This is a genomic window from Nocardia sp. NPDC047648 (assembly GCF_040642815.1).
Lineage (GTDB): Bacteria > Actinomycetota > Actinomycetes > Mycobacteriales > Mycobacteriaceae > Nocardia > Nocardia gamkensis.
In genome coordinates, this window is the sequence record NZ_JBEYSX010000016.1 from 1 (window position 1) to 56,837 (window position 56,837).

The following is a 56,837-nucleotide window of genomic DNA, read 5'->3' on the forward strand; positions in this document are numbered from 1 at the left end:
ATGGTACTGCACTCGACAGGGTGTGGGAGAGTAGGACACCGCCGGAACATCCTTCACGAAAGGCCCTCGACACCGTCGAGGGCCTTTCGTCGTTTTATCCGTGAATTACTTTTCCTACCGGTCGGCGGTGAGCGCGGTCGTCAATGCGGCTGCCGTGCTCCGCGTCGCGTCCATGAATTCCTCGCGCTCCGCCCGGGTCGTCGCGGCGCGCAACGGCCCCAGCTGCACTTCGTATGCGGCGGCGCCGCTCGCGTCGAAAACCGGCGCCGCGAGATAACTCAGCGGCAAGACTTCCTCCGAATCCAGCTCGGCCCTGGTGAAGGGCCGCGAGGTGAGCGCGGCGAGCTGGCGAAGCGCGCGAGTGCGCAGATGAGGTTGCAGCAGTTCGGATCCCACCGCGCCGAGCAGATCCACGAGCAGATCGACCATCCCCGCGTCGTCGGCGCGGGGCCGGAAGACGGCCACCCCACGCTCGCGGACCAGCGTCAGCAGCGCACCGGCCATCCGCTGATCCGTTTCCGCGGCGGTGCGCAGCCAAATGTTCTGCTCATTCGCGGGACGCCACGGCATCACGCTGGCACCGGCCGGGAACTGCAACGGAATGCGATGTCCCACCGGGATTCCGGGAACGACGCGGTCGACGCCGTGCCGCACGTCGAGCACCGTCAGCCGGTCGGGTTCGATGCGGCTGAACGTGGCGCCGTACCCGGTCCGGGCGGCGAGACCGGCGAGCAGGCCGCCGACGCCGTGCGGGAGGGCGGCGCCGTGCAGACCGGCCAGCGCAGGCCCGATGCCGTAGCCGCGAGCAGGGTCGCGAACCACCCAGCCGGCCGCGTCCAGTTCGCTGAGGATCGCGGTCGCGGTGGCACGGGCGATGCCGAGACGTTCGGCGATGCCCGCGACGCTGATCGGCTCCCCGGAGGTCGCCAGCAACGACACGATTTCGACGACGCGACGCGTCGGTGGCGACGCCGATCGATCCGGCATGTCCGCAACCCCTTGTCCCGCTCGGGTGAGCGACCTACGATGACGAATATTAGATCACATGCTGTCGAATATTCGTCACCAGCGTAGGGAGCGCGAATGATTCTGGATCGGTTCCGAATCGACGATCAGGTCGCCATAGTCACCGGTGCGGGCCGCGGTCTGGGCGCGGCCATCGCGGTCGCGTTCGCGGAGGCGGGGGCGGATGTCGTCATCGCCGCACGGACCGAGAGCCAGCTCGAGGAGGTGGCCGCGCGCGTGGCCGCCACGGGGCGACAGGCTCACGTGGTGCCCGCGGACCTGAGCGACGCCGATGCCACGGCGAGTCTCGCCGCGGCGGCGGTCGAACGCTTCGGACGACTGGACATCGTGGTGAACAATGTGGGCGGGGCGCTGCCGTGCCCGCTGCTGGACACGACGCCGCAGGCGCTGACGGACGCGTTCGAGTTCAACGTCACCAACGCGCACGCCCTGGTCCGGGCGGCGGTACCGCGCATGCTCGAAACCGCCGGTGGCGGTTCGATCCTGAACATCACCTCGACCATGGGTCGGCTGCCGGGGCGTGCGTTCGCGGCGTATGGCACCGCCAAAGCCGCCCTCGCCCACTACACCAAGCTCGCCGCCCTCGACCTGAACCCGCGTATCCGGGTGAACGCCATCGCGCCTGGGTCGATCCTGACCTCCGCACTGGAGATCGTCGCGGGAAACGACGCCATACGCACCGAATTGGAATCGAAGACACCGTTGCATCGCATCGGCGAACCCGAAGACATCGCCGCGGCCGCGCTCTATCTGGTGTCGCCCGCGGGCAAGTACCTCACCGGCAAGATCCTCGAGCCCGACGGCGGCTTGATCATCCCGAACCTCGACCTCCCGATCCCGGATCTGTGACATGACATATCGCGTAGTGCAATGGGGCACCGGCAATGTGGGCAGGCATGCCCTGGCCGGCGTGATCGCCCATCCCGACCTGGAACTGACCGGCGTGTGGGTGTCCGGTCCCGCCAAGAGCGGCGTCGACGCGGGGACGCTCGCCGGCCTGGAGCACCCCGTCGGGGTCACCGCCACGACCGACGCGGACGCGTTGCTCGCGTCGCGGCCGGACTGCGTCGTCTACTGCTCCATGACGGACAATCGGCTGTTCGAAGCCGTGCAGGACCTCCAGCGCATCCTGGCCGCCGGAATCAATGTCGTCGCCTGCGCACCGGTGTTCTTCCAATACCCCTACGGAGTGCTGCCCGACGAGCTGTTGAAACCGGTGCAGGAGGCGGCCGCGCAGGGCAATTCGTCGCTGTGGGTGAACGGTATCGACCCGGGTTTCGCCAACGACCTGCTGCCGCTCGCGCTCGCGGGGACCTGCCTGCGCGTCGACCAGGTGCGCTGCCTGGAGATCGTGGACTACGCCAGCTACGACAACCGGGCGGTCATGTTCGACATCATGGGCTTCGGCAAGCCCGTCGACGAGATCCCCATGCTGTTGCAGCCCGGGGTGCTGTCGCTCGCCTGGGGCGGCACGGTCCGTCAGCTCGCCGCCGGGATAGGCGTCACCCTCGATGCCGTCACCCAGTCCTACGAGCGCATCCCGGCGCCGGAGTCGTTCGACATCGCGACCGGGCACATCGCCGAGGGAACCGCGGCGGCATTGCGTTTCGAAGTCCGGGGCATGGTCGGCGACGTGCCGGTCACGGTGCTCGAGCACGTGACCCGGCTGCGCCCCGACCTGTGCCCGGACTGGCCACAGCCGGCGCACCCCGAGGGCTCGTATCGGGTCGAGATCACGGGCGAGCCCGACTACGCGCTGGACCTGGTGACCTCGAGCCGCAACGGGGATCACAACTACGCGACCGTCCTGGCGACGGGCTTGCGCATAGTCAACGCCGTTCCCGCCGTTGTCGCCGCTCCCGCAGGCATTCTCACCGCGCTCGACCTGCCATTGATCACGGCTCCCGCGCACCGCCCTGGCCGGTGACCGACCGCGCGGCCCCGAGGAACACGGGGTATCCGGCTTACCCTGATCACCGACCGGTGACGAGGTCCCCGCGTTGAGCAATCGGCAGCGGCCCTTCGAGTTTTCGGCTCCGGCACGGCTCCTTGTCCGGCCGTGTGGCCACGCGGCTGTGGCCCAAGCTCCGGTCCTGGTCGCCAGACCGGTGACGTGCGGGGCTCTGTCTCGCGGGGTGCGGCGCGGAGAGCGCCTGCTCGAGGTATTCGGCGGGCTCGACGCTCCCGCGTGGTCGAAGACCTGCGGGGCGGTCGCGCGGCTACACGGCATACCGCACTGAATTACGCCCGCTTGGTCTTCGACTCGGCGGTGCGCTGCCGCCGCACTCCGGCCCTGGTCTCGGACCGGTGGCGCGGTCGCGTCCCGCTAAAGCTTGCCGCGCTGGAAGCTCGCCGATCTTCGACCGGCCGGGCGGTACGCGGCTGCCGCGGGGACTAACCGGCGCGCAGTGCGGACAGCGCCCGCTCGACGTCGTCGGCGCTGTTGTAGAGGTGGAAGGCGAACCGCAACCCGCCGCCACGCGCGGAGGCGATCACCTCGGCTTCGGCGAGCCGGGGCGCCAGGTCTCCCGCGCCGGGCACGGAGACGATCGGCGAGCGCGCGTCGACGGGCTCGAAGCCCAGGTCGCGCAGGCCGTCGCGGAAGCGGTCGGCGAGTTCGAGGTCGTGCGCGCCGATCTTCTCGACGGTGAGTTCCTCGATCAGCGACAGTCCGGCCAGCGCCGCCACGACGCCGAGCCAGTCCGGTGTCGTGTCGAACCGCCGTGCCGTCGCGGGCAGTGCGACCGGGCGGTAGAGCTCGGCCCAGCGGTCCTCCGCGGCGTACCAGCTCGAGCCCACCGGACGCAGCTGCGGGACGAGGTCGGGCGGTGTGGCGAGGAACGCGACGCTGCGTGCGCCGATCAACCATTTGAAGGTGGCGCACACCCAGTAGTCCGCGTCGGTGAAGCGCAGTGGCAGCCATCCCGCGGCCTGGGTGGCGTCCACCAGCAGGCGCGCGCCGTTGGCCCGGGTCACCGCGCGCAGTTCGGCCAGATCGGTGACGCGGCCGTCCGCGGACTGGACCACACTCATGGCCACCAGTGCGGTCTCCGGCCGCACCTGCGCGGCCAGCTCCCGCAAGGGCACGAAGCGCACGACGAGGTCGTCCCGGTACACGAAAGGCATGGACACGGAGGAGAATTCGCCTTCCGGCAGCAGCACCTCCGCGCCGGGCGGCAGTGCCGTGGCCACGGGGGCGATGAGTCCCGCGACACCACTGCCGAGCGCGATGTCGTCGGCGGTCGCGCCGTCGAGCAGCCGGGCGAACCCGGCGCGCAGGCCGGGTGCCAGTCGATCAACCTCGGTTGTCGGCGCACCGCGGCCGGACGCCCAGCTCGCACTCGCGTCGCGCACCGCGGCCAGTGCCCTGGCGGACGGCAGACCGAAGGACGCGGTGTTCAGATAGGTGGTTTCGGGAGTGAACTCGTCAGGCGCAAGGGAGGGCATGCTCGCAGCATCCGCCGGACCGTGCCGTGCCGTCCAGCGCCACCGGGCCGATAGTGGACCGATTTGCGCGCCCGGCGGTCACTTCTCCGGTGCCCACATGTTGGACAGCAGTTGGAAGCTGGGCGTGTCGGCCAGCGACTGCATGGATTCATAGATGCGGCGGTAGCCGGTGGAGGCGATGCGCCATTTGCCATCGGCGTCGCGGCGGTAGGTGTCGGTGTAGTAACCGGCTCCGCGGATCAGGACCCCGTACTCGGTGGCGATGACGGTGTCCTCGAAGGCCCAGGATCCTGTGGCCGTCGCGCCGTCGACGCTGATCTCCGGGTGGTTGGCGATGTGCACGGAGACGATCGAGGGGCCGAGATTCTCCCGCATGAACGCCGTGATGGCGTCGCGGCCGTCCAGGTGCAGCGGCTCGCCCATGGCGTGCGTACCGTAGCGGCCTTCCGCGTCGACGGCGAGGGTATCGGCGAAATCGTCCCAGTCTTTGAGGTCGAGGCTGCGGAAGTAGCGGTACTTCAGCTGGCGGACGGCTTCGATGGCGTCGAGATCCATCTGTCGAGCCTGGCACGCGCGGCCGCCGCAGACAAGAACGTGTTCTATTTTGCTGGCGATCGGCGTAGAACAGCGGATGATCGCGTCCTCCGGAAGGCGATGCAGGGCGCGGCCGACGGTCACGTGCGGGGTGTCGAACCAGTTCGACCGGGTACCCGTAGGGAAGGAGTTGTCGTAGGGCTACGACAGCGCCTCAGATACCGATCTCGTCACGACCAGGGGAATCTTGCGATGACCGACCGTCCTGCCGCTCCCGACACGAGCCAGCAGACCCCGCTCGACCAGGAACTCGCCTTGAAAGCGGCCGCGCAGCGCTTGGAGGACGAATTCGACGGCGTCGCCGGCGAAGCCGCGATCGAGGATCATCTGCGCTCGTCCTACGATCATGTCGCCGACCACGCCACCGTCGTGAACTACCTGCCGCTGCTGGCCGAGCGGTACACCCGCGAGTGGCTGTTCGCCCTAGCGGATTCCGCGCACGGGGCGCCCTAGTGGCCTCTAAGCTCTACGCGAGTACGTGTGGAGGTTGGCAATGACGGTCGAGGTGATGACCGATCCCGAGCCGGGGGAGTTATGGACCGGATCTGGACAGGCAGCACGGCCGGCTCAGCCCCCGGTATCCATGATCGAGCGGATGACGCTGATACTGGAGGCCTTCGACGGCGTCACGCCGACGCTCACGCTCGTCGAACTGGCCGAGCGCACCGGGTTGCCGCGTTCCACCGTGCACCGCATTCTCGACCAGTTGATCCGGCTGCGCTGGCTGGCGCACGCCCCCGGCGGCTACCGGCTCGGTCTGCGCACGCTGGAGCTGGGCGGACTTGCCGCCGAGCACAACGAGATCCGTGACGCGGTGAGTCCGCTGCTGCACGATCTGTGTCAGCAGACCGGAATGATCGGGCACCTCGGTGTGCTGGACGGGCGCGACGTGTTGTATCTGGACAAGGTCGGCGGCCGGTTCGCCGCGAGCGTGCCCACCCGGCTCGGCGGCCGGATGCCCGCGCACAGTACGGCTTTGGGCAAGGCGCTGCTGGCCACGTTGGACCCGAGCATCGTGGAAGCATCCTTCCGGGACCACCTGCCGCAACTGACCTCACGCACGCTCACCGACAGGACCGAACTGCATCGGGAACTCGGCCGCATCCGCAATCGCCGGGGAGTCGCCGTCGACAACGAGGAGTGCGTACCCGGTCTGGCATGCGTGGCCGTGCCGATTCGCGGGCGCGGCGCCGCGGTGGCCGCGGTGTCGCTGTCGGGCCGCACCGGTTCCGAGACGGTGGTGCCGGACACCGCTCGGCTGGCCCGCGCGCTGGCCGAAGTGGCCCAGGAGGCGGGACGAAACCTCTTCCCTCGGCACGCGCGCAGGCGCTGACCTCAGCGTAAGCGCGGTTGTCCCGCCCGAGCCGCGCCGGATCATTTCCGGCCAGCCGGTGCCATCGCCGGGTGGAGAGGCCGAAATTAGCGGTGTGCTTGCTGAATTGCGTGTCTTTCACAATGAAGAATTTTCGTTCGCGCTGCGCCGGGTCGGTGGGACTGCTTTCCTGGTGAGGTCAGGATGGACAGTCCGCGAGCAGGCGAGCCGGAGTCGGGGAAGCGATGCACCGGGTACCGATCCAAGAGCGGCCATTCCGTTCCGAGTGGCTATGGTTCGCCGCGGGCGTGCTGGCCACCGTCGCGGTGGGCGTCTGGCTGGTGCGGCCGTCGGCGCCCACCTGTGTCGCGGCGAGTCCCCTGCACGAGGCGTCCTCGCCGTCCCGATATCCGGTGACCGCCATGACATTCGCGCCGATCGGGCCGGAGACGTCCGCCGAAGCGCGCTATTTCGTGCTCGGCAAGCAGGTGTCGTGCTCCTTTCACGAGCTGCCGCCGGACGGCTTCTATGCCGGGCTGTCCACCCCCGACTTCGCGCGCGCCGATCTGTGCGGGGCGTATCTGGACATCGCCGGTCCGCGCGGGTCGGTCCGGGCACTGGTGGTCGACCACTGCCCGGCATGCGGTCCGGGGCAGCTGGATCTGAGTGCGGCGGCGTTCGAGCGGATCGCCGATGCCGACGATGGAGTGGCGCGGGTCGGCTATCGCCTGGTCCGCGACCCGCAACCGGTGGAGGAGCTGACCTACGAGGTGAAACAGGATTCGTCCGCGTCCTGGTTCGGCCTCCTGTTCGGCGGCACCGGAAATCCATTGCGTGAGGTTGCTGTTCGACCCGCCGCGGGCGGTCCGTGGCGACCGCTCACCCGGCGGGCGGACAACTATTGGACCCTCTCCGGCGCCGGGCCGGGTCCGTTCACCGCGCGCCTGACCGATGTCTACGGCAACGAGGCCGAGATCACCGATGTCACGGTGGAGCCGGGGCGGTACGCGGCGCGGACCCGGCTCTACTCCGGCGCTCCGTCGTTCAGGTCCGCGCCGGTCCTGGCCACCTCGGCCGGGACCGGCGCGGTCGCCTCCCGCTGCGAGCGGTAGCGGTCAGGGGAGTTCCGCCGCCAGCGCACGTCCGGCTGCCCGGCCCGAGAAGATGCATCCGCCGAGGAAGGTGCCTTCCAGCGCGTTGTATCCGTGCACGCCGCCACCGCCGAACCCGGCGACCTCACCCGCGGCGTACAGACCAGGGAACGCCGTGCCGTCCGGCCGGATCACCTGGGAATTCAGGTCGGTCTGCAAGCCGCCCAGGGTTTTGCGGGTGAGGATGTTGAGCCGCACGGCGATCAGCGGGCCCGCGGCCGGGTCGAGGATCCGGTGCGGTTTGGCGACCCGGCCCGCCTTGTCGCCCAGGTACCGGCGCGCGTTGGCGATCGCCATCAGCTGGCTGTCCTTGCTGTACTTGTTCGTCAGTTCCCGGTCGCGCGCGACGATCTGGCGTTCCAGATCGTCATAGTCCAGCCGGGGGCCGCGAGCGATCTTGTTCATGCCCTCGACCAGTTCACGCAGCGTGTCCGCCACGACGAAATCGACACCGTGCTGTTTGAACGCCTCGACCGGCCCCGGCGCGCCCTTGGCGACGCGGCTTCTCAGCGTGAGCTTGAGGTCCTTGCCGGTGATGTCCGGGTTCTGCTCGGAGCCCGACAGCGCGAACTCCTTCTCGATGATCGACTGGGTGAGCACGAACCACGAATAGTCGTAACCGGTTTTCAGGATCTCCTTCATCGTCGAGTTGGTGTCGAATCCGGGGAAACATGGCGCGGGCAGGCGTTTTCCGTTCGCGTCGAACCACATCGAGGACGGGCCCGGAATGATCCGGATCGCGTGATCGGGCCAGATCGGGTCCCAGTTGACGATGCCTTCGGTGTAGTGCCACATGCGGTCCCGGTTGACGATGGCGCCGCCCGCGGTCTCGGTGATGGCGAGCATCCGGCCGTCGACGTGCGCGGGGACGCCGGAGATCATGGTCTCCGGGCACGGACCCAGTCGCTGGGTGGGCCAGTTGCGCCGGATCAGCTCGTGGTTGTGGCCGATTCCGCCGGAGGCCACGATCACGGCCTTGGCGCGCAACTCGAACTCGCCCACCTCGGTCCGCGACGAGGCACGTCCCCGGTCCAGATCGGTGTCCTCGAGTACCGCGCCGCGCACGCCGACCACCGCGTCGTTCTCCACGATCAATTCGTCCACCCGATGGCGGAAGGCGAATCGGACCAGTCCGCGCCGCTCGCCCTCGAGGACCGGCTCGGCGAAGACCCGGACCACCTCGGGGCCGGTGCCCCAGGTGAGATGGAAGCGCGGCACCGAGTTGCCGTGTCCGTCGGCGCGGTCGCCGCCGCGCTCGGCCCAGCCGACCAGCGGCGTCACCCGCAGGCCGAGTTCGCGCAGGTACTCCCGCTTCTCGGTGGCCGCGAACCGCACATAGGCCCGCGCCCACTGCCTGGCCCACTTGTCCTCGTCGTCGCGGTCGAACCCGGCCGAGCCGAGCCAGTCCTGCAAGGCCAGATCGTAGGAGTCCTTGATGCCGAGGCGCCGCTGCTCCGGGCTGTCGACGAAGAAGAGCCCGCCCAGCGACCAGAACGCCTGACCGCCGAGATTGTTGCGATTCTCCTGGTCGAGCACGTGCACCGTGCGACCGGCCTTCACCAGTTCGTGCGTGGCGACCAGGCCGGCCAGCCCGGCGCCGACGACGAGGACGTCCGCCTCCGGCGTCACCTCGGGACTGCTGTGGGACATGTTCATCCTTCGGTTGCGGTGCTGTAGGCCAGCACGACGTGGTGGAACAGTTCGGTGCGGCGCTCGCGCGCGGCACGGCTGTCCGGCTCCATCAGGACCTGCACGCTGGTCCCGTCGTGGACGGCGATGAGCGCTTGGCCGAACGCCTCCGGGTCCGGCACGGTGCGGCCGCCGCGGGCGAGCGCCGCGACGATGGTGGGCATGAGGGCCGCGACGATGGCTTCCTCGCGGGCGGCCATCACCCGGCGCAGCGCCGGCGTGCGCAGGGCGTGCGCGGTGAATTCGGCGGTGATCCGGTACCAGCCCTCGTCGACCGGCACCGCCCGTTCCAGTCGCCGGACCGCGGCGCGCACGTCATCGGCGCCGTCGGCGGCGATCTCGTCGAGGATGGCGCCCGCCTCGGTGAGCATCGCCGTCGAGCGCTGCTCCCACATGGCCAGGAACAGCTCGTCCAGCGAGCTGAAGTTCGAGTAGAACGCCCCGCGGGTGAATCCGGCGCGCTCGCACACCCGCTCCACGGTGGCGCGCCCGAAGCCTTCCTCGGCGAACGCGTCGTAGGCCGCGGTCAGCAGCCGGTTCCTGGTTTCGGCGCGGCGGCGGGTGACCCGGGCGGGTGCGGCCTGCGCGGCATCGGACGCCATCGGGCACCTCCTCGGTTCGGCCTCGACCAGGGCATCCTCGACCAAACAACGGATACAGAAATGTACTCGATACAGAAACGTATCAGACGTCGGTGGGCGGCGTGGCCGAATCCGCCGAGTAGGGTGATTCCGGCGCACCCGGCCCCGCCGGGATGCCCGGTCCGTGCCGATCCGATCGGAGCGAGGTGATCCGACGATGAGCCAGATCCGCGGCGGAAGGACTTCGATGCGATGCTGGCGGGTGCGCAGGCCGGGCCCGATCGATGGCGGCCCGTTGCACGCGGAGCGAACCCCCGTCCCGGAACCCGGTCCCGGCGAGTTGGTGGTGCGTGTACTGGCCTGCGGTGTGTGCCGGACCGACCTGCACGTGGCCGAAGGCGATCTTCCGGTGCACCGGGCCGGAGTGGTGCCGGGGCACGAGGTCGTCGGCGAGGTCGTCGCGGTCGGGCAGGGCGCCGAGGGGGAGGGTTTCGCGGTGGGGGACCGGGTGGGCATCGCCTGGCTGCGGCACACGTGCGGAGAGTGCAAGTTCTGCCTGCGCGGCGCGGAGAACCTCTGTCCGCATTCGGCATACACCGGCTGGGACGCCGACGGTGGTTACGCCGAATTCGCCTGTGTGCCCGCGGCATACGCATTGCGCTTGCCCGCGGGTTACTCGGATGCCGACACCGCCCCCTTGCTGTGCGCGGGCATTATCGGGTACCGGGCGCTGCTGCGGGCCGCCGTTCCACCGGGCGGGCGGCTGGGAGTCTACGGCTTCGGCGGCAGTGCCCACATCGCCGCCCAGGTGGCCGCCGCGCAAGGAGCGGAAGTGCACGTGATGACCCGGGATCCGGCGGCGCGCGAACTCGCGACCGCGCTCGGCGCCGCGTCGGTGCAGGGCGCCGCGGATCCGCCTCCGGTGCTGCTGGATTCGGCAATCCTGTTCGCGCCGGTCGGTGAGTTGGTGCCGCCCGCGCTCGCGGCGCTCGATCGCGGCGGGATCCTCGCCGTCGCCGGTATTCATCTCAGCGACATTCCCGCGCTGAACTATCAGCGGCATCTGTTCCAGGAGAGGGAGATTCGATCGGTCACCGCCAACACCCGTGCCGACGCTCGCGAATTCCTCGCTTTCGCCGGCGAGCACCGGATACATCTGACCACGCACGGGTACTCCCTGGACACGGCCGATCGGGCGCTGATCGACCTCGCGCACGGACGATTCACGGGCGCAGCGGTTCTCGTACCGTAAAACCTCCGGAGAACACGATTCGGCGCTGACTCGGTATCGGTCGGGTGGAGTTCCTTGACGGCCTCCGGGGCCGTTCTTACCTTCGCGGATATAGCCGAGTAATTGTCACTGACAAGTGTCGCTCGGCTGTCTCACAACGGCGTGAGTAGGTGAGTACGATGGCCAACCGGAAGGTAATTCACTTCGAAAAGTGGCGTGTAGTAGAGGCATTCGCTGTGCTACTGCTCGTCGCGGGGTTCGGGGCTGCGACGGGATTGCACGCATGGGCGACGTCCTGTGCGGCGGTCGACGTGGTCGTCGCCCGCGGCACCCACGAACCCGGATATCTCGGTGCGGTGGTGGGCGACCCGCTCTATGACGCACTGTGGCGAGCACTTCCGGTCGATTCGCAGGCATACCGGGTGGACTACCCCGCAGACCTGCTCGACCCGTCCTCGATCGGCCGCGGCACCCAGGACATGACCGCCCATGTGCTGTGGCAAGCGGCGCGGTGCCCGGATCAGCGGTTCGTCCTGGTCGGCTTCTCGCAGGGAGCCGTCGTGACGCACGGGGTGCTCGGCACCGGCATCGTGACGGCGCTCGGTGGCATCAGCACCCTGCCCGCGGATCTGGAATCCCGCGTGGCCGCGGTCCTGTTGTTCGGTGATCCGATCCGGCTGGTCGGCTGGTCGGTGCCGGAGCAATACGCCTGGCGGACCGGAAACTACTGCGCGGGTGGGGATCCGGTGTGCGAGGGCGGCATCCGTCCGGCCGCGCACACGGACTACCGCTGGGCCATGTGGCCCGCCGTGGAGTTCGCGGTGTACCGGATGTGACGGCGCGGGAACGGGAATCCGCAGGAGTGGGGCCGACCGAGGTCGGCCCCACTCGGCTGTGCGGAGCTACCAGTGCAAGCCCGGGACCACACGAGCGACGCGCGCCGCGGGGGCGGGCAGCGCCATGAGCGGCATGATCACCGGGGCAAGCGCGGACAGCGCGCCGCCGCCGGTCGCGGGCGCGGTGGCGGGCGACGGATCGGCCGGACGGCGCTCCGCGTCGCCCCGCGCGGCGCGGGACTCGCCGAACACGCGGTAGCCCTGGTGCATGATCTGACGCTTCACCGACGGCATCAGCAATTCCACCGCCTGGGCGAAGGTGCCGACCGGCGTGTCGATGCGATGCGGCCGGTCCTCGAGCGCACGCACCACGATCGCGGCGGCCTGCTCCGGATCGGGCACCGGAAGCGAGCGGTACAGGTCGGTCGGCGCGATCATCGGGGTCCGCACCAGCGGCATCCGCACCGAGGTGAATGTGATCCCGGCATCCCGGTTCTCCACCGCCGCGATCTCGCTGAAGTTGTCCAGCGCCGACTTGCTCGCCACATAGGCGGCGAATCGGGGCACCTTGGTCTGCACCGCGATCGAGGAGATGTTCACCACGTGCCCGAAGCGGCGCGCCCGCATCGACGGCAGCAGTCCGAGGATCAGCCGCACGGCGCCGAAGTAGTTCACCGCCATGGTGCGCTCGAAATCGTGCATCCGGTCGGTGGAGTTGAGCACCGAGCGACGGATCGAGCGGCCCGCGTTGTTCACCAGGTAGTCGACGTGGCCGTGGTCGTCGAGCACGCACTGCACGAGCTTCTCGACCGCTTCGGAGTCGGTGATGTCGCACGGATAGGTATGCGCGACACCGCCTTCGGCGCGCACGGCGTCGGCGGCGGCCGCCAGGTCGTCGTGCCCGCGGGCGACCATCAGGACCGTGGCGCCGCGCCGGGCGACGGCGTGCGCGGTGGCCAGCCCGATACCGGAGGACGCGCCGGTGATCAGCACGACCCGTCCGGCGAGCGGGTCGCCGGTGATGGACACGCGTCCGCGCTGCGGGTCGAGGTGGTCGCGCCAGTACTGCCACAGCCGCTCGGCGTAGCTGTCGAACGACGGCACCGTCAGGCCGCAACCGCGCAGCTGGGCGCGGGTGGAGTCACTGATGAACTCCGCGGAGAACGAGGTGTGTGGAGCGACTTCGACCGGGATGCCCACCTGCTCGAGCAGGAAATCGCGCACGGCGGTGAGGCCGGGGATCTGCGCGAGCCCGCTGAGCGCCAATGCGCTGCCCGGCACCGTGCCGGCACCGGTCGGGGCGCCCGCCGCGGCAGCGAGCGCGCGGTACACCTCGCCGAACGGCTGCGGCTCCGGGTTGACCAGGTGGAAGGTGCGTCCGTCCAAGCCGGGGCGGCGGATCAGCTCCGCCATGGCGGCCGAGACATAGTCCACCGGAACGATATTCGTGGCGCCGAGGTCGGGGAGCGGCAACGGCAGCTCGGACGGCAGCGCGGCCAGCCGCGCGATCGCGCCGAAGAAGTAGTAGGGGCCGTCGATCTTGTCCATCTCGCCGGTGCGGGAATCGCCCACGATGATCGCGGGGCGATAGACCCGCCAGCGCACGCCGCGCGACTCGCGGACGAGCTTCTCGGCGGCGAACTTGGTGCGGTGATACGGCGAGGTCAGCCGCTGCCCGAGGTCGAAGTCCTCCTCGAAGAACTTGCCTTTGTGGTCGCCTGCCACGGCCACCGAGGAGACGTGGTGCAGCACCGCGCCCAGCTCGCGGGCCAAGGCCAGCACCGAGCGTGTGCCGGTGACGTTCGCCGCGTGCGCGGTGTCCTCGTCGGCGGTCATGTCGTAGACGGCGCCAAGATGCACCACGTGGTCGGCCCGCGGCGCCTCGCACGCCAATCCCAGGCCCTCGGCGGTGAGATCGCCGATGAGCGCGAAGACCCGCTCGGCACCGCGCCAGCCCGCCGCGATGTCGGTGAATTTCGCCAGCGACGTCTCACGCACCAGCACGTGGACGATCGCGTCTGCGTCGCGATCCAGCAGGTCCTGCACGACCCGCCTGCCCAAGAACCCGGTTCCGCCCGTCACGATGTAAGTGGCCATCGCACTCTCCTGCTGCTTACTCGAACCATGTTGTCGCACAAGTCATCCGGCATGCGGCAATGGATGCGGACAGCGTTGATTCGGCCCCCAGCGACAGACGTCGGGCCGAAAGTAGGAACACCTTCGTCCTGACTTATTACTGAAGAGTAGTGGAGCGCGCGCCGCCCCGGCAAGCGATCATGGGCCGTGTGGCCTGTGGGGCTGATCACCGTACGCGCAGGTCAAACGGTATGTGTTACAGAGATTTCCAGTTACCCGCGTTCTGGTCGAGTGTCCAGCAACTTTATGGCGTCCCGCCGCGGCTACTTCTTCTCGACCCGTGCGGACGGCGCTTGCAACGGGGGCTTGTCACGCAGGAACGTCTCGAAGGCGTCCAGGTCGGTCGGGCCCACCGCGGTGTCGGTGCCCTCGGTGAAGACGGTGAATCCGTCGCCTCCCGAAGCGAGGAAGTTGTTGGTCGTTACGCGATAGGCGGCGACCGGGTCGATCGGCTGCCCCCCGATACGGACGCTGCCTGCGATCACCTTCGCGCCTGTGGGAGCGGTATCGGAGTAGGCGTAGCCGAGGCCCGCGAGGGACAGGATCGTCGGTTTGCCGGGGTTGTTCCATTGCTGTTCCAGCAGGCGCAGGATCTGGCTGCCGGTGAGCGTGAGCGTGACGACCTGGTTGCCGAACGGCTGGACGGTGAAGAGGTCGCCGTAGGTGATCGGTCCCTGTTTCAGATCGGCGCGTACGCCGCCGGGGTTCATGAAGGCGGCCACGGCGGCGGCCGGGCCCGCGGTGACCGACAGCATGGAATCGGCGATCACGTCGCCCAGCGGTGAGGTGCCCGCCGGGTTCGGGTCGTGCGGGAGGGTGGCCGCGGTCGCGCCGACCACGCGGCCCGCGCGTGGCCGGGACTGCTCGGTGTAGAAATCGATCAGCGCGGTCGTCGGGGCGTCGGGTGTCACCTCGCGGGTCACCACTCGGTTGACCGCCGACGCTTGCACGCCGTCGGGGCCGAAACGCAGCGTGACGTCGGTGATCAGCCGTCCGTAGGACGATGCCTGGGTGATGACCCTGCCCCCGGCGGTGCACACGTAGGGCTGGTGGCTGTGCGCGGTGAACACCGCCCGGACCGCGGGGTCGATCCGCTCGGCCAGCCCGGTCACGTTCGGGGTGACGTTCGCGCAGCCGTTGTAGTCCAGTGCTGCGTCCGGTTCGGGCCGCTGCGAGCCGCCGTCGTGCACCAGCGCCACGATCGCCTCCGCGCCCGCCGCTCTGATCTCCGGCACGTAGCGGTTGATCGCGGCGGCCTGGTCGCCGAACAGATAGCCCCGGATGCCCTCGGGCAGAACGATATTCGCGGTGTCGGGTGTGACGGTGCCGACGACGCCGATCCGGTGCCCGCCCACCTCCAGCAGGGTCCACGGGCGCAGTGCGGGCGGCGGGTTGCCCTGCGCGTCGGTGACGTTCGCGGCCAGGTAGGGGAATTTCGCGCCGGTGAACGGAGCGCCGGCAGAACATCCGTCCCACGCGCACCCGCCCTGCTGCAAACGCGTCAATTCCCGTACACCGTCGTCGAATTCGTGATTGCCGACCGCGGAGGCGGCCACTCCCACGTTGCCGAGGAAGTCGATCGTCGGCTCGTCGTGGAACAGGCTGGAGACCAGCGGGCTCGCCCCGATGTTGTCCCCGGCCGCCAGCACGGCGCTGGACGGATAGGCGGCCTTCAGTCGTGCCAGATGGGTTGCGAGATAGGCGGCTCCGCCTGCGTCGTATCTGCCGACCTTCCCGTTGGACCCGCTCGGCGGCTGGAGGTTTCCGTGCAGATCGTTGAAGCCGAACAGGTGCACCTCGTCCGGCTGGGCGGGACGCAGGTCGTTCGTCGAGATCAAGGGCACGATCTGTGCCGCCGTCGACGAACCGGGCCCCGCGCCGGGGTCGGACGTCGTGCCACAACCCCCCACCAGACCGACGCCGAGAAGACCGGCTAGAACCACGGCGATGCGACGGCGCGCTCTCATACCACGACTGTCCCACGTCCCCGGCATTCGCGCAGCACTGCCGAAATACCGCGCGCCGCAGCGCGATGCGTTCGGTGGGTCCGGCTACTGAGCGGCCGGGAATTCCTCGGCGAGTTCCTCGAAGACCGCGGTGTTCATCGCGAAGGCGCGCTTGCCCTCGTCGAGTACGCGGCGGCGCTCCAGATCATCGAGCGGCAGGCGATCGAGCAGGCCGCGGTATTCCCGCTTGAACGCCGCCGGATTGCGTACGCCGTCGAAGACGTAGAAACGCACGCCGTCGCCGCGATGCGGCAGGTTCCACAGCTTTTCGGCGGTGCCGCGGATGACTTGTCCGCCGGACAGGTCACCGAGGTAGCGGGTGTAGTGGTGGGCGATGTACCCGGCGGGCCAGTCGCGTGCGCACGCGTCGATGCGGTCGGCGTAGGCCGCGGTGGCGGGCAACGGTTCCAGGCCGGTACGCCAGCCGGAGCCGAGCAGATGCGCGAGATCGCGTTCGAGTTCCGCGGTGCGGGCCAGCTCCGGCCGGATGAAGGGTCCGGCGACCGGGTTGTCGGCCAGCGTCTCCCACCGCTGTTCGAGCGCGCGGTAGATGAACCAGAGCTGACCGGTGTAGCGGTGATACGAGTCGACGCCGAGGGATCCGCCCAGCATGTCGCTCATGAAGCGGGAGTTCTCCGCCTCCGCGTGCTGCTGCGCGGTGGCGGTACGGATCTGCTTCGAGAACGGATCTGTTTCCGGCATGTCCGAACCACCTCACCTCACACCGGGGCCGCCATCACATCGCGCCGCCCTGACCAGTTCGATAAGAGGTTACCGGGCGGGCGTTCGGCGCGCATGCGCCTCGCGGTTCAGTGCGCGGACGCCGAGCGGCGCCGTCGCCGCACGATCGGGCGGCGCAGCGAGCCGAACCGGCGCAGTATCCGGGGCCTGCGCACGGTGCGGTCGCACCACTCGCCGAGGGTGACACCGGCAGCCAGCGCGCAGCCTATGCCGAAGGCCGACAGCAGTTGGTTGCCTCCGATCACCAGTTCGTCGTTGAGCAGGGCGTAGAGCCCGCGGTAGACCTTGAGGCCGGGCAGCAACGGGGTGATGCCGGCGACCGCGACGACCAGCGGGGGAGTCAGCGCCCGGCGGGCCATCAGACCACCGGCCAGCCCAACCAGCGTCGCGGCCGCGCCGGAGGAGATCACGGGACCGAACCCGGCCTGCTGGACGAGCAGGAAGCAGATGATCCCCGCGGCGCCGCTGCCCGCCGCGGCGGCGAGGGCCCGGCGCTCGGCGTAGCAGGCGAGCGCGAACGCCAGGGCCGCCACCGCACCGGCCAGGATCTTCACCGGCAGGTCGGTGATGTCGCGGGCGGAGGTCAGATAGACCGGTGGCACCGTGGCGTCGAGGAGGTCGGCGATGCGCAGGGTGAACGCGATGCCCGCGATGATGCCGCCGGTCATCATCATCACCTCGAGCATGCGGGCCGTGGCGGTGATGGGGGCGCCGGTGATCGCGTCCTGCACCGAGCCGACCAGTTGCAATCCACTGAGCAGCACGGTGATCCCGGCGGCGATGATCAGGGTCGGGTCGGCGTCGATCCGCAAGCGCGCGGCCAGGCTCGCCAGCACGATGGCCGGGAGCGCGGCGATGGCGCCGCCCACCATGTGCTGGAAGAAGAAGGGCAGACCGTAGCGGTTGAGGACGCGATTGGTGCGGTCGATCGCCGCGGTGGTCGCGAAACTGACCGCGGCCACCAGGGCGCCGGCGCCGAGTAGCGCGGCGATCGCCGCCGCCATCAGCGACCACGCGGCGGTGGCGGTCCACCGGTGGTACGGGTGCGGCGCCGAGGTGATCGCGTCGAGCGCGGCGCGGGCCTGGTCCGGCGGGACCAGTTCGTTGCGGATCCGGCGGGTCAGCCGGTCCACCGCGGCGAGCCGGGTGAAGTCCAGGGCGCGATAGTGCACGATCCGCATGGTGCTGGCCGGCGGCAGCGCGGGCCCGCGGTCGGCCCAGATGCGGATGGCGTCGTAGGTGACGTCGATGCTGCAGCGGGACAGGCCGTAGGTGGCGGCGATGAACCGCACCGTCGTGGTGGTGTCCACCACGCCGGTGCCGGAGGCGAGCACCACCTCGCCGACCCGGACCGCGAGGTCGAGGACTTCGGCCACTCTGGCGTCGTCGGTGAGATCGATCGGCTGCAGCGGCGTCGGCGCGGTGACGATGGTGTCCGCGGTCGCCTGCCGGTCGGCCACCAGCAGGCCGACGGCCTGGGTGACGACGGGTATGGGCCGGGCGCGCCGCAGGCGAAGCCCGCGACGCCAGCCGAGGTGATCCACCCGTTCGGTGGTGACGTCGCCTACGGAAGATGCGTCGAGACTCATGGAGGCGAACCTAGTCATCCGACGTCTCGTTGGCATCCGTGCGGGTCGCGGCGGGCGCCTGCGCCGCTCGCCCCTTGGTGGGACCGGCGAATCGTGGTAGAACTTGTTCTAATTTCGGCGATGGGAGCGCGTACGGTGCGGTACGGAATCGTGTTGTTCACCAGCGATCGGGGTATCACCCCCGCGGATGCGGCGGTGGCCGCCGAGCGTGCCGGTTTCGACACGTTCTACGTCCCCGAGCACACGCACATCCCGGTGGTTCGCGCGGCGGCGCACCCGCGCACCGGCGACGCGAGCCTGCCCGACGACCGCTATCTGCGCACCCTGGATCCGTGGGTCGCGCTGGGCACCGCCGCGTCCGTGACCGAGCGCATCGGGTTGTCCACCGCGGTGGCGCTGCCCGCCGAGCATCACCCGATCACGCTGGCCAAGACCATCGCCTCGCTCGACCATCTGTCCGGCGGCCGGGTCAGTCTCGGCGTCGGATTCGGCTGGAACACCGACGAGCTGGCCCACCACGGTGTGCCCGCGGGCAAGCGCAGGACGGTGCTGCGCGAGCATCTCGAGGCCATGCGGGTGCTCTGGACCGAAGAGGAGGCGGGCTTCGACGGCGAGTTCGTCACCTTCGGCGCCAGCTGGTCCTGGCCGAAGCCGGTGCAGAAGCGCATTCCGGTCCTGCTCGGCGCGGCGGGCACCGAGAAGAATTTCACCTGGCTGGCGAACTACGCCGACGGATGGATCACCACGCCGACCGAGGACGGGTTGGATCAGAAAATCGCTCTGCTGAATCGGGTGTGGCGCGAGCACGGGCGCGCCGACCGCCCCGAGGTCGTCGCGCTCGCCGGGCGGCACGACGCCGAGCAGCTGGCGCGCTGGGCCGAAGCGGGTGTCACGGAAGCGGTTTTCGGGCTGCCCGATCGCGCGGCGGAGGACGTGCGCGCCTACCTCGCGCGACTGGCCGGGAAGCTGGGTATCCAGCCCAACGGGTGACGCGCTCGGGGCGCCACCGCGGTCAACCGTGGCGGCGGTCGATCGGCAAGTCCGCGAGCACCGGCCCGGAGGCGAACTGCCCCGGACGAGAAGTGGCCCGCGCGAAGCGGCTTCGCGCGGGCCACGAGGTTCGTCGTCAGCGCAGGTCGCGCCTGCGGAACGCGGTGACGCCGACGGTCAGCAGGATCGCCGCGACCGCGAGCAGCCACAGCAACGGCAGCGCCTGGAATTCGGCGCCGGGCACCTTCGGTGGGTGGACGAACGGCACCAGATCCACCATCCATTGCGGCAGCCCGTCCAGCGAGCCCACGAAGAAGATCACCACCATGGCGCTGAGCACGCCCCAGGCGACCGGGGCGAAGCGCGGTGCGACACCGTAGAGCGCGACCGCGATGCCCGTGACGACCCAGACCGCGGGCACCTGCACGGCGGCGGCGCCGATCGATTGCCCGAGTTTCGTGCCGAGGTCACCGCCGGTGGCGCCGTACACGATGCCGATCGCCATGCCGGAGACCAGCAGTGCCGCGGCGGGCCCGAGCAGCGCGAAGCCGATGTGGCTCAGCGCGTAGCGGACGCGGCCGACCGCACCGGACAGCGTCGCCTCGACCCGGGCGCTGGTCTCCTCGTCGTGCAGCCGCAGGGCGGCGGAGATCGAGTAGGCGGAGGCCGCCGCGGCCAGCATGGTGATCGCGTAGGTGATGAACGACTGCTGGAGCTGCTGGGAGCCGCCCATCCGGGTGACCATGTCGCGGATCGACGCGCTGCCGTCGAGCATGTCGCCGACGCTGTTGACCGCGCCGCCGATCAGCAGGCCGTAGAGGGCGAAGCCGACCGTCCACGCCAGCAGGGTGCCGCGCTGCAATCGCCAGGCCAATCCGAACGGGCCGGACAGCGCGGGCGCCGCGGCCGGCGGCCCGGGACGTTCGGCGATGAGCCCCGAACCGATGTCGCGATTGCCGAGCAACGCGTACGCCAGCGCGGTGCCCGCCACGGCGAGGACGGCGAAGGGCAGCAGCACCCACCATCGTTCGTCGGCGTACGGGCGGATCTGCAACGACCATCCGATCGGCGAGAACCAGGACAGCACACCGTTTCCGGCGTCGCCGACCGCCCGCAAGGCGAACGCGGCGCCGAGGGCGCCGAAGGCTACGCCGCGCGCCACTCGCGCACCGGCGCTCACCTGAGCGGCGACCGCGGCGATCGCCGCCCAGACGATGCCCGACGCCGCCAGCGCGGCGCCGAAGGCCACCGATCCCGCGCCGGGCAGGTCGGCGGCATACAGCGCCAGCGCGCACACGATCCCGGCGAGCACCGCCCCGGCGTAGGTCATGATCAGGGTGGCGGTGAGACCGGCGAAACGCCCGATACTGGTGGCGCCCACCAGTTCCGCGCGCCCGGTCTCCTCCTCGACGCGGGTGTGCCGGATCACCGTGAGTACCGTGGCGATGGCGATCATGGTGTACATGGCGCCGGCTTTCCAGGTGCCGATCGAGCCGAGCGCCGAGCTGAACACCGGCCCGTACATGGCGATCAGCGCGGGGCTGTCGGCCGTGGTGCGCGCGAAGCTGTCCAAGGACGCCTGGTTGTCGTACAAGCCCTTGATACTGGCCACCTGGAACGCGGGCATCAGACCGATGAGCAGCGTCCACAGCGGCAGCACGATCCGGTCGCGGCGCAGGTACAGCCGCAGCAACCGCCCGGTCCCCGCGAAGTCGCGGGAGACGCCGAGCGGCGGCGCCGCCGCGGCGCGCCCGGCGATGGCGGTGGTCATGCTCGCACCTTCTCCCCGGTGGCCGCGGCGGACTCGGCGTCGTGGCCGTCGACGTGGTAGTGCCGCAGGAACAGCTCCTCGAGCGTCGGCGGCGTGCTGGTCAGGCTGCGCACGCCCGCGTCGCCGAGCACCCGGATCAGCTCGCCCAAGTGCTCGTTGTCGACCTGGCAGCGCAGCGTGTGGTCGTCGAGTTCGATGTCCTCCACGCCGGGGATGCGGCTCAGATCTCCCGCGTCGCCGATCAATTCGGCGGTGATCGACGTGCGCGACAGGTGGCGCAGGTCCGACAGCGACCCGCTCTCCACCGTGCGCCCGGCGCGGATGATGGTCACCCGGTCGCACAGCGCCTCGACCTCGGACAAGATGTGGCTCGACAGCAGGACCGTCGCGCCGCGCTCGCGCGCCTCGTGCACACACTCCCGGAAGACCTGCTCCATCAGCGGGTCCAGACCCGAGGTCGGCTCGTCGAGCAGCAGCAGCCGCGCGCCGGAGGCCAGCGCCGCGACCAGCGCGACCTTCTGGCGGTTGCCCTTGGAGTAGGTGCGCGCCTTCTTGCGCGGGTCGAGGTCGAAGCGCTCGATCAGCTCGTCCCTGCGTTTCTCGTCGAGACCGCCGCGCATCCGGGAGAGCAGATCGATGGTCTCCCCGCCCGACAGCGACGGCCACAGCGTCACATCGCCCGGCACATAAGCCAATTCGCGATGCAGGGCGACCGCGTCGGCCCACGGGTCGCGCCCGAACAGCCTGGCTTGCCCGCCCGTGGCGCGCAGGATGCCGAGTAGCACCCGGATGGTGGTGGACTTGCCCGCGCCGTTGGGGCCGAGGAAGCCGTGGATCTCGCCCTCGGTGACCGTGAGGTCGAGGCCGTCCAGCGCGGTGACGTGACCGAAAGTCTTGCGGAGACCGCGGACTTCGATAATGTCGGACATCACTTCTCCTTGGTGAATGTGTCCAAGATCGTGGGATCGGTAATCAGCCCTTGGGTGTAGAACTCCAGGGCCGGTGGGGTGAGTTCTTCGGTGAGTTCGCGAATCGCCTTGCGATAGTCGATCTTCTCGTCGCGGTGCTGGCGCATCTGCATGTACAGCATGGTCGCGCCGACGTTCAGCATCATCAGGTAGCGGGCGCGCGCCGCGGGATCGCGGCTCGGCTTGATCCTGCCCGCTTCGACCGCCTTCTCGAGATAGCCCTCGGCATCTGCGGTCATGTGCTCGAACAACGATTCCGCCATCGGTCCGCCCGCCTGCAGGCTGCGCACCATATAGGCGACCAGCGGCGCGTACGACTCGACCTCCGCCAGGGCGTCGAGCATGCCCGCCTTCATGGACGATGCGGTGATCGCCTTGACCTTCTCGTCGCGGATCAGCTGCAGGACTCGGTCGTCGCAGGCGGCGCGCAGGCCGTCCTTGGAACCGAAGTGATGGTTGACCAACCCGGGCGAGACGCCGGCGGCGGCGGCGATCTTGCGGACCCCGACTTGGAATCCGTGCTCGCCGAACACCTCGATCGCGGTATCGCGAATGCGGGCCGCGGTGGTCAGATCCTCGGCGGATCCTTGCGGAACGGGCTGTTGGTTAAACACATGTTCAGTATATTAAACGCGTGTTCAACGGTCTAGCAAGACCCTCTCCCGGAGTTGTCGCGCATCACGGTTTGCCGCCGGTCTACCGGGCTATCGTCGAGACATGACTAGCGGCACGGCAACGACGGCGGACCACCTACGCGCGGCACTCGACGGACCCTGGGCGGCCGTCCGGGACGAAGCCCGGACCCTGCTGGCCGGGGAGGAGTTCTCCGGCGACCCCTACCTCGACTACAAGGCCGCGCGAGCGCGGGTGCTCGAGCAGATGAAGGCGATCTCCACCATGGGGTTCGCCGAGCGCGGGTTCCGCCGGGAGAACGGCGGTACCAGTGAGCCGGGCGCCGCGGTGGTCGGGCTGGAGATGCTGGCGTACGCCGATCTGTCGCTGTGGGTGAAATCGGGGGTGCAGTGGGGACTGTTCGGTGGCGCGGTGGAGAACCTCGGCACCGAACGGCACCGCGAGTACATCGAGCGCTTGATCTCGCTGGATTTGCTCGGCTGCTTCGCCATGACCGAGTCCGGGCACGGCAGCGACGTCGCGAACCTGGAGACCACGGCCACCTACGACCCGCAGACCCAGGAGTTCGTCGTGCACTCGCCGACGCCGTCGGCCCGTAAGGACTACATCGGCGGCGCGGCCGAACACGCGCGGATGGCCGCGGTGTTCGCGCAGCTGATCACGCTCGGCGAGAACAAGGGCGTGCACTGCCTGCTGGTGCCGATCCGCGACGAGAACGGCGCCGACCTGCCCGGCGTGACCACCTACGACGACGGCCTCAAAGGCGGCCTGCCCGGCGTGGACAACGGGCGCATCGTCTTCGACCAGGTGCGGGTGCCCCGGGAGAATCTGCTCAACCGCTATGCCGACGTCGCCCCGGACGGCACCTACAGCTCCGAGATCGAGAACCCGAGCCGCCGGTTCTTCACCACGCTCGGCACCCTGGTGCGCGGGCGGGTCAGCGTCGGCGGTGCGGCGGCAGCCGGCGCGCGGGTCGCGCTGAGCATCGCGGTGCGCTACGCCCTGCAACGCAGGCAGTTCTCCGACCCCGACACGGGAGTGGAGACCGTGCTGCTGGACTACCGCAGCCATCAGCGCAGGCTGCTGCCGTTGGTCGCCAAGTCCTACGCCCTCGCGTTCGCGCAGAACGACCTGGTGCGCCGGATGCATCTGGTGCAGACCGGCCAGAACCTCGAGGAGGGCGCGCAGCGCGCACTGGAGAAGCGCGCCGCGGGACTGAAGGTCGCGCAGACCAACCACGCCACCCGCGCCATCCAGGAGTGCCGCGAAGCGTGCGGCGGCGCGGGCTATCTCACGGAGAACCGGCTGGTCACGTTGAAGGCCGACACCGACGTCTTCACCACCTTCGAGGGCGACAATATCGTGCTCACCCAGCTGGTGGCCAAGGAACTGCTCACCTCCTACGCCGACGAGGTGCGCGACCTGGACGCGCTGGGCTGGGTTCGCTTCGCCGCTACCATGGCCGGTGACGTGGTGCGCAAGCGGTCCGGCGTGCGCCAGCTCATCCAGACCCTGCGCGACCGGGGAGACGACTCCATCGACGAGGGCGACCTGTCCCGCCGGGTGGTGCAGTTGCAGTTGTTCGCCGACCGCGAGGACTACCTGGTCCGGACGGCGGCGCACCGGCTGCGCGCCAGGGCCGAGGAGACCGGTCCGTTCGAGGCGTTCAACAACGCCCAGGACCACATCCTGGCCGCGGGCGCGGCGCACATCGACCGCCTGGTGCTCGAGGCGTTCATCGAGGGCATCTCCGATATCGAGGACCCCGAGGCGCGCGAAATCGCCGACTGGATGTGTGACCTGTTCGTCTACTCCACCATCGAGGAGAACCAGGCCTGGTACATCATGCACCGGTTCATGTCGGTGGACCGGGCCAAGGCCGTGCGCCGTGGCGTGAACGAGCTGGTCGACCGGCTGCGTCCGCACGCGCTGACCCTGGTCGAGGCCATGGGGGTGCCGGAGTCGATGCTGCGCGCGGCCATGCTCGACGACGCGAGCGTCTTCGAGCGGAACCAGCCGATCTCGGCGTCTTCGTAGCGGCTGCCACGATCGGCCGCCGCCCGCGCGCGGCCGATCAGCCCGGCCCGTACGTCGTCAAGGCGGTGACCAGGAACCACACCACCCAGACGAAGCCGACCACCATGCCGATGGCCAGGAGGGTGCGCATCACCGCGCGCCCGAAGTCGAGGTCACCGCTCTCGCGTGGATACAACTTCCACGGGCTGTACCAGGGAGCCCGGATGGTGTACCGGGACGCCTGCGCCTCTCGTTCGGCCTGCGCGAGTTCCTCCGCGTAGGCCTCGGCCTGCGCCTGGTTGGGGCCGCCGTGCCAGAGCGTGATGTCGATCGGGCCGAGGAAGCCCTCGTTGATCAGTTCCTGCGGTGCGGGGAGGTAGGGCAGGATGCCGAGCCCGCGGAACGCGACGGCGACGTCGTTGGCCGTCCAGAGGTGTTTCTCCTCGGCGGCGAGCGCGTCGAAGTAGTGCCGGAGCCGGCCGGGATCGTCGCCGATGATCACGTCGAAACTCGGATCGGCCCAGCGCTGTTCGAGCTGGAGCTGGGCGCCGGGCAACGTGACGAGCAGCGCGACGCCGTGCACCACGCGCTGTCCGAGACCGCGGGCGGCCAGCCATTCCTGCAGCGCGAAGGTGTGCTCGCGGGACTTGTCCAGCGGTGTGCGGCGGTCGCGGCTCTCCGTCGCGATCGGCTCGCCGCCGATGCTCCACGGCCCGTTCAGCGGGACCTCGAGCACACCGTCCTGGCGGGCGACGAGCGCGTCGGCCTCGATCACCACGCAGCTGGTCGGTGTCCAGATCACGGCATCGAACTGGTGCAGCCGATCCTTGTGGAACAGGCTGCAGGTGATCGTCGCGACACCGTGCGGACTCGCGGAGTCCTTCCAGGTGCGCAGCCAATCGATCAGCGCGCGCTCGGCATTGGTGCCTGCGGCGTTCTGGACTCGCACGAGCATTGGCGGCCACCCTTCACGTCGACACTCGACAGAGGACAGGATACGAGGTGCCGCAACGGGTTCGCCGCGCCCACGCCGCGCGAACGGCGTGTCGGGTGCACGCCCCGGCTGGAGGCGCTACTCCGGTTCCGCTGCGTCCACCCGGCCGGTCCGCACGGCCTCGACCAGTTCGGCATGGTCGGCCTCCGTGCGGTCGGCGTAGCGCACCGCGAACGCGGCCACCGCCTCGTCGAAGCGCTCGTCACCGTCCAGATAGCCCGATAACAAGCGCGGATCCAGCGAGCGGGAATGGGCCCTGGCCAGCAGTGCGCCCGCCAGCCGCCCGTAGTCGTCCAGATCGGTCGCAGGCAGCTCGGCGGGATCGATGCTGCCCTTCAGGTTGCGGAATTGCCGGACGATGAAAGGCAATTCGGCGCCGTCAGCGGCCGGGGCGAGCGAGGTCCAGCCGAGCAGGATGTCGGATTCGGATTGAACGAGCCGCGCCCCCTGCACGATTCGCTCTCCCTCGTGGCGCACGGCATGGGACGGCAGGAACGGGGCGAGTGCCGCCGTGGCGGCCTGCTTCACCTGGAGGACCAGCGCTTCGCCGTCGTTGCCGTGCAGCAGCGCGAGGTAGCTGTGCAAGCCGACGCTCCCTGTCCCGACGATCCGGAACGCGATGTCCGACACCGCGAATCGGGTCAGCAGGGTGCGCCGCGACTCGGGCAGGGTGTCGGCGTAGCGCTCCAGCCCGCCGATCACCGCCGCCGCGACGTGCTCGTCCACCGGGGTGAGGATCGGGGGATCGCTGAGGAAGCGGTGCTTGCGGATGCCGGTCTGATGATCCTCCAGGTGCTCGGTCCACTTCGCCACCACCTTGGCGCTGGTGTTCTTGCGTGCCTTCTTGGCCGCCTTCTTGAAGTCGTCGAGCAAGGCGTTGGCCTTGGCGCGGGTGATCACCGACTCGTCGGGAAGCGCGCACCAGGACGTCATGAACGGCATCGCGGCCAGCTCGTCCACGGCCAGGCGGTAGGAGCGGGCGGCGTCGCGCGCCGCGGTGCGGCACTCGTCTTCGTCGGCGCCCGCTTCGCGTCCGGCCAGCACCAAACTGGCCGCAAGCCGCTCCAGATCCCACTCCCACGGGCCGGGCACGGTCTCGTCGAAATCGTTGATGTCCATGATGATCTCGCCGCGCGCGGTGCCGTACAGGCCGAAGTTCGCCGCGTGCGCGTCACCGCACAACTGGGCGCTGAGACCACTGTCCGGGCCACCCGCCAGATCGGCCGCCATCAGACCAGCCGCGCCCCGGTAGAAGGTGAACGGCGAAGCGATCATCCGCCCGATCCGCAGCGGTATCAGGTGCGCCAGCCGGCCTGCGTTGCTCGCCTCGACGAAGTCGAGCACACCCGGCCGCCGCACGCTGGTCGCCTCCCGGTCCCGTGCGATGACCGGAACCCGCTGACGCAGCGCGCGTCCGCGGGCGCGGACCTCCTCCGCGGGCACGTAGGAGCGCAGATCGATACCACTGTCCGACACAACGGCTCACGCTAGCCGGAACCGGCCGTTCACGCTGCGTGGCCTCGCCCTCATCGCGCCGTGACGCCGGGTGGCGCAGGCTCGATCGGCAGCCGCAGCGCGCCCGGCGCCGCCGCGGGCACCGTGGGATGCGCCGGGGGCACCGCAGCGATGCGCCGGTAGGGCGAACCCAGTTCCGGCCTGGGGTCGGGCTCGTCGCGGTTGGGCCAGTACGCCATGGCGCGCTCGGCCTGCGCGGTGATCGTCAGCGACGGGTTCACGCCGAGATTGGCGGTCACCGCCGAACCGTCCGCCACATGCAGGCCGGGATGGCCGTAGACGCGCTGATACGGGTCCACCACGCCGGTCCCCGGGCTGTCGCCGATCACGCATCCGCCGATGTAGTGGGCCGTGGCGGGGATGTCGAACACATCCATGATCAGCCCGTGGGTGTCGCCGTCGACCTTGGCGCCGAACCGTCTGCCGATGTCGTGGGCCAGCGGGATCCAGGTCGGGTTCGGCTCGCCGGTGCCCTGCCTGGTCCGCAGCCGCCCGCGCTTGCGGAACGAGGTCAGCGAGTTGTCCAGCGACTGCATGATCAGCAGGATCACCGACTTCTCCGAGGCGTGCCGCGCGTCGAGACTGCGCAGGAACACCAGCGGATGCAGCACGATCGCCAGCAGGAACCGCAGGAAGCGGAACGCCCCGCCGTCCACGATGGGCACCGACATCGGGAACAGCGCGTTCTGGCCTTTGCCGTAGTGACACACCTCGACGTGGGTATCGGGCTCCGGGTGGATCGAGGAGGTGATCGCGATGCCCTCGGCGAAATCGCGGCGGGCGCGGCTGACCACGTTGAGGATGGCCTCGGAGTTGCTGCGGGTCAGTTCGCCCAGCCGGGGCGACAGGTGCGCCAGCACGCCGTCGTCGCGCATCTTGTGCAGCAGCTTCTGCGTGCCGAGCGCGGCGCCGGCGAACACGACCTGCTCGGCGGTGAAGGTTCTGCGCTGCTTGCGGATCCAGCGGTCGGAGCGCTGGGTCTCGACGGCGTACCCGCCGCCGGGCAGCGGTCGCACCGCGGTGGCCGTGGTGAGCGGATGAATTTGCGCCCCGGCCTGTTCGGCCAGGTGGAGATAGTTGGTCGTGGTGGTGTTCTTGGCGTTGTGCGGGCAGCCGGTGAAGCAGCGCGCGCAGTGCACACAGCCGGTGCGGCGCGGGCCCGCGCCGCCGAAATAGGGGTCGTCGACCTCGGTGCCGGGAGCGCTCTCGTTGAAGAACACCCCGACCTCGGTCGGGTGGTAGGTGTCGGCAACGCCGAGATCCTCGGCGATCTCCCGGATCACCTCGTCGGCCGGGGTGGTGCGCGGGTTGGACGCCACGCCGAGCATGCGCTTGGCCTGGTCGTAGTACGGGGCCAGCTCCGCGCGCCAGTCGGTGATGTGCGCCCACTGCCGGTCGGTATAGAAGTTCGGCAGCGGTTCGTAGAGCGTGTTCCCGTAGATCAGCGAGCCGCCGCCGACCCCGGCGCCGGAGAACACGGCGCACTTGCCGAGCAGGCTGATCCGCTGCGGTCCGGTCAGGCCGAGGCGCGGGGCCCAGATCGACTTGCGGACATTCCAATTGGTGCGCGGGATGTCCTCGGCGTTCCAGCGGCGGCCTGCCTCGAGCACGCCCACCCGGTAGCCCTTCTCGGTGAGCCGCAGCGCGCTGACGCTGCCGCCGAAACCGGAACCGATCACCACCACGTCGTAGTCGAATGCGGACATGACTTCCTCTCGCTCACCGGCCACACGATGAGAAATATTTCGAATCATTCTGTCACCGGCGCGCTGTGGCGGAAACCATCCTCGCATGCGCCTGCCGCGGCAATATCCGGAAATTCGGCGCAGGGAGATGGCGAGGATCGGGGCCGGTGGGGTATGCACGGGTCGTGACAACCGAATCGGGCACCGCCCAACCGGAGGAACGCGCCGCAGGCGGCGTGCGGGGCGTCTTCGCCGATCGCGTCCTGACCGTGCCGAACGTGCTGAGCGTGCTGCGCCTGCTCGGCGTTCCGCTGTTCCTGTGGTTGCTGCTGATCGCGCGGGCCGATGGCTGGGCGTTCGCGCTCCTGATCGCCAGCGGCGTCACCGACTTCCTGGACGGCAAGCTCGCCCGGCTGCTCGATCAGTCCTCACGACTGGGGGCGCTGCTGGATCCGTTCGTCGACCGGCTCTATCTGGTCACCACGCTGGCGGCCTTCGTGATCCGCGGCCTGATGCCGTGGTGGGTGGCCGCGATACTGGTCGGGCGCGACCTCGTGCTCACCGCGACGCTCTCGGTGTACAAACGCCGCGAACTGCCCCCGCCGGAGGTGATCTACCTCGGTAAGGCGGCCACCTTCGCGCTGATGTCCGCGCTGCCCTGGCTGCTGGCGGGGGAGATGGACTGGGCCGCCGACGGTTTCGGGCGGGCCTTCGGCGCGGCCTTGCTGATCTGGGGCACCGCGGTCTACGTCTGGACCGGCGTGCTCTATACCGGTAGAGCCATCGCGGTCGCAAGAGCGATACCGGCTGTGGGGCACCGCGCGGCGTAGCCGATAGAGTTTGCGTGCAACGTTCAAACGAAAGGACGGCCTGTGACCCAGACCCCCGACGATCTGCGCTACACCGAGGAGCACGAGTGGGTACGCCGGATCACACCGACCCGGGTGCGGGTGGGCATCACCGACTACGCCCAGTCTCAACTCGGTGACGTTGTGTTCGTGCAGCTGCCCGAGGCGGACGCGGATGTGGCCGCCGCGGACAGCATCGCGGAGGTCGAGTCGACCAAGAGCGTGTCCGACATCTACGCGCCGCTGAGCGCGAAAGTGGTTGCGGTCAACGACTTGCTGAACTCGGAGCCGGAGACGTTGAACACCGATCCCTACGGTGACGGATGGCTGTTCGAGTTGGAGGTGGGTGATGCGGCGAGTCTCGACGCGACACTCGGTGAACTGCTGGATGCCGCAGGTTATCAAGGAGTTATCGGGGGCTGAAGCAGCCTTCCCAGTTCTACCTGCACGGGTGCGGCCCGGCAGGGTACGGTCAATGCCAACAGATGCACCCGGCGGTTGTGCCGGGAATCTAGGGACTCGACGGCAGGTCGTGATGCCAGAGGTATCACCTGCTTGCATGGATAATCAGGTTCGAGGAGGAGAGAAACGGTGAGCGAGAACAAAGACCCGGGTTACGGGGAGACCGCGGCCGAGACGACGTCGGTCTTCCGCGCGGATTTCCTGAACGAGGTCGACGCGTCGCGCTCCGGAGAGCCGACCGGCGAGCAGCCGGTCCAAGGGGTCGAGGGTCTGCCCGTTGGCGCGGCCCTCCTGGTCGTCAAGCGCGGCCCGAACGCGGGCTCGCGGTTCCTGCTGGATCAGCCGACCACGTCGGCGGGGCGCCACCCCGACAGTGACATCTTTCTCGACGACGTCACCGTCAGCCGTCGGCACGCCGAGTTCCGTCAGGACGACGATTCGTTCCAGGTCGTCGATGTGGGCAGCCTCAACGGCACGTATGTGAACCGGGAGCCGGTGGACTCCTCGGAACTGCAGAACGGTGACGAGGTGCAGATCGGCAAGTTCCGGCTGGTGTTCCTCACCGGACCGCGCGCCCAGGTGTCGGACTCGTCGGCGGGCGCGGGGAGTCTATGACGGCGTCGGCGCCGGGTCGCGCGCTCATGAAAGGCTCGGAGTCATGAAGGACCCGGCGCTGTGACCGGTGCGGCGCAGTGGGCACGCGGAGGAATGTCGATCGGCTCCGTGCTCGACCTGCTGCGTCCCGACTTTCCCGATGTCACCATTTCCAAGATCCGCTTCCTGGAAGCGGAAGGCCTGATCCGGCCGGAGCGGACGCCCTCGGGCTACCGCAGGTTCTCCGTGGCGGATGTGGAACGGCTCCGGTTCGTGCTGACCGCGCAACGCGATCAGTACCTGCCGTTGAAGGTGATCAAGGAACAGCTCGAGGCAATCGACAGCGGTGCGGCGACGCTCGGTGTGCGGGAAGCCCGCGCCCGAGCGCACTCCGTCCGCACCGGGGCGCCGGAGCCCGCACACGCCGCGGCGGACGCCGACCAGGCCGCGCCGGGTTCCGAACGTGAGGCGCGCCCGGTGGCCGCGCCTCGGCGGCTCGGTGTCGTGCCGAGCGAGGTCTCCCCGGATGATCTGCGGTTCGATCACGAAATCCGGGTCACCCGGGCGGATCTGCTCGACCAGGCCGGGATCGAGGAGCGGTTCCTCAACGACCTCATCCGGGCCAACCTGATCACGCCCGGCCCGGCGGGGTACTTCGACGCGGACGCGGTCACGCTGGCCAAGACGGCCCGGGCGATGGCCGAATTCGGTTTGGAGGCACGGCATCTGCGTGCGTTCAAGCTCGCCGCCGACCGGGAGGCCGCGCTCGTGGCACAGATCGTCGCCCCTATCGCGAAGAGCCGGGACGCCGGGGCACGCGCCCGTGCGGAAGAGACGGTGCGGGAACTGGCCGCGCTGTCGCTGACCCTGCACACCTGTCTGGTGAAGTCCTCGGTCCGGGGCTCGCTCGGGGGCTGACCTCCGGGCGTGCTCCGGGTCCGGAGGTTTCGGCGATCCAACACGGTGATTTCGGCTGTGCAGACGGATCGCTGGACCGGTGCGGGTTCGCCTAGACTCGTGGTACGGCGAGCTCTGCAGCGGTCATGCCGGGCCGGCGGCGAGTATGGGAGGCAGTGCGATGAGCGAAATGCGCGTGATCGGCATCCGTGTCGAGCAGCCACAGAACCAGCCCGTGCTGTTGCTCCGCGAAGTGGCGGGCGATCGGTATCTGCCGATCTGGATCGGGCAAGCCGAGGCGACGGCGATCGTGCTCGAGCAGGAGGGGGTGACTCCGATCCGCCCGCTGACGCACGACCTGATCAAGATCCTGATCACCGAGCTGGGGCACACCCTCAAGGAGGTGCGCATCGTGGATCTGCAGGAGGGCACGTTCTACGCCGACCTGGTCTTCGAGAACGATCTGCGGATTTCGGCGCGGCCGTCGGATTCGGTTGCGATCGCCTTGCGGGTGGGTTGCCCGATCCATGCCGAGGAGTCGGTTCTCGAGGAAGCCGGCCTGGTGATGCCGGACGAGCGCGAGGACGAGGTGGAGAAGTTCAAGGAGTTTCTCGAGTCGGTGTCCCCCGACGACTTCAAGGCGACCGATAGCTGAAGTAGAGGTCGAGACTTTTTCCGCGCGTCGCGTTTGGCTCGATGACGCCGCTCCCTGGACAATCGTGGGGAGTAATCTCGACAGTTGGGCCACGACCGTTTCGGCCGAATCCGCACCGATTCGGTCGGTGACGGAGCCGGGTCATCGATGAGGCTGGGAATGCGTCGGCGAAGCAAGGGAGTGGTCAGTGGCAGAGCAATCGCAGGATGTGGTACAGCCAGGCCTGTTCCCCGACGATTCGGTACCTGACGATCTGGTCGGCTATCGCGTTCCCAGTGCGTGCCAGGTAGCCGGAATCACCTATCGGCAGCTCGACTACTGGGCTCGCACCGGTCTGGTGGTGCCGTCCATCCGGAGTGCGGCGGGCTCGGGGAGTCAGCGGCTGTACTCGTTCAAGGACATCCTCGTCCTGAAGATCGTGAAGCGACTGCTCGACGCGGGCATCTCGCTGCAGAACATCCGGATAGCCGTCGACCATCTGCGCAGCCGCGGCGTGCAGGACCTGGCGGGGATCACCCTCTTCTCCGACGGCACCTCGGTCTACGAGTGCACCTCGGCCGAGGAGGTGGTGGATTTACTGCAGGGTGGGCAGGGGGTCTTCGGGATCGCCGTCAGCGGCGCCATGCGTGAGCTCACCGGCGCCATCGCCAATTTCCCGGCGGAGCGCGCGGCGGCGATCACCGAGCGTCCGGAGGACGAGCTGTCATTCCGTCGGAAGGCGCGGATGAACCGCAAGACGGGCTAGAATTCGCCAGGTCAGCGCGGAAACGCAGGAACAACGCTTTCACGGCCGGGTAAGGCGTGCAGCCTCCCGGCCGTGTTGGTGACACGCCGTCGGCGGCGGGAGAAGGGGCCGGGGCGGCAGCGAGAGGGGGGCGCCGTGCGTGCACGGGACATCACCGGGCTCGTCGGGCCGATCGGCCGGATCGAGGCGTTTCCGACCGTCGACGAACTCGACGAGTTCGCCGACGCGCTCGCCGCGGATCACCCGGATCGGATCTCGATCACCGAACTGGGACGCTCCCGCGGCGGTGATCCGATTCGCGAGGTGACGGTCGGATCGGGCGAGCAGCACATCCTGGTGTTCGGCAACCCGCACCCGAACGAGCCCATCGGCATGGCCACGATTCGCCACCTGCTCGGCCGGATGGCCGCGGACGAGGCGGTGACCGTCGGTGCCACGTGGCACTTCCTGCTGTGCGTCGACCCGGACGGGACGCGGTTGAACGAAGGGTGGTTCGCCGGGCCGCACACCAGGACCGGCGTCGCGCGCGGCTTCTACCGGCCGCCCGCGGCCGAGCAACCGGAATGGTGCTTCCCGGCCGAGTGGCGCGGCAGACGCGTCGGGGTGCCGCTCCCGGAGACGAAGGCGATGATGTCGCTGATCGACCGCACCCGGCCCGTGCTGATCGCCTCTTTGCACAACGCGGAATTCGGCGGCGGGTTCTTCTACACCTCCGGCGGTGACCCCGAGTACTGGTCGGCGCTGACCGCTCTGCTGGCCGCCGCCGAAGTGCCGATCTACCAGGGCGAGCCCGACGCGCCGGGCGCGCGTGCGCTGGCGCCCGGCGTCTTCGAACTGCCGCCGTTCGAGGCGATGGCCGATCTGCTCGCGGCACAGGGTCTGGACTCGGTCGCCGCGCTGGGCGGGGGAGGCTGCCGGGACTACGCGGCGCGCTACGGCACGGCGATCCTGGTCTGCGAATTGCCGCTCTGGGTCGACCCGCGCATCGGCGACGGCTCGGCGGGCGACCGCGTGCTGGGTGACCTGCTCGATGCCACCGCCGCCGACTATCGGGCCATGGCCGAGGTCGCCGCCGAGGTGCTGGCCCGCCTCGACGGCCGGTTGAGCGGCCGCAGCCCGTTCGAGCGGTCGGTGCGTGCGCTGGTCGCCGGATTGCCCGGGCTGGCGGTGAGCAGACAGGCTGTGCCGGAACGCAACCGGATCGCGACCAGGGGCGAGATCTTCGTCGAGCGCTACGACTGGACCGCGATGCTGCGCCTGCGGCTGGGCGGCATGTTGCTGCGCCTGCTGGAGGAGGAATACGCCCGCGATGGCGCGCCGGTGCTGGCCGTCGAGCGCGACCGGTTCGCCGCGGTCTTCCAGCAGTGGTGCGCCGACGTGGAGCAGAACGCGCCGGGCGCCGTGGTGCCGCTGGACCGTCTGGTGGGTATCCAGGCCGAGTCCATCCTGCTTGCCGCGATGAGGGTGCGCGCGGGCTTGGCCGTCTGACGGTCGCTCCCGTTCGAGTGACCAGAACGACACGGTTCACGCGGGGTCCCGGGGCGCGCTCCGGCGTGGCGTCGGCATAAACTGACCGTGCGTCGCCGCCGTGCGGGAGAGTCTCGATCTCGAAAAGAGTCCGAGCGCCGAAGGAGCAGCACCTCCCCGTCAATCTCTCAGGCAAAAGGACCGTGCGGGCTTCGGCGCCTCTGGAAAGCGGTGGCTTCGAGCCGCCCGCCCATGGGGAAAGGGGCTCGGCCACCGGTCGCGGTACCCGAATCTCTCAGGCGCCACGACAGAGGGGGAGGGCCGGTACCCGTCGACCGCGTGGTCGACCCCGCCCGACCTTGGGAGCTGTTGTGACTCGCTCATTCGCCGACCGCCATATCGGACCCGACCGGGCCGAAGTGGCCGGGATCCTGGACGTCGTCGGCGTGCCGTCGCTGGACGAACTGGCTGCCGCGGCGCTGCCCGCGAGCATCCTGGACGGCGACGGACTGGCCGGGCTGCCCGCCGCGTCCTCCGAGCACGAGGTACTCGCCGAACTCGCCGGACTCGCGGCATCGAACACCGTGGCCACCTCGATGATCGGGCTCGGCTACTACGACACACTGACCCCGCCGGTGCTGGTGCGCAACCTTTTGGAGAATCCGGCCTGGTACACCGCGTACACGCCCTATCAGCCGGAGATCAGCCAGGGCAGGCTGGAGGCGCTGCTCAACTTCCAGACCATGGTGTCGGAGCTGACCGGCATGGACGTCGCCAACGCGTCGATGCTGGACGAGGCGACCGCCGCCGCCGAGGCGATGACGTTGCTGCGTCGGGCGAGCAAGGTGAAGTCCGGCAGGCTGTTGATCGACACCGACCTGTTCCCGCAGACCAGGACGGTGCTCTACACCAGGGCCGAGCCGCTCGGCCTGGAGATCGTGGAGGCCGACTTGTCCACCGGCGAACTGCCCGAAGGGGAGTTCTTCGGTGTGCTGGCGCAATCGCCCGGAGCCTCCGGTCGCGTCGTGGACCGCACCGGACTGATCGCGGCGGCGCACGAACGCGGCGCGCTCGTGGCGATCGGCGCCGACCTGCTGGCCATGACCCTGATCACGCCGCCCGGTGAGCAGGGCGCCGACGTGTGCTTCGGCACCACGCAGCGCTTCGGCGTCCCGCTCGGCTTCGGTGGCCCGCACGCCGGATACCTCGCGGTGCGGCAGGCGCAGGCCCGTCAGCTGCCCGGCCGCCTGGTCGGGGTCTCGGTGGACGCGGACGGCGCGGTCGCCTACCGGCTCGCCTTGCAGACTCGCGAGCAGCACATCCGCCGGGAGAAGGCGACCTCCAACATCTGCACCGCGCAGGTGCTGTTGGCCATCGTGGCCGCGATGTACGCCTCCTACCACGGCGCCGACGGGCTACGGGCGATCGCTCGCCGGGTACACGGGCACGCCGCGGCGATCGCGGCCGGGCTGGACGGCGCGGTCGTGCACGACAGTTTCTTCGACACGGTGCTCGCGCACGTGCCCGGCGGTGCGGAAGCCGTCGTGGCGAAAGCGAAGTCGCGCGGCATCAATCTGCGGTTGGTCGACGTCGACCACGTCGGCATCGCCTGCGACGAGGCGACCACCGACGCGCATGTCGCGGCCGTGCTCGAATCCTTCGGTACCGCGATGTCGGCCGAGCCGGGAACGGCCGCGCCGGTCGCGGCGATCGAGAACCGCGCCTCGGAGTTCCTCACCCACTCCGCGTTCACGAAGTACCACACCGAGACGGCGATGCTGCGGTATCTGCGCACGCTGTCCGACAAGGACATCGCGTTGGACCGCAGCATGATCCCGCTCGGCTCGTGCACGATGAAGCTGAACGCCACCGCGGAGATGGAGGCCATCACCTGGCCGGGTTTCGCGCGCGTGCATCCCTACGCGCCGGTCGAGGACGCGCCCGGTCTGCTACGGGTGATCGCGGATCTGGAACGCTGGTTGTCGGACATCACCGGCTACGACTCGGTGAGCCTGCAGCCCAACGCCGGCAGCCAGGGCGAGTACGCCGGGCTGCTGGCGATCCGCCGCTACCATCTCGACCGCGGTGACACCCACCGCGACACCTGCCTCATCCCGTCCAGCGCGCACGGCACCAACGCGGCCTCGGCGGCGATGGCCGGGCTGCGCGTGGAGGTGGTGAAGTGCCGCGCCAACGGCGACGTCGACCTGGACGACCTGCGCGCCAAGATCGCCGATCACGCCGATCGCCTGGCCTGCATCATGATCACCTATCCGTCCACCCACGGCGTCTACGAGCACGAGGTCGCCGAGTTGTGCGCGCTGGTGCACGACGCGGGCGGTCAGGTCTACGTGGACGGCGCCAACCTGAATGCCCTGGTCGGTCTCGCGCGGCCGGGCCGGTTCGGCGGCGACGTGAGCCACTTGAATCTGCACAAGACGTTCTGTATCCCGCACGGCGGCGGTGGCCCCGGCGTCGGCCCGGTCGCGGTGCGCGCGCACCTGGCGCGATATCTCCCCGGCGATCCGCTGGAGACGGGCTCCCACGCGGTGTCGGCGGCGAAGTACGGCTCGGCCTCCATCCTGCCGATCACCTGGGCCTACATTCGCATGATGGGCGCCGACGGGCTGCGCCGCGCCTCGCTGACGGCGATCGCCTCGGCGAACTACATCGCGCGCCGGCTCGACGAGTATTTCCCGGTGCTCTACACCGGTGAGCACGGCATGGTGGCCCACGAGTGCATCCTGGACCTCCGCGAGATCACCAAACAGACCGGCGTCACCGTCGACGATGTGGCCAAACGCCTGGCGGACTACGGTTTCCATGCGCCGACCATGAGCTTCCCGGTGGCCGGCACGTTGATGGTGGAACCCACCGAGAGCGAAAACCTCGCCGAGCTGGACGATTTCATCGAGGCGATGATCTCCATCCGCGCGGAGATCGACCAGGTCGCCGCGGGTGTGTGGCCGGTGACCGACAACCCGCTGCGCGGCGCGCCGCACACCGCGGCGTCGCTGGTGGGCGATTGGGAGCACCCCTACAGCCGGGAAGTCGCCGTATATCCGCGGGGTCTCGGGCATGCCCGCGCGAAGGTGTGGCCGCCGGTGCGCCGGATCGACGGCGCCTACGGCGACCGCAACCTCGTGTGCGCCTGCCCGCCGCTCGAGGCGTACGCGGGCTGAACCTCGGCCCGGCCTCGCCGTCATGCCGCGGCGGCCGCTTTCGCGTAACTGTTCGCCAAGTCCGGCCAACCGCCCGCACTGCCGACAGCGTCGTGCATGGATTCCCAGCCCGGTCCGTGCTTCTCGAAACCGGAGTGCACCAGCGTGACGGCGGTGCGATCGGGAGCGATGGCCGAAAAAGTGACGTCGACGCGGCTGGCGCGTTCCGGATCGGTCTCCTGCTTCCAGTTCAGGCCGATCTCCCAGGAGAACGCGAAGTGGCTGGGCGGCTGCCAGACCAGGACCGTTCCCCACGGGCATTCGGTGCCGTCCTCCTCGCGGCCGAGGCAGCGGCCGCCCACGCGCGGCTCGATCACCTCCTCGGCGAGCCGGCCGGTGCCGATGTGGTGCTCACGCGGCCACCAGCGGTCGATTCCGGTGGTGAATACCTCGTACGCGGTCTCGATCGGTGCGTCGACGACGAGTTCGACTCGCACGTCATTGTCGTTGACCTGTTGTGTCATGACTGTTCCTCCTTGCAGGCTCGTTGTTCGGCGGCCCGCCGGTTCGCCTCGTCCTGGAAGGCCGACATCGCGGTCGTCCAGAAGTGCGTGAAGTACGCGCGCAGCGCGTCGATACCGGTGGGATTCAAGCGGTAGACCCGGCGCGTGCCGACCGCCTCGTGGGTCACCAAACCGGCCTGTTCCAGCACTTTGAGGTGCTGGGACACGGCGGGCCTGCTCACCGGAAGGCCCTCGGCGAGCTGTCCTACCGCGCACGGCCCTTTGCCGAGGCGTTCGAAGATCGCCCGCCTCGTCGGATCGCCCAGTGCGTCGAGGGCTGCATCTCGGTAAGTACCCACGAACCGTAAGTCTAGACTTACTGATACTCGCTGTCGAGCGCTTCGAGTGAGGTGACCTGCGGGTTGGGCCGGAGCTGCCGGGGTGTGCGCGGCTACGGCGTGGTGAGCGCTTTGACGACGGCGTTGCCGAAGCCGATGTCGTCGGAAGTGGACGGGCGGGTGTAGCTGCCGCCGGTCTGCTGGGCCAGGGCTTGGAGTGTCTGGGTGCCGCTGCCGCCGAGCACGATCACGTCGATGCGCACAGGGCGGGCGCGGTCGATGGCGGCGGTGATGTCGGCGGCCAGTTGGGTGCCGGTGACCGTGGAATCGTCGTCGGGTCCGTCGGTGATCAACAGCACCGAGTTGGTGCGGCCGGGCGTGTACCCGGCGACCGCGCTCTTGTACGCCGCGATCAGGGACGGATAAGCCTGGTCGGACCGGTTCTCATCCGGGCGCACCGAACCGAGCGCAGTGGTGATCTTCGTCCGCTGCTCGGCGGTCAGCGGCGCGGTGGCGGCCGCCACCCGGTACGGGGTGTTGCCGTCGAGGTTCTTGCCGAAGGTCCACACACCGAGGCCGAAGTCGGGCGGCATGACCGTCATGGTGGAGTTCAGCGCGGCGAGGACGTTCGCCAATCGCGTGGTGGAGCCCTCGGCGGTCCCCATCGACGCGGAGACGTCGACCAGGACCGTCGAGCGCACGCCGAGGACGGGATTCGCCAGCGTGGCGCGCACCTTGTCGAGCGCGCCGCGCGGCGGGACGGCGGCCGCGGCGGGCGGCGCACTGCCGAAGCCCGCCGCGACGAAGGCCTGCGCCTGCTCGGGCTTGCGCAAGTAGTCGGTGAACCGTCCGGCGATGAGGTTCTGCGTCTTGTCCACCCAAGCGCCGGACATCAGCGCGGCCGGGTAGTCGGCCACCGGCGCCGACCCGGCGGGATGGAACGCGGCAACACCGGCCACGCCCTTGAGTTGCTGTTCGGTAGCAGCTATGGCGTGCAGTGGCGCTTCCTGACCGGTGAGTCGCGCGGGCACCGTCGCGGCGTCGGGTGTTTCGGGCGCGTCGGCGGCGAGCCCGGAGATCGCGGCGATCACCTGGCCGGACTGCGCCGCCTGTTCGCTGAGCGGCTCGGCTCCCGAGACCGCGGTCCCGACCGCCGTGGCCGCGGCCAGCGTGGCGTCCCCCGAGGGCAGCGCCATGCGCAGCCCGCCCCATCCGTCCAGACCGATCTCCCCGAGCGATCCCTGCTGCAACCTCGGCAGATCCGCCCAGGACACGTCGGCCTGCTCCAGTGCGCGACGCAGCTCCTCCGGTACCGCGAGCACGATCGGGCTGGCGGCGATGGGCACCGGCGCGCCCTCGATCAGGCCGGGGACCCGCATGGATTCGATGGAGCGGGTCGAATCGGCGATCCACAGCGCCGGTTGCGGGCCGAGCGCCTGGTCCCACGGCTTGCCGCTGGTGAACGCGGCGACGATCGCGGAAGATGGCTGCGCGGTCACGCTGACCCGCGCGCAGTGGTCGCGTACTTTCGGCTGGGTGGCGTTGTAGCTGTCCGCGGCGGCGCGCACCTGCGCCGCGATGCTGGGATCGGCCGTCACCCAGAGCGTCGCGGGGCCCTCCACGCATTCGGCCGCCGCCGCGCTGTCCTGATCCGCCGCGCGATCGCGCAACTGGAACCAGCCGACGACGATCGCGGCCAGTAACGCAACGGCGACCACTGCGATAACCGGACCTTTGCTGATGCCTCGGGACCTGGTTCCGCTGCGATGAGTGCCCACGGCGCCCAGTGTATGGTCACCGGCGCCGGACGAAGTCGGCGAGGCTTCTCCCGACCGGCACGAGGGGCACGGCAGTCCGCCGTCGCACCGGAAAGGCGCGACGGCGCGACCTCAGTGGCGGATCACGCGCCCGCGGTCGAACTCGTGCCCGCCCCAGACGCCGGACTGCCCGGTGCGCGCGGCGAATTCGCCACACGCTTCCCGGATCGGGCAGCGGGCGCAGACTTCGCGCGCGTAGTCGAAGTCTTGCGACGGGTACGGGAACCAGGCTTCGTGGTTCGGGTCGCCGCGGCAGGCCGCCCGGTGCCACCCTCGGGAGTCCGAGAGCGGGAGCAGGTCGGTCAGGGTCAACTCCGCGACGGCGGTGGTCTCGGTGCGCGTCATCGCGTTCTTCTCCTTTCTCGGGTCGCGGTCAGGTCGCGGCGAGTTGTCTCCAGATCCGGCGCTGTCGCCTGACCTGATGGGTGGGGGCCTTCGGCTCCCAGAGCAGGCGCATGCCCGCCTCCTGCGGGGTGCGGTCGGCCTTGGCCGTGTTGCACGGTGCGCAACAGGCCACGAGGTTGCTCCACGTGTTGGGCCCGCCCCGCGATCGCGGGCGGATGTGGTCGACGGTGCGCGCCAACCCGGCGCAGTAGCCGCACCGGTTGCGGTCGCGGCGCAGCACGCCGGCCGGCGTGGCCCTGCTCTCGTCGTGCGCCGGAACGGCGTGTTCCAGGTAGACGTAGCGCAGCAGCCGAATCGTCTGCGGCAGAGCGATTTCCACGTGCCGTGACCGAATCGGGAAGTGCGGCTCGCGCTCGGCCACCGATTCCGCGGCTCCGGCGACCAGCAGCACCACGGCCCGGTCGGCCTTGATCTCGTCGAGCGCCTCGTAGGAGGCGTTCAGGACGAGGACCCCGGTGTGTATCCAGTTGTCGGCGGTGATCGCCGCCTGATCGGCGGCACGGCGGAACATCATGGGAATCACCATGTTTCGTGCGGAATGAAGCGGGGAGAGGAATGCGGCGGTCAGCCGGCGATCTGGAGGCGGCTGACGTCCGGTTCGCCGTGCGATGCGCGCAACGGCCTGCCGAACGCATCGCCCGCGGCCGCCGATCGCGCCGCCCTGGTCCGCATTCGCTTCGTCGTTTCCGGATTCACTGCCGCCCCTCCTCTCCACTGCTCGGCGACCACCTCGAGGCGGTGGCCGGTGTCGAAACACATGGTGGCACAGCGCACCCGCCGTTGTCGGGTCATTTTTCGGCGCTGCGGCCCACGGGCCGGGGTCAGGCCGGTCGCAGTTCGGCCGCGCCGAAGGAGACGTTGAACCGGTCGCACCAGATCGCGACGCTGGTCAGCTGGGCCAGGTCGGCATCGGCGGGGACGGGGTAGTTCTGGTTGCCCTGATTGCCCTTGAGCTTGCCCAGGTCGGCGTGGACGCCGTCGTCGAAGACGAACCATCCGTCGCGGCCCTCGCGCACCGGCGCGTCGGTGAGCCAGACGTGCAGGTCGGGGCCGTCGGAGGTGTCGAGGTTCTCCACGCGCAGCACCCTGCTGCCGTCGGGCAGCCGCAAGACCACGACGGCGCCCGAGGTGGTGTGCTCGTGCGAGACGAACGTGCCCCGGGCGATGGCCTGCGGCTGCGCTTGCGTGCCCCCCGGACCGGGCGCAGCGGTGACCGACGGCGCCGCCTCCTGCACGGTGGTATCGGTGAACAGCCGCCACGGCTGGAACACGGCCAGTCCTACGCCCAGCCCGACCACCAGCAGCACGGCGACGGCCCAGGTGATCGGCGATCGCGCGATTCCGCGTGCGGACACCATGGCTACTCCTCGGAGTGTCGTCGTATGGCCGGAAAGGCCGGTTCACCGCGCGAGGGTTCTCGCCCCCATCGATTATGGAGGCGAGTGGCGACGGCGTCGACGGAATGGACAGGCGTCATCCGATCGGGGACTGCCCGAGCAGGACACGGCCGGAGAAGTGGGTCTGCTTGGCTCGCGGCAACGGGTGGAACAGGCAGCCGTGCACGTCGCGATAACGCATCTCGAGTTCGCAGGTGCGGGAATATCCCGCTCCACCGGTGGTCTCGATCGCCAGGCGCACGGTGCGAACGAGCGCGTCCGCCGCGGCGGTCTTGCGGCTGAGCGTCCGGCTCGCGTACTGATCGGTGTTGGCGAAGCGCAGATTCTCCGAGGCGTTGAACATGGCGTCGACGAGGTCGCCCGCGGTGGTGTGCGCGGTGGCCAGCTCGCCGGCCAGCTGGACGGTCGGCGCGTCGGCGCGGCCCGCCGCCAGTGTGGTCGCGATCTCCACCGCGCCGTCGGCGATGCCTAGGTAGGCCGCCATCACCAGCGGCATCGCCGCGCCGAGCACGACGTTCAGCAGCGGCGGCCACACGGTGGCGGGGCGGGCCAGTGAGACCGCGGCGTCGGGCACAAACACGTCGTCGAGCACGACGGTGTGTGATCCGCTGGCGCGCAAACCCATGGTGTCCCAAGTCTTTTCGATCCGCACACCGGCGGCGGTGAACGGGATGGCGCAGTGCAGCACCTGCGGGCCGTCCGGTGCGGCGTCCCAGCGCACGCTGGTCACCAGGACGGTGCCCGCCTCGCATCCGCTGGCCGGCGCCTTGCGCGCGTGCACGCGGTAGCCGCCCTCGACCCGCTCGGCGCTGCCGTTGGAGCCGACCCAGTCGGAGGCGCCGGTACTGACCAGGATCGCGCCCGCGACCACCTTGGCGAACAGCGGCGCGGCGTCGATGCCGTGGTTGTGCCGCCACACCTGGGCGGCGACCAGGTGGGTGTGCATCGCGAAGGCGACCGCCGTGGAGGGGTCGTGGCGGCCCAGTTCCCGCAGGATCGCGCCCATTTCGCGGTGGGTGACCCCGCCACCGCCGAACTCGGCGGGTACGAGAGCCGCGGACAGCCCGCTGTCGCGCAGCAGGTCGAACGCGGCGAGGGAGATCTCGCCGGAGCGGTCGCGGGCGGCGACCTCGGGACGCAGGGTCTCGCCGACCCGGCGCGCGCGGGCGATCCAGTCCGTGGTGATGGTTTCTGTGATGGCAGGAGCTGTAGTGGTCATGTTTCGAAACTAAGAACGGCCGCGATAACCGGATAGTGCAGAAAGTGGACCCCGACAGTCCAGAAAATAGACCCCGCTCCCGAGGTGCCATGACGACTTCCACGCCGAGTTACGGCCAGTACTGCCCGATCTCCCGGGCGCTCGACCTGGTGGGTGAGCGCTGGTCGCTGCTGATCCTGCGCGACCTGCTGCTGGGCACCACCCGATTCAACGATCTCGCGCGCGGTCTGCCCGGGCTGTCGCGCAGCCTGCTCGCCAAACGCCTGCGGCAGTTCGAGCGAGCCGGGCTGGTGGAGCGACTGGTCGGGGAGTACCTGCTCACCGACGCGGGGCGGGAGTTGGAGCCGATCCTGTTCCGCCTCGGCCAATGGGGCGCACGCTGGACCTTCGGTGCGCCACGCGACGACGAGCGCGATCCCGCCCTGCTGGTGTGGTGGATGCACACGCGGTTGGACACTTCGTCGTTCCCGGGCCGCCGTCATGTGCTGCTGGTGCGCTTCACCGACGACCTGCGCCGCTTCTGGATCGTGCTCGAGGCGGGCGTGCCCTCGGTGTGCGAGTCCGATCCCGGCTATCCCGTGGACGTCGCGATCAGCTCCGACGTCGCCTCGCTGTACCAGGTGTGGCTGGGACGGCTGCCGCTGGCGCACGCGCTGCGGACGGGCCGGGTGGCGTTCACCGGCCCGCCCGCGCTCACCCGCCGGATGCCGTCGGTCCTGCGGCTCAGTCCCGTGGCCGGGTACGCGGACACCTCGCACGTGGACGCGGCCGCCCAGCGCGCGTCCTGAACTCCGACACCGGTCCGCGCGCCTCGCTCAGAGGTTCCCGACGATGTGCTCGAGACGCTGGGCGACCAGTTCGCGCGCCTTCTCCCGCAGCGCGGGCCGGTAACCGCTCGGGTACACCGGGTCCGCCGGGGCGTAGTCCTTCAGGACCTCTTTCGCGAGGGTGATCTTGTGTACTTCGGTGGGTCCGTCGGCGATGGCCATCACCTCGGCGTAGCCGAGCATGTCGATGAACGGCAGGTCCTGGCTGACGCCGAGCGCGCCGTGCAGATGCAGCGCGCGCTGGGCGATGTCGTGCATCACCTTGGGCATGGCGACCTTGATCGCGGCGATGTCCTTGCGGACCTTCCGGTAGTCCTGCTCCTTGTCGATGCGCCACGCGGTGCGCAGCACCAGCAGCCGGAACTGCTCCATCTCGATCCAGCTGTCGGCGATGCGTTCCTGGGTCATCTGCAATCCGGCCAGCGGGCCGCCGCGCATCGGACGCGACACCGCTCGCTCGGCCATCATGTCGAACGCCTTGCGGACCATGGCGACCGTGCGCATCGCGTGGTGCACACGCCCGCCGCCCAGCCGCGTCTGCGCGACGACGAAGCCCTGCCCCTCGGCCCCGAGCAGGTGGTCGGCGGGCACGCGGACGTCGGTGAACCGCAGATGGCCTTCGTGCTCGCTGAATCCGGCGACGTGATAGTTCTTCACGATCTCCAATCCCGGGGCGTCGGCGGGCACGATGAACATCGACATGCCCCGGTACGGGCTCACCTCCGGATCGGTCACCACCATGACGATGTGGAAGGCGGCGAACTGCGCGTTGGAGTTGAACCACTTCTCGCCGTTGATCACCCAGTGGTCGCCGTCGCGCACCGCGCGGGTGCGGAACAGCGTCGGGTCCGAGCCGCCGGTCGGCTCGGTCATCACGTAGCACGAGCCGATCTCCCCGGCCAGCAGCGGCTCGAGATAGGTCTTCTTCTGCTCCGGCGTGCCGTAGTGGGCGAGGATCTCCGCGTTGCCGGAATCCGGTGCTTGGCAGCCGAATACCGACGGCGCCCACACCGACGTGCCGAGCACCTCGTTGAGCAGGGCGAGCTTCATCTGCCCGAAACCGGGGCCGCCCAGTTCCGGCCCGAGGTGGCAGGCCCACAGGCCCTGCTCCTTGACCTGCTCCTTCAGCGGCCGCATCAGCGCCATCGCCTCACGGTCGGTGCGGTCGTACGGGTTGGGGTAGAGCAGGTCCAGCGGCTCCACCTCGGTGCGGACGAACTCCGCCGCCCAGTCCAGTTTCCGCTGGTACTCCGGGTCGGTCTCGAAATCCCAAGCCATGGTCAGCCTTTCGTGTCTGGCGCGGTGCCGGTCACCACGCCGTCGAGCAAAGTGGTCGCGAGGATGTCGGCGATCTCGCCGGGGGAGCGGTCGCCGTGCGGGCGGTACCAGAACGAGACCATGTTCAGCATGCCGAGCACGCTGTTGGTGACCACGTGGTCGCCGGTGCGCAACAGCCCTTCCGCGTGACCGGCGTCGATGACGCGTTGCCAGCAGTGCTGCACCCGGTCGCGCAGCTGTTGTAGCTGCGCGGCGCGCTCGCCCGTGAGCGCGCCGACGTCACGCAGCTGGATGGCCACCTCGCGCTGATGGCGAACGATCAGCCGCACGTGACTGTGAATCATCTTGCGCAGCTTGGTGACCGGATCGTCGGGGCCGTCGGAGATCTGCTCTGCCTCGACCAGCATCAGCTGGATGTAGTCGCGCAGAATCTGCCAGAGCAGTTCCTCCTTGGAACCGATGTGGTAGTACAGCGCGCCGCGCTGCACGTCGGCGCGCTCACCGATCTCGGCCACGCCGGTGCCGTGGAAGCCCTGCTCGGCGAACAGGTCGATCGCCGCATGCACGATCCGCGCCCTGGTGTCGCTCGCCGTCGATTCGGCGGCGGGCGGGCGGCCGCGCCTGCGCGAAGGGGCGGTCATCTCGACGGGTCCAGCACGATCTTGCCCACCCCGTCGGCCCGCTCGGCGAACATCCGGTAGGCGTCGGGCCCCTCGGACATGGGCAGGTGGTGGGTGACCACGGCCTCGGGCCGCAGCCTGCCGCCCGCGGTGAGTCTCAGCAGCGCGGGCAGTTCGTACTGGATCGCGCACAGCCCGATGTGGAATTCGAGGTCCTTCACCTGGGCCGCCATCAAATGGAACGGGAAGGCGCGGTTGTGGCTCACGCCGATCACGCTGACCCGGCCACCGTGCCCGACGGCGCTGATCGCCAGCTTGACGGTTTCGTCGGCGCCGACCGCCTCGATCGCGACATCCGCTCCGCCGCGCAGTGTTTCGCGGATCGCCTGCTTCGGATCGTCCGATTCGACCGGCTCGGCGCCCAACTCGGCGGCGCGCGCGCGTCGTTCGGCGAGCAGATCGACGCCGAGTACCCGGGCCGCACCCATCGCGAAGGCGGACTGCACCGCCATCAGACCGACCGGACCGAGCCCGATCACCACCACGGTGTCGCCCGGGGCGATCCGGGCGCGCCGGGCTCCGTACCACGCGGTAGGGGCGTTGTCGGTGAGCACCACTGCGGCGGTGTCGCTCACCTCGCCGGGCAGCTTCGCCAGATTGCCCCCGGCGTGCGGTACGGCGAGCAACTGGGCCTGACATCCCGCCAGCGAGCCGCCGAGCCCATAGCAGGCGTCTACCGGGAGCGGGTGGCGCTCGCACGCGGTGACGATCCCGCCGCGGCACTGCGCGCAGCCGTCGCAGCCCGCCGAGGCGGCGACCAGCACGCGGTCGCCGACGGCGAACCCCCGGGCGTGCGGCCCCAGTTCCACGATCTCGCCGACCGCTTCGTGCCCGACGCCGTAACCGGAGCCCGCGACGAATCCGTGTCCGGCGTATATGTGCAGATCACTGCCGCAGATGCCCGCCGCGGTGACCCGGACGATCGCGCCGTCCGGCCCCGGCAGGACCGGGTCGGGCCGATCCTGATACGAGATCTGCTGCGGGCCCTGGTAAGTCAATGCCTTCATCGCCAGCCTCCGTCGATCGGGAGGGTGGCGCCGGTGCAGAACGCCGAGGCTTCGGTGGCGAAGAACAGCGCCGCCCCCACGATCTCCTCCGGCTTGCCGACCCTGCGCAGCGCGTTGTGTCCGGTGAGTTCCGCGCGCAGCTCATCGGGCCACGCCGTGGCGATGTCGGTGTCGAAGGGGCCGCACTGGATGGTGTTGACCCGCACGGTCGGCGCGAAGGTCTGGGCCAGCCCGCCGGTCAGGGCGTTGAGTCCCGCCTTGGCCGCCGAGTACGGGACCGCGAAGGGCTCCGGCCTGGTCGCCTCGATCGAGGAGACGTTGATGATCGAGCCGCCGCCGTCGGCCGCCATGCGGCTGCCGATCAGGGCCGACAGCCGGAACGGACCTTTGAGGTTCACTCCGATGACCTTGTCGAACAACTCCTCGGTGACCTGGTCCAAGCTCGGGTACAGCGGCGAGAGTCCCGCGTTGTTGACCAGCACGTCCACCCGGCCGAACGCGCCGTAGACGGTCTCCACCAGGGCGTCGCACTGCGACCAGTCGCTGACGTTGCAGGCCACCGGCAGGGCGCGGCGCCCGAACCGCCGCGTCACCTCCTGCGCGAGCGCGGCGCACCCGTCCAGCTTGCGGCTCGCGATCACCACGTCGGCGCCTGCCTCCGCGAACGCCAGCACCATCTGCTTACCCAGGCCCCGGCTACCCCCGGTGACGACGGCGACCTTGTCGGTGAGTGGCACTCGAACTCCTGCCTGCCATGAAATGTTCCGATCAGTACATTAAATCGGCCGCGGGTTACGATCAAGGGGCTGTCCGGCCGACCGTCGACGGCTCGACGACCCGCCGGGTGCAAGACCAGCTCATTCGGCGTGGCGAATGCATTCGGGCACAGTGCCCACAGCGACCCGGCGCGCGGCGACACCACTACCCACGGGTAACATGGCACTGTTTTCCCACTCGGCTTTCTCGGAAGTGAGGCAGTAGATGACAGAGCGGATTCAGGTCGGCGGGCTCCAGGTGGCACGCGTTCTCCACGAGTTCGTCGAGAACGAGGCGCTCCCCGGTTCCGGCGTGGATTCCGCCGCGTTCTGGGCCGGCGCCGAGCAGGTCATCAACGATCTCGCTCCGCGCAACCGCGCTCTGCTGGCCGAACGCGACGAGATCCAGGGCAAGGTCGACGCGTGGCATGCCGAGCACCCCGGCGTGAACTACGACAAGGCCGCCTACAAGAACTTCCTGACCGAGATCGGCTACCTGCGCCCCGAGCCCGCCGATTTCCGGATCACCACGCAGAACGTGGACGACGAGATCGCCGTCACCGCGGGCCCGCAGCTCGTGGTGCCGGTGATGAACGCTCGCTTCGCGATCAACGCCGCCAACGCCCGCTGGGGCTCGCTGTACGACGCGCTCTACGGCACCGACGCCATCTCCGAGGCCAACGGCGCGGAGAAGGGCACCGGCTACAACAAGGTGCGCGGCGACAAGGTCATCGAGTGGGCGCGCAACTTCCTCGACGACTCGGTCACCCTCATCACCGGCTCGCACATCGGCTCGACGTCCTACAAGATCGTGGACGGCGAACTGGAGGTCGGCCTGGAGGACGGCACCAGCATCGGCCTGGCCGACGCCTCGCAACTGGTCGGTTACCTGGGTGACCCGGAATCGCCGAGTTCGGTGCTGCTGAAGCACAACGGTTTGCACATCGAGATCCAGATCGACCCGCAGTCGCCGATCGGCAGCACCGACACCGCGGGCGTCAAGGATGTCGTGCTGGAGTCCGCGGTCACCACGATCATGGACTTCGAGGACTCGGTCGCCGCGGTGGACGCCGAGGACAAGGTGCTGTGCTACCACAACTGGCTCGGCCTGATGAAGGGCGACCTCGCGGAGAAGGTCAGCAAGGGCGAGAAGACCTTCACCCGCACCATGAACCCCGACCGCGTGTACACCGCGCTGGACGGCGGCGAACTGGCGCTGCACGGCCGTTCACTGCTGTTCGTGCGCAACGTCGGTCACCTGATGACCTCCGACGCGATCCTGGACGCCGAAGGCAACGAGGTGCCCGAGGGCATCATGGACGGGCTGATCACCTCGCTGATCGCCAAGCACAGCCTGGCCGACGACGTGCAGCTGAAGAACAGCCGCACCGGCTCGGTCTACATCGTGAAGCCGAAGATGCACGGCCCGGACGAGGTCGCGTTCACCAACGAGCTGTTCGGCCGGATCGAGGACGTGCTCGGACTGGCGCGCAACACGCTCAAGGTCGGCATCATGGACGAGGAGCGCCGGACCACGGTGAACCTGAAGGCCTGCATCCAGGCCGCCGCCGAGCGGGTGGTGTTCATCAACACCGGCTTCCTGGACCGCACCGGCGACGAGATCCACACCTCCATGGAGGCCGGGCCGATGGTCCGCAAGGCCGATATGAAGTCCCAGCAGTGGATCCTGTCCTACGAGGACTGGAACGTCGACACCGGTCTCGCGGCGGGCCTGCCCGGCAAGGCGCAGATCGGCAAGGGCATGTGGGCCATGCCGGACCTGATGGCCGACATGCTCACCCAGAAGATCGGCCACCCGCGCGCGGGCGCCAACACGGCGTGGGTTCCCTCGCCGACCGCCGCCACCCTGCACGCGACGCACTACCACTTGGTCGACGTGTTCAAGCGGCAGCAGGAGATCGCGAAGGGTGGTCGCCGTGCCACCGTCGACGAGATCCTGGAGATCCCGCTGGCCGCAGCGCCGAACTGGACCGACGAGGAGAAGCGCCAGGAGCTGGACAACAACTCCCAGTCCATCCTCGGTTACGTGGTGCGCTGGATCGATCAGGGCGTCGGTTGCTCCAAGGTGCCCGACATCAAGGACGTCGCGCTCATGGAAGACCGTGCGACCCTGCGCATCTCCAGCCAGCTGATGGCCAACTGGCTGCGCCACGGCATCGTCACCGCCGACGAGGTGGTGGCCAGCCTGGAGCGGATGGCCCCGGTCGTGGACCGGCAGAACGCCGGCGACCCCAACTACCGGGCGATGGTGCCGGACTTCGCGGGCAGCATCGCCTTCCAGGCGGCCAAGGAGCTGATCCTGGAGGGCACCAAGCAGCCCAACGGGTACACCGAGCCGATCCTGCACCGCCGTCGCCGCGAGGCCAAGGCCGCGTGCGAGTGAGTGATGTTGAGTGAGTGAAAAGTAGCTTCTGACAGCTCTTTTCGACTCGAGGCCCCGCACCTGGAACACCGGGTGCGGGGCCTTTGTCATCACTGGAGATCAGCTTGGATAACGGCCCGTCACCCTCAAAACGGTCACACGCGGGAAAGGCGGTAAGTGTCAGAAAGCGATGTCCTACCAGCGTCGATAGCTGCCGCCGTCCTTGATGAGTGCGGTGTAGCGTGCGGACTCCACGGGGCGGCCGATGGTGCGTCGCTCAGATACAGTTTGATCGGCCGTTGCGTCAGCGGCCCACCATCGGCACGACATCCGAGCATCGACCGCTTCCGACGGCACGGCGGGGCAACTCGCCGATCATGTTCTTCCGGCGTGTCGTCGCGCCGACACGCCAACAAATTTTTGCGACAGCTAATTTTGAGCAAATGACACCGGCGGTGGGCGCTGCCTGGGTCTCGGCACTCTGGCGCAGCCGTGGTGGACGGCGCGCAAAATCGCGGCGCGAGGGTCGGGACCCGCTCGCGTTATAGGTCTCGGTGGGGGTTCAAGACGGGAGGGGGACGCATGCGCTAACCACAGAGATTGACCTGCGGAAACGGTGAGTATTCACCGCCGCCGGATACGCGTGCCTGGTGTTCGACTATCGCCACTTCGGCGCGAGCGAAGGCCATCCGCGCTATCTGCTGTCGCCGCGCAAGCAGCGCGCCGATTGGGCCGCGGCGATCGCCTTCATCGCCAACCTCGTCGAATCTGGCGACGTACTCATCAGCACCGTCGGCCCCTTCGAACGCTGTGGACGCTCGAGTCGGCTACGGCCTCGCAGACAGGGCACACGCGGCCGAGACCGTCTTCGCGGACTCGGCCGACCGGCCGTCCGCCCTGTTCTGCGCCAACAATGACCTGGTGGTCGGCGCGATGTCGGCCGCCCACCCTCCGCGGGAATCGGCTCGCCGAAGACGAACTAGCGCCGGCGATTCCGGCCCCACCTCGCATACCAAGCCGGGCGACTCATGCCGGTCACACGACAGGCCACAAGGGTGGAACCGGATCCACGATTCACCGGTGACGCGATTCAGTGCAGGTCATACGTCCACACCTGGCCGTTGTCCCGGATGTTGAAGACGATGGTGCCCGCCTGCGAGAGCGGCGGCGAGTTCGCGTAGCTGATGGCCGCGGGGACGTCGGCCCACAAATGCGCTACCCACGAAGTCTGCTCGAGCAGATCCTGTTTCTTGATATCGGCTGCCTCGTTCGCCGTGTGAACAACTGCCGAATCCATGCCTGCGGTCATGATTTCCTCCATTTCGCGTAAACGTTCTTTGCCTGCGAAACCGCCCCGCAAGGGACGATCCGATTCCCCGAGTCTTCGCCTCGGATGTCGTCGTCTCACGAGTAGTCGGCTACGGGTTTCTACCCGGCGATACTCATCGGGACGCGGGGCGGAGTCATCGCTGGATCCGTTCACGAACCTCGCCATGTACGGTCCGGTGCCGACCGGCGCGAGCTGTTACTCCACCGCTGTGCGGCGATCTTCCACATATTTCAAAGTTGTACGGATTTTTGCCGCGCGAGGTCCGGATGCAGGTAGTCGCTACTCGTGTGAGGGCCGCGGAACCGGCGAATCATCCTTACCGGGCAATTTTCATCCCGACCGGTTCGAGAAAGGATATGTGATGGCCGATCTTCCCACACCTGGTGCACGAAGCCGCGAATTGTGCGGCACCATGGCAGTTCACCACAAACTGCTCCAACAGAGCGAAAGCTACCGACAGCGATCGGCGATGTTCGAGAACCGCGCGCTCGCCTACGAAGGCCGTATGCGCGCACCGATGCGCACCGGTCCGATCACGATCCCCGTGGTCGTCCACGTCGTCCACAATCCCGCGTTCCCGGCCGAGAACATCAGCGCGGCCCAGGTCGAGAGCCAGATCACGGTGCTCAACCAGGACTTCCGGGCAACCAATCTCGACCGCGTCGGCGTGCCGACCGTCTGGACCGACCGCATCGCCGACTGTCGCATTCAATTCGCCTTGGCGACAACCGATCCTGATGGCAATGCGACCGACGGCATCACTCGGACCGCCACCGCGAAGACATTCTTCAGCGCCGAAGCCGACGATGTGAAAGCCACCGCGACCGGCGGCGCCGATCCCTGGCCCAGCGACGAATATCTCAACCTCTGGGTGTGCGCCGATCCGCAGACCGCGCCCGGAAACTCGATTCTCGGTTACGCGCAATTCCCTGGCGGTCCCGTCGACACCGATGGCGTCGTCATCGCGACGACCTGCTTCGGCACAATCGGAACCGCCACCGCGCCGTTCCACCTGGGACGCACCGCGACGCACGAAGTCGGGCACTGGCTGAGTCTGCGCCATATCTGGGGCGATGACGGCAGCGGCTGCTCCGGTGGCGATCTGGTCGACGACACGCCCAACCAGGCCACCCAGAACTTCGGCAAACCCCAGTTCCCGCACATTTCCTGCAACAACGGTCCCAACGGCGACATGTTCATGAACTACATGGACTACACCGACGACGCGGCGATGTTCATGTTCACCACCGGCCAATCCGTGCGGATGAACGCGTGCCTGGAGGGGCCGAGGGCCTCGTTCCTGGTCGCCGCTCGCGCTCCGGCCGGGGATCTGCGACCGGCGGTGTCCTCCATGGCCGCGGCGGCGACGCCCGGACGCGGCGAGGAGGCCGCCCCCCGCTCCGTGTCATCGACGAATTCGAGTACCTCCGGCGGCGCGGGTGCGGTCGCCGACCTCGAGGGCGAGGTAGCGTTGTTGCGTTCATTACTCGACGAGATCAACGGCGTCCTTGCCCGAGCGCCACACTGGTCGGCGCCGAGGACCCGGTGAGGATTGCCGGTGACCGGACCGATCCCCATCCTCGGAATATGGGTGCACTCCCACGAGGAGGACACCGACACGGTGTCTATTTATCGGCCACGTGACTTCCCGTTTCCCCGGTCACGTGGCCGGTGCGGCCTCGAGTTCAGAGAAGACGGCACCGTCGTCGACTACCGTCCCGGCGCCGATGACCGGGCCCGGGCGACGACCGGCTCCTGGCGTGACCTCGGGGACGGCCGTTACTCGATGTCTTTTCCCGCCGAAGGCGCAGCGGAGCCCACTACACGTACGCTGCAATACGTCGGGGACACCCTTCTGGTGGACACCGGGTAACCAGTTTCGATCACCCGTCGCCCACCTGGACCCCTACGAGAACTCGGGCAGTCCCGCGATCCACACGGCGTGTTCCGCGCCAATTTCCCGATTCTCTACTGACCCTTCGGTTCGAGCCGATGTCAGCGCTGTGCCTGCGGCGGCGTCTTCTTCGCCCACCTTGAAAAGGGCGCTCGTCGGCGCCGAGCGCATCGCGACGTTCGTGCGGCTCGCCATCAAACCTACGGGAGCCAAGTGGGACAAGCTCGGCGGCAAGCCCACGCCGTTCGCCGCGATCGTCAACGGCAGGCCCGCGCTGATCCTGGTGGCTGAGGATCGCATCGTCGGCGTCGTGGTGCTGGAGTTGACCGCCGACGGCATCGCCGCGACCGCGACCGTGCTGGCCGACCTGATCGGTCTCAGCGACGCCGACACCGCCACCTGCGGCGTGCTGGCGAGCTGGCGAAGTTCGACCTGGCCTCGCAAATGGTCGTGGAGATGACCTCGCTGGCGGTCACCATCTTGCGGCCAGGCAATCTCGTTGACAGCGAGCAGAATTCGGATGCGTCATCCATACAGCGGACGAAGTAGTCCGGTGTTTGCGAGACGCTTGCCCTCCGGCGTGGTCCAGGAATACCCGCCGGCCACCGCGGCACCGCGAACGGAACCGAACTGTTCCACTTCTTGGATCGCCGAATCGGGGCTCTGAGCCTCTCGGTTTCTCCGCACTCCTGGTCCAGGGGAGGGGGCAAGTACGCCGGGCACGGTCATCGAGCAGCCGCGAATCGAGTTCCGCCGATCGACGGCGGTGGACAGCCGATCGGCGGATTCCGTCGGCCGGTTACGGCTTACAGAATGGATACCGTCGTACCGGCCCAAGGCAGCTGATCATCCCTCACTTCCGTTCCGCGCGGGAGGTAGCTCTCTGTCGCGAACGTCGCCCAGGCAGGGGTGGTCTCCGTGCCTGGGCGAGCCACCCATACGATCGCGGTCGAAGGGTTCGATCGGGTCCGGCGATCGGCCGGATGATCACACGCTGGCAGCGGGCAGGGACGACTGGAGTCCGGATCGGCATCGCCGGTCCGGGGCTGCGAGCACCCGTGGTTCATCAGACGCGGGTGCTCGCCTCGCCTCCGGTGTTTCGAGCAAAGCCTGCAGGAATCGGGGACCCTCGCGGGGGCGAACACGCCGAGACGGGTGGCCGAGCTTGACGCCGCGACTGAACCAGTGCAGCGCCACCGCGCCTGCGGCACCGGCGATGCGGGTTCACCAAGTATCGGCGCGAGAGCGCCCGCGAGATACCGATGGGTGGGCCGGACTTCAGGCGTACAAGGAGGACTGTTCCGACCGATGCCGAATCATCTGGCAAGCCGATAGTCACTCGCGAACTGCATGGGTGCGGGGTTGACGGGTGCTGAAATCGCGAATGCGGTGGCGATCGAAGCGGTGGCAGTCGCTTCATCCGCGTTGGGTGAGGTGGTGTGGATAGCGCGCCTTCACGATGGGCCCATGGCCGAGTCGTCGAACCTGGGTCCGGTGGAGCTGGTGGGAGCCCCGTGCGGGTCCGCTGGGGGCAGTGACTCCTTCCGATGCGCGGGGAAAGAGATTGCCACCGGACCGCAACCTTCCACGTCGAGCGGACACGATCTCCTTGGAGGGGTAGCGCACCAGAGCCGCGACGGCGGCAGCCTCCCGGGCGTGCGTCTTCCCTGGCGACAGCCCGCAGCACAGTACGGCGCTGAGGCGCACTACCTGACCGCGCCTGACGCGCGACTCCGTGATCTTTCCAAGACAGGCCGATTCCTGTTTCCGGCGTGCATACGGAAGTCACCCGAACTGGGCGATCAGATTCTTGCTGCGGAGTTCTTAGACTGCAAAGGAGGCTATCGGATCAGCGCTGAGTGGCGGTACGTCCACACAGTGAGGAGAAGACGATGACGAAGTTCACCAACGGTACAGGCCTGTATCAGATTCTCAATCCGCAAGCCGGCGGCGCCGCGATGGGGCTCACGGGCGCCGACACGGGCGGTCACGGCGTGGCTGTCGGGCTGGTGAGTCCTGGGGAAGGCAGCGGTCAGCTCTGGATCGTCGATGTGTTCGATTCGGATGTCAATTTGACCAACTACGAGACGAATACGATGCTGATCCTGGGGGGAACGGGACAGAAGGGTGACCCCGTTGTGTGCGGTGGTGGGGAAACCTATGGTGCTTTGGGGTGGAGTTTCGACGGCGACGCGGATGAGGAATCGACCGTTCTCGTGCCTGACTTCGTCCACGAGCTCGCGGTGGCCCCGGCGGGGCCGGATTACGCGCTCAGGCTCGTCGACAACACGGGGGAGGGTACCCAGCTGTGGCGCTTCGTCCGGGTGTGAATAGGCGGATAGTTCGGCCCGCGAGGGAAGCGATCGGATCGACGCGGCGGAAGCCGCGTGCGTGGCTGCCTTGCAGGGTTGGGGTCGGCCGGTCGTCAGCGACGAGCATGCCGATGCACTCAGAATGAAGCTTCGAAACATCCTCTCCGGCAGCTGAATTCGCGCGGCAAACCAGCTTCATGCGGTGCTACGAGAACTGCTTACCGGTGGCACACCGACTCACCCAGCCACAAACCGTTTCCCAGCTCGGGCCTGTACTTGTAAAGAGTGGCGGCCGGTACCTCACGCCCTCGGATTCGAAAGCGGAGGGGATGTCGCGGTGGGATTCCGGGGGTCCTGGCCGAGTTCGTATAGCTTGGTTGGTCATCCGCCCCGGCCGGTCTGGGCGCACTTCTGGTCCGAGATCCAGAGCTGCCTCGGCGCGAGAATGGTGCCAGCGGTTAAGGTGCGCGGCGAACACGCCACGAAGGCGCCACCGATCGATCACGGCTATAAGGGGATACGCCGGACTCCGTCAAATTCTCGGCCATCGCTACCGGAACCCGTGAAGCAACGAGTAGGTTGCCGGTGGCCGCCCCGGTTCACTCGAAAGAGGTGAATCGGTCGCGCTCGGAGATTCCTTACAGTCGACTATGCGGCCCCTTGCCTGCTCGGGCTGGGAGCTGCATCAGTAGACCAGGGCTCCGCTCGATCCGTGGCGGAGTCGATCAGCGTGGCGCAATCGCTCATCTCACGGCACATCCGGCCCGAGAGGAATCGACTATGACTACGTACGCACCGGCCACCATCCAGCAGGCGCAGTTCCCGATCATCGAATCGTTCACACAGGACACAGTGACCAACCCGCATTGGCAGCTGCTGGGCAGCGCGCGGCTGCACGACGGCAGCCTGGAACTCACTCCCAACGCCAATTCCCAGGCGGGGACGGCGTTTC

General features: G+C 68.9%; 51 protein-coding genes, 1 pseudogene and 1 riboswitch (1 of these 53 running past the window's edge). Of the genes and pseudogenes, 25 read left to right on the top strand and 27 right to left on the bottom strand.

The features are described from left to right. Positions 1-114: 114 nt before the first annotated feature. Entirely contained in the window at positions 115-987 is an 873-nt protein-coding gene (locus tag ABZ803_RS28115) for a helix-turn-helix domain-containing protein (protein WP_357043810.1), read from the bottom strand. A 96-nt stretch (positions 988-1,083) separates the two neighbouring features. On the opposite strand from ABZ803_RS28115, the gene ABZ803_RS28120 reads away from it, so the two are divergent. Both ABZ803_RS28120 and ABZ803_RS28125 read left to right on the top strand, forming a co-directional pair. Continuing rightward, on the top strand, positions 1,084-1,875 hold the full coding sequence (locus ABZ803_RS28120; RefSeq protein WP_357043812.1) for an SDR family oxidoreductase: 792 nt from the start codon (positions 1,084-1,086) through the stop codon (positions 1,873-1,875). Between the two features lies 1 nt (position 1,876). Continuing rightward, the gene (locus ABZ803_RS28125; RefSeq protein ID WP_357043814.1) at positions 1,877-2,953 is read left to right on the top strand and encodes a diacylglycerol kinase; all 1,077 of its coding nucleotides are present in this window, start codon (positions 1,877-1,879) and stop codon (positions 2,951-2,953) included. 467 nt (positions 2,954-3,420) lie between these two features. On the opposite strand, the gene ABZ803_RS28130 is transcribed toward ABZ803_RS28125, so the two are convergent. Both ABZ803_RS28130 and ABZ803_RS28135 read right to left on the bottom strand, forming a co-directional pair. After that, the gene (locus ABZ803_RS28130) at positions 3,421-4,473 is read right to left on the bottom strand and encodes an aminotransferase class V-fold PLP-dependent enzyme (protein ID WP_357043816.1); all 1,053 of its coding nucleotides are present in this window, start codon (positions 4,471-4,473) and stop codon (positions 3,421-3,423) included. A gap of 78 nt (positions 4,474-4,551) precedes the next feature. Then, positions 4,552-5,028, bottom strand: coding sequence for a nuclear transport factor 2 family protein (locus ABZ803_RS28135; protein WP_062975566.1), 477 nt, complete (start codon positions 5,026-5,028; stop codon positions 4,552-4,554). A 231-nt stretch (positions 5,029-5,259) separates the two neighbouring features. On the opposite strand from ABZ803_RS28135, the gene ABZ803_RS28140 reads away from it, so the two are divergent. From ABZ803_RS28140 to ABZ803_RS28150, 3 genes are all read left to right on the top strand, one after another. Continuing rightward, positions 5,260-5,520, top strand: coding sequence for a three-helix bundle dimerization domain-containing protein (locus ABZ803_RS28140; RefSeq protein ID WP_357043817.1), 261 nt, complete (start codon positions 5,260-5,262; stop codon positions 5,518-5,520). A 142-nt stretch (positions 5,521-5,662) separates the two neighbouring features. Continuing rightward, positions 5,663-6,400, top strand: a complete 738-nt coding sequence (locus tag ABZ803_RS28145) for an IclR family transcriptional regulator (protein ID WP_357043818.1) — start codon at positions 5,663-5,665, stop codon at positions 6,398-6,400. A gap of 224 nt (positions 6,401-6,624) precedes the next feature. Next, the gene (locus ABZ803_RS28150; RefSeq protein ID WP_357043820.1) at positions 6,625-7,491 is read left to right on the top strand and encodes an expansin EXLX1 family cellulose-binding protein; all 867 of its coding nucleotides are present in this window, start codon (positions 6,625-6,627) and stop codon (positions 7,489-7,491) included. A gap of 3 nt (positions 7,492-7,494) precedes the next feature. Here ABZ803_RS28150 and ABZ803_RS28155 read toward each other — a convergent pair whose 3' ends face one another. Together ABZ803_RS28155 and ABZ803_RS28160 are read right to left on the bottom strand one after the other, a co-directional pair. Then, entirely contained in the window at positions 7,495-9,186 is a 1,692-nt protein-coding gene (locus ABZ803_RS28155) for an FAD-binding dehydrogenase (RefSeq protein WP_357043822.1), read from the bottom strand. Further along, positions 9,183-9,821, bottom strand: a complete 639-nt coding sequence (locus ABZ803_RS28160; protein ID WP_040866469.1) for a TetR/AcrR family transcriptional regulator — start codon at positions 9,819-9,821, stop codon at positions 9,183-9,185. The genes ABZ803_RS28155 and ABZ803_RS28160 overlap by 4 nt, the downstream gene beginning before the upstream one ends. Positions 9,822-10,047: 226 nt before the next feature. Between ABZ803_RS28160 and ABZ803_RS28165 the strand changes: the two genes are divergently transcribed. Together ABZ803_RS28165 and ABZ803_RS28170 are read left to right on the top strand one after the other, a co-directional pair. Then, on the top strand, positions 10,048-11,052 hold the full coding sequence (locus tag ABZ803_RS28165; RefSeq protein WP_357044100.1) for a zinc-binding alcohol dehydrogenase family protein: 1,005 nt from the start codon (positions 10,048-10,050) through the stop codon (positions 11,050-11,052). Between the two features lie 158 nt (positions 11,053-11,210). Further along, positions 11,211-11,867: a cutinase family protein gene (locus ABZ803_RS28170; protein ID WP_357043824.1), complete on the top strand. Its 657-nt coding sequence runs from the start codon at positions 11,211-11,213 to the stop codon at positions 11,865-11,867. Between the two features lie 66 nt (positions 11,868-11,933). Here ABZ803_RS28170 and ABZ803_RS28175 read toward each other — a convergent pair whose 3' ends face one another. From ABZ803_RS28175 to ABZ803_RS28190, 4 genes are all read right to left on the bottom strand, one after another. Beyond that, entirely contained in the window at positions 11,934-13,964 is a 2,031-nt protein-coding gene (locus tag ABZ803_RS28175; protein ID WP_357043826.1) for an SDR family oxidoreductase, read from the bottom strand. A gap of 302 nt (positions 13,965-14,266) precedes the next feature. Further along, complete coding sequence (locus ABZ803_RS28180; RefSeq protein WP_357043827.1) at positions 14,267-15,970, bottom strand: bifunctional metallophosphatase/5'-nucleotidase; 1,704 nt, start codon at positions 15,968-15,970, stop codon at positions 14,267-14,269. Between the two features lie 84 nt (positions 15,971-16,054). Then, positions 16,055-16,711 carry a biliverdin-producing heme oxygenase gene (locus ABZ803_RS28185; protein WP_357043829.1) on the bottom strand — a complete coding sequence of 219 codons (657 nt, stop codon included), beginning with the start codon at positions 16,709-16,711 and terminating at the stop codon, positions 16,055-16,057. A 107-nt stretch (positions 16,712-16,818) separates the two neighbouring features. Next, positions 16,819-18,243, bottom strand: a complete 1,425-nt coding sequence (locus ABZ803_RS28190) for a threonine/serine exporter family protein (RefSeq protein WP_357044102.1) — start codon at positions 18,241-18,243, stop codon at positions 16,819-16,821. A 231-nt stretch (positions 18,244-18,474) separates the two neighbouring features. Here ABZ803_RS28190 and ABZ803_RS28195 point away from each other — a divergent pair, with 231 nt between their 5' ends. Continuing rightward, a complete protein-coding gene (locus ABZ803_RS28195; RefSeq protein ID WP_357044104.1) occupies positions 18,475-19,329 on the top strand; it encodes an LLM class F420-dependent oxidoreductase in 855 nt (284 codons plus the stop codon). Positions 19,330-19,465: 136 nt separating this feature from the next. On the opposite strand, the gene ABZ803_RS28200 is transcribed toward ABZ803_RS28195, so the two are convergent. Genes ABZ803_RS28200 through ABZ803_RS28210 form a run of 3 tightly spaced genes read right to left on the bottom strand, consistent with a single transcriptional unit; the run spans position 19,466 to position 22,682 of the window. After that, a complete protein-coding gene (locus ABZ803_RS28200; RefSeq protein ID WP_357043831.1) occupies positions 19,466-21,100 on the bottom strand; it encodes an ABC transporter permease in 1,635 nt (544 codons plus the stop codon). Continuing rightward, complete coding sequence (locus tag ABZ803_RS28205) at positions 21,097-22,029, bottom strand: ABC transporter ATP-binding protein (RefSeq protein WP_357043833.1); 933 nt, start codon at positions 22,027-22,029, stop codon at positions 21,097-21,099. The genes ABZ803_RS28200 and ABZ803_RS28205 overlap by 4 nt, the downstream gene beginning before the upstream one ends. After that, positions 22,029-22,682, bottom strand: a complete 654-nt coding sequence (locus tag ABZ803_RS28210) for a TetR family transcriptional regulator (protein ID WP_062975583.1) — start codon at positions 22,680-22,682, stop codon at positions 22,029-22,031. The genes ABZ803_RS28205 and ABZ803_RS28210 overlap by 1 nt, the downstream gene beginning before the upstream one ends. Before the next feature lie 103 nt (positions 22,683-22,785). On the opposite strand from ABZ803_RS28210, the gene ABZ803_RS28215 reads away from it, so the two are divergent. After that, complete coding sequence (locus ABZ803_RS28215; RefSeq protein ID WP_357043835.1) at positions 22,786-24,738, top strand: acyl-CoA dehydrogenase; 1,953 nt, start codon at positions 22,786-22,788, stop codon at positions 24,736-24,738. A gap of 37 nt (positions 24,739-24,775) precedes the next feature. Here ABZ803_RS28215 and ABZ803_RS28220 read toward each other — a convergent pair whose 3' ends face one another. The 3 genes from ABZ803_RS28220 to ABZ803_RS28230 form a co-directional block, all read right to left on the bottom strand. Then, on the bottom strand, positions 24,776-25,672 hold the full coding sequence (locus tag ABZ803_RS28220; protein WP_357043837.1) for an NERD domain-containing protein: 897 nt from the start codon (positions 25,670-25,672) through the stop codon (positions 24,776-24,778). A 117-nt stretch (positions 25,673-25,789) separates the two neighbouring features. Continuing rightward, positions 25,790-27,187: a DUF2252 domain-containing protein gene (locus ABZ803_RS28225; RefSeq protein WP_357043839.1), complete on the bottom strand. Its 1,398-nt coding sequence runs from the start codon at positions 27,185-27,187 to the stop codon at positions 25,790-25,792. Positions 27,188-27,237: 50 nt separating this feature from the next. After that, on the bottom strand, positions 27,238-28,932 hold the full coding sequence (locus tag ABZ803_RS28230; protein WP_357043841.1) for a GMC family oxidoreductase: 1,695 nt from the start codon (positions 28,930-28,932) through the stop codon (positions 27,238-27,240). 215 nt (positions 28,933-29,147) lie between these two features. Between ABZ803_RS28230 and ABZ803_RS28235 the strand changes: the two genes are divergently transcribed. From ABZ803_RS28235 to gcvP, 8 genes are all read left to right on the top strand, one after another. Beyond that, positions 29,148-29,741: a CDP-alcohol phosphatidyltransferase family protein gene (locus ABZ803_RS28235; protein ID WP_357044106.1), complete on the top strand. Its 594-nt coding sequence runs from the start codon at positions 29,148-29,150 to the stop codon at positions 29,739-29,741. A gap of 42 nt (positions 29,742-29,783) precedes the next feature. Continuing rightward, positions 29,784-30,182, top strand: a complete 399-nt coding sequence (gene gcvH, locus ABZ803_RS28240; protein WP_357043843.1) for a glycine cleavage system protein GcvH — start codon at positions 29,784-29,786, stop codon at positions 30,180-30,182. Positions 30,183-30,350: 168 nt separating this feature from the next. Then, the gene (locus ABZ803_RS28245; RefSeq protein WP_040866480.1) at positions 30,351-30,836 is read left to right on the top strand and encodes an FHA domain-containing protein; all 486 of its coding nucleotides are present in this window, start codon (positions 30,351-30,353) and stop codon (positions 30,834-30,836) included. Between the two features lie 93 nt (positions 30,837-30,929). Further along, positions 30,930-31,733: a MerR family transcriptional regulator gene (locus tag ABZ803_RS28250; protein WP_357044108.1), complete on the top strand. Its 804-nt coding sequence runs from the start codon at positions 30,930-30,932 to the stop codon at positions 31,731-31,733. A 160-nt stretch (positions 31,734-31,893) separates the two neighbouring features. Further along, entirely contained in the window at positions 31,894-32,367 is a 474-nt protein-coding gene (locus tag ABZ803_RS28255; protein WP_040866482.1) for a bifunctional nuclease family protein, read from the top strand. A 187-nt stretch (positions 32,368-32,554) separates the two neighbouring features. Further along, positions 32,555-33,112, top strand: a complete 558-nt coding sequence (locus tag ABZ803_RS28260) for a MerR family transcriptional regulator (protein ID WP_040866483.1) — start codon at positions 32,555-32,557, stop codon at positions 33,110-33,112. A 135-nt stretch (positions 33,113-33,247) separates the two neighbouring features. Then, positions 33,248-34,600, top strand: a complete 1,353-nt coding sequence (locus tag ABZ803_RS28265) for a M14 family zinc carboxypeptidase (RefSeq protein ID WP_357043846.1) — start codon at positions 33,248-33,250, stop codon at positions 34,598-34,600. A 93-nt stretch (positions 34,601-34,693) separates the two neighbouring features. Beyond that, positions 34,694-34,793, top strand: a riboswitch (glycine riboswitch). 157 nt (positions 34,794-34,950) lie between these two features. Next, complete coding sequence (gene gcvP, locus ABZ803_RS28270) at positions 34,951-37,761, top strand: aminomethyl-transferring glycine dehydrogenase (RefSeq protein ID WP_357043848.1); 2,811 nt, start codon at positions 34,951-34,953, stop codon at positions 37,759-37,761. A gap of 20 nt (positions 37,762-37,781) precedes the next feature. Here gcvP and ABZ803_RS28275 read toward each other — a convergent pair whose 3' ends face one another. From ABZ803_RS28275 to ABZ803_RS28305, 7 genes are all read right to left on the bottom strand, one after another. After that, the gene (locus ABZ803_RS28275; RefSeq protein WP_357043850.1) at positions 37,782-38,264 is read right to left on the bottom strand and encodes an SRPBCC family protein; all 483 of its coding nucleotides are present in this window, start codon (positions 38,262-38,264) and stop codon (positions 37,782-37,784) included. Beyond that, positions 38,261-38,602, bottom strand: a complete 342-nt coding sequence (locus tag ABZ803_RS28280; RefSeq protein WP_357043851.1) for a metalloregulator ArsR/SmtB family transcription factor — start codon at positions 38,600-38,602, stop codon at positions 38,261-38,263. The genes ABZ803_RS28275 and ABZ803_RS28280 overlap by 4 nt, the downstream gene beginning before the upstream one ends. Positions 38,603-38,694: 92 nt before the next feature. Then, complete coding sequence (locus ABZ803_RS28285) at positions 38,695-40,359, bottom strand: VWA domain-containing protein (protein WP_357043853.1); 1,665 nt, start codon at positions 40,357-40,359, stop codon at positions 38,695-38,697. A 111-nt stretch (positions 40,360-40,470) separates the two neighbouring features. Further along, positions 40,471-40,743: a WhiB family transcriptional regulator gene (locus tag ABZ803_RS28290; RefSeq protein WP_357043855.1), complete on the bottom strand. Its 273-nt coding sequence runs from the start codon at positions 40,741-40,743 to the stop codon at positions 40,471-40,473. A gap of 28 nt (positions 40,744-40,771) precedes the next feature. Beyond that, positions 40,772-41,314 carry an HNH endonuclease gene (locus tag ABZ803_RS28295; RefSeq protein WP_357044110.1) on the bottom strand — a complete coding sequence of 181 codons (543 nt, stop codon included), beginning with the start codon at positions 41,312-41,314 and terminating at the stop codon, positions 40,772-40,774. A 310-nt stretch (positions 41,315-41,624) separates the two neighbouring features. After that, positions 41,625-42,161: a DM13 domain-containing protein gene (locus ABZ803_RS28300; protein ID WP_357043857.1), complete on the bottom strand. Its 537-nt coding sequence runs from the start codon at positions 42,159-42,161 to the stop codon at positions 41,625-41,627. 115 nt (positions 42,162-42,276) lie between these two features. After that, the gene (locus tag ABZ803_RS28305; RefSeq protein ID WP_357043859.1) at positions 42,277-43,419 is read right to left on the bottom strand and encodes an acyl-CoA dehydrogenase family protein; all 1,143 of its coding nucleotides are present in this window, start codon (positions 43,417-43,419) and stop codon (positions 42,277-42,279) included. 89 nt (positions 43,420-43,508) lie between these two features. On the opposite strand from ABZ803_RS28305, the gene ABZ803_RS28310 reads away from it, so the two are divergent. After that, the gene (locus ABZ803_RS28310) at positions 43,509-44,207 is read left to right on the top strand and encodes a helix-turn-helix domain-containing protein (protein ID WP_357043861.1); all 699 of its coding nucleotides are present in this window, start codon (positions 43,509-43,511) and stop codon (positions 44,205-44,207) included. 27 nt (positions 44,208-44,234) lie between these two features. Here the strand turns inward: ABZ803_RS28310 and ABZ803_RS28315 are convergent, their stop codons facing one another. From ABZ803_RS28315 to ABZ803_RS28330, 4 genes are read right to left on the bottom strand one after another with little or no spacing between them, the layout of a single operon-like run. Further along, positions 44,235-45,524 carry an acyl-CoA dehydrogenase family protein gene (locus tag ABZ803_RS28315; protein WP_062975609.1) on the bottom strand — a complete coding sequence of 430 codons (1,290 nt, stop codon included), beginning with the start codon at positions 45,522-45,524 and terminating at the stop codon, positions 44,235-44,237. Positions 45,525-45,526: 2 nt separating this feature from the next. Beyond that, positions 45,527-46,165, bottom strand: a complete 639-nt coding sequence (locus ABZ803_RS28320) for a TetR/AcrR family transcriptional regulator (RefSeq protein ID WP_357043863.1) — start codon at positions 46,163-46,165, stop codon at positions 45,527-45,529. Beyond that, positions 46,162-47,211: a zinc-binding dehydrogenase gene (locus ABZ803_RS28325; protein WP_357043865.1), complete on the bottom strand. Its 1,050-nt coding sequence runs from the start codon at positions 47,209-47,211 to the stop codon at positions 46,162-46,164. The genes ABZ803_RS28320 and ABZ803_RS28325 overlap by 4 nt, the downstream gene beginning before the upstream one ends. Further along, positions 47,208-47,948 carry an SDR family oxidoreductase gene (locus ABZ803_RS28330; protein WP_357043867.1) on the bottom strand — a complete coding sequence of 247 codons (741 nt, stop codon included), beginning with the start codon at positions 47,946-47,948 and terminating at the stop codon, positions 47,208-47,210. The genes ABZ803_RS28325 and ABZ803_RS28330 overlap by 4 nt, the downstream gene beginning before the upstream one ends. 244 nt (positions 47,949-48,192) lie before the next feature. Here ABZ803_RS28330 and ABZ803_RS28335 point away from each other — a divergent pair, with 244 nt between their 5' ends. Both ABZ803_RS28335 and ABZ803_RS28340 read left to right on the top strand, forming a co-directional pair. Then, a complete protein-coding gene (locus ABZ803_RS28335; RefSeq protein WP_357043869.1) occupies positions 48,193-50,370 on the top strand; it encodes a malate synthase G in 2,178 nt (725 codons plus the stop codon). 602 nt (positions 50,371-50,972) lie between these two features. Beyond that, positions 50,973-51,098: pseudogene (locus tag ABZ803_RS28340) on the top strand (alpha/beta hydrolase); the annotation flags it as partial. 341 nt (positions 51,099-51,439) lie between these two features. On the opposite strand, the gene ABZ803_RS28345 reads toward ABZ803_RS28340, so the two are convergent. Beyond that, positions 51,440-51,658 carry a hypothetical protein gene (locus ABZ803_RS28345; RefSeq protein WP_357043871.1) on the bottom strand — a complete coding sequence of 73 codons (219 nt, stop codon included), beginning with the start codon at positions 51,656-51,658 and terminating at the stop codon, positions 51,440-51,442. A gap of 490 nt (positions 51,659-52,148) precedes the next feature. On the opposite strand from ABZ803_RS28345, the gene ABZ803_RS28350 reads away from it, so the two are divergent. The 5 genes from ABZ803_RS28350 to ABZ803_RS28370 form a co-directional block, all read left to right on the top strand. Next, complete coding sequence (locus ABZ803_RS28350) at positions 52,149-53,228, top strand: zinc metalloprotease (RefSeq protein ID WP_357043873.1); 1,080 nt, start codon at positions 52,149-52,151, stop codon at positions 53,226-53,228. Positions 53,229-53,237: 9 nt separating this feature from the next. Then, complete coding sequence (locus ABZ803_RS28355; protein ID WP_357043875.1) at positions 53,238-53,552, top strand: hypothetical protein; 315 nt, start codon at positions 53,238-53,240, stop codon at positions 53,550-53,552. Positions 53,553-53,712: 160 nt separating this feature from the next. Beyond that, positions 53,713-54,033 carry a hypothetical protein gene (locus ABZ803_RS28360; RefSeq protein WP_357043877.1) on the top strand — a complete coding sequence of 107 codons (321 nt, stop codon included), beginning with the start codon at positions 53,713-53,715 and terminating at the stop codon, positions 54,031-54,033. A 1,432-nt stretch (positions 54,034-55,465) separates the two neighbouring features. Next, positions 55,466-55,903: a hypothetical protein gene (locus tag ABZ803_RS28365; protein WP_357043879.1), complete on the top strand. Its 438-nt coding sequence runs from the start codon at positions 55,466-55,468 to the stop codon at positions 55,901-55,903. 762 nt (positions 55,904-56,665) lie between these two features. After that, positions 56,666-56,837 carry the 5' portion of a hypothetical protein gene (locus ABZ803_RS28370; RefSeq protein ID WP_357043881.1) on the top strand. 1,340 nt of this gene lie beyond the right edge of the window, so 172 of the gene's 1,512 nt are visible here — the first part of the coding sequence; the start codon lies at positions 56,666-56,668; its stop codon lies off the right edge, out of view.

Excerpts from the sequence above, each read along its gene's own strand:
- ABZ803_RS28170 (WP_357043824.1), top strand. The coding sequence starts at position 11,211 with ATGGCCAACCGGAAGGTAATTCACTTCGAAAAGTGGCGTGTAGTAGAG.
- ABZ803_RS28180 (WP_357043827.1), bottom strand. The coding sequence starts at position 15,970 with ATGAGAGCGCGCCGTCGCATCGCCGTGGTTCTAGCCGGTCTTCTCGGC.
- ABZ803_RS28130 (WP_357043816.1), bottom strand. The coding sequence starts at position 4,473 with ATGCCCTCCCTTGCGCCTGACGAGTTCACTCCCGAAACCACCTATCTG.
- ABZ803_RS28295 (WP_357044110.1), bottom strand. The coding sequence starts at position 41,314 with ATGTTCCGCCGTGCCGCCGATCAGGCGGCGATCACCGCCGACAACTGG.
- ABZ803_RS28300 (WP_357043857.1), bottom strand. The coding sequence starts at position 42,161 with ATGGTGTCCGCACGCGGAATCGCGCGATCGCCGATCACCTGGGCCGTC.
- ABZ803_RS28320 (WP_357043863.1), bottom strand. The coding sequence starts at position 46,165 with ATGACCGCCCCTTCGCGCAGGCGCGGCCGCCCGCCCGCCGCCGAATCG.
- ABZ803_RS28345 (WP_357043871.1), bottom strand. The coding sequence starts at position 51,658 with ATGACCGCAGGCATGGATTCGGCAGTTGTTCACACGGCGAACGAGGCA.
- ABZ803_RS28335 (WP_357043869.1), top strand. The coding sequence starts at position 48,193 with ATGACAGAGCGGATTCAGGTCGGCGGGCTCCAGGTGGCACGCGTTCTC.
- ABZ803_RS28325 (WP_357043865.1), bottom strand. The coding sequence starts at position 47,211 with ATGAAGGCATTGACTTACCAGGGCCCGCAGCAGATCTCGTATCAGGAT.
- ABZ803_RS28115 (WP_357043810.1), bottom strand. The coding sequence starts at position 987 with ATGCCGGATCGATCGGCGTCGCCACCGACGCGTCGCGTCGTCGAAATC.
- ABZ803_RS28315 (WP_062975609.1), bottom strand. The coding sequence starts at position 45,524 with ATGGCTTGGGATTTCGAGACCGACCCGGAGTACCAGCGGAAACTGGAC.
- ABZ803_RS28250 (WP_357044108.1), top strand. The coding sequence starts at position 30,930 with ATGTCGATCGGCTCCGTGCTCGACCTGCTGCGTCCCGACTTTCCCGAT.
- ABZ803_RS28140 (WP_357043817.1), top strand. The coding sequence starts at position 5,260 with ATGACCGACCGTCCTGCCGCTCCCGACACGAGCCAGCAGACCCCGCTC.
- ABZ803_RS28215 (WP_357043835.1), top strand. The coding sequence starts at position 22,786 with ATGACTAGCGGCACGGCAACGACGGCGGACCACCTACGCGCGGCACTC.
- ABZ803_RS28350 (WP_357043873.1), top strand. The coding sequence starts at position 52,149 with ATGTTCGAGAACCGCGCGCTCGCCTACGAAGGCCGTATGCGCGCACCG.
- ABZ803_RS28125 (WP_357043814.1), top strand. The coding sequence starts at position 1,877 with ATGACATATCGCGTAGTGCAATGGGGCACCGGCAATGTGGGCAGGCAT.
- ABZ803_RS28205 (WP_357043833.1), bottom strand. The coding sequence starts at position 22,029 with ATGTCCGACATTATCGAAGTCCGCGGTCTCCGCAAGACTTTCGGTCAC.
- ABZ803_RS28305 (WP_357043859.1), bottom strand. The coding sequence starts at position 43,419 with ATGACCACTACAGCTCCTGCCATCACAGAAACCATCACCACGGACTGG.
- ABZ803_RS28200 (WP_357043831.1), bottom strand. The coding sequence starts at position 21,100 with ATGACCACCGCCATCGCCGGGCGCGCCGCGGCGGCGCCGCCGCTCGGC.
- ABZ803_RS28365 (WP_357043879.1), top strand. The coding sequence starts at position 55,466 with ATGACGAAGTTCACCAACGGTACAGGCCTGTATCAGATTCTCAATCCG.
- ABZ803_RS28150 (WP_357043820.1), top strand. The coding sequence starts at position 6,625 with ATGCACCGGGTACCGATCCAAGAGCGGCCATTCCGTTCCGAGTGGCTA.
- ABZ803_RS28160 (WP_040866469.1), bottom strand. The coding sequence starts at position 9,821 with ATGGCGTCCGATGCCGCGCAGGCCGCACCCGCCCGGGTCACCCGCCGC.
- ABZ803_RS28275 (WP_357043850.1), bottom strand. The coding sequence starts at position 38,264 with ATGACACAACAGGTCAACGACAATGACGTGCGAGTCGAACTCGTCGTC.
- ABZ803_RS28155 (WP_357043822.1), bottom strand. The coding sequence starts at position 9,186 with ATGAACATGTCCCACAGCAGTCCCGAGGTGACGCCGGAGGCGGACGTC.
- ABZ803_RS28175 (WP_357043826.1), bottom strand. The coding sequence starts at position 13,964 with ATGGCCACTTACATCGTGACGGGCGGAACCGGGTTCTTGGGCAGGCGG.
- ABZ803_RS28230 (WP_357043841.1), bottom strand. The coding sequence starts at position 28,932 with ATGTCCGCATTCGACTACGACGTGGTGGTGATCGGTTCCGGTTTCGGC.
- ABZ803_RS28255 (WP_040866482.1), top strand. The coding sequence starts at position 31,894 with ATGAGCGAAATGCGCGTGATCGGCATCCGTGTCGAGCAGCCACAGAAC.
- ABZ803_RS28145 (WP_357043818.1), top strand. The coding sequence starts at position 5,663 with ATGACGCTGATACTGGAGGCCTTCGACGGCGTCACGCCGACGCTCACG.
- ABZ803_RS28220 (WP_357043837.1), bottom strand. The coding sequence starts at position 25,672 with ATGCTCGTGCGAGTCCAGAACGCCGCAGGCACCAATGCCGAGCGCGCG.
- ABZ803_RS28165 (WP_357044100.1), top strand. The coding sequence starts at position 10,048 with ATGCGATGCTGGCGGGTGCGCAGGCCGGGCCCGATCGATGGCGGCCCG.
- ABZ803_RS28120 (WP_357043812.1), top strand. The coding sequence starts at position 1,084 with ATGATTCTGGATCGGTTCCGAATCGACGATCAGGTCGCCATAGTCACC.
- ABZ803_RS28135 (WP_062975566.1), bottom strand. The coding sequence starts at position 5,028 with ATGGATCTCGACGCCATCGAAGCCGTCCGCCAGCTGAAGTACCGCTAC.
- ABZ803_RS28185 (WP_357043829.1), bottom strand. The coding sequence starts at position 16,711 with ATGCCGGAAACAGATCCGTTCTCGAAGCAGATCCGTACCGCCACCGCG.
- ABZ803_RS28290 (WP_357043855.1), bottom strand. The coding sequence starts at position 40,743 with ATGACGCGCACCGAGACCACCGCCGTCGCGGAGTTGACCCTGACCGAC.
- ABZ803_RS28310 (WP_357043861.1), top strand. The coding sequence starts at position 43,509 with ATGACGACTTCCACGCCGAGTTACGGCCAGTACTGCCCGATCTCCCGG.